Source organism: Kineosporia sp. NBRC 101677 (assembly GCF_030269265.1).
GTDB lineage: Bacteria > Actinomycetota > Actinomycetes > Actinomycetales > Kineosporiaceae > Kineosporia > Kineosporia rhizophila.
The window spans coordinates 1-56138 of sequence record NZ_BSTA01000019.1; the positions used below are offsets into that span (position 1 = coordinate 1).

Annotated in this window: 60 protein-coding genes, 1 tRNA gene and 1 rRNA gene (1 of these 62 running past the window's edge); 41 read left to right on the plus strand and 21 right to left on the minus strand. The window is 68.4% G+C overall.

The annotated features are described in order from the left end of the window. The first annotated feature begins 8 nt into the window (after positions 1-8). Positions 9-125: ribosomal RNA gene (gene rrf, locus QSK18_RS33770) — 5S ribosomal RNA — on the plus strand. Positions 126-843: 718 nt separating this feature from the next. On the opposite strand, the gene QSK18_RS33775 is transcribed toward rrf, so the two are convergent. Further along, on the minus strand, positions 844-3105 hold the full coding sequence (locus QSK18_RS33775; RefSeq protein WP_285627952.1) for a hypothetical protein: 2262 nt from the start codon (positions 3103-3105) through the stop codon (positions 844-846). On the opposite strand from QSK18_RS33775, the gene QSK18_RS33780 reads away from it, so the two are divergent. The 15 genes from QSK18_RS33780 to QSK18_RS33850 all read left to right on the plus strand — a co-directional run bounded on the left by QSK18_RS33780 (position 3082) and on the right by QSK18_RS33850 (position 19753). Next, positions 3082-4131 carry a tetratricopeptide repeat protein gene (locus QSK18_RS33780; RefSeq protein ID WP_285627955.1) on the plus strand — a complete coding sequence of 350 codons (1050 nt, stop codon included), beginning with the start codon at positions 3082-3084 and terminating at the stop codon, positions 4129-4131. The genes QSK18_RS33775 and QSK18_RS33780 overlap by 24 nt on opposite strands. 84 nt (positions 4132-4215) lie before the next feature. Further along, positions 4216-4668 (plus strand): hypothetical protein, encoded by a 453-nt coding sequence (locus tag QSK18_RS33785; protein WP_232813991.1) that lies wholly within the window; start codon positions 4216-4218, stop codon positions 4666-4668. Then, positions 4665-5714: an HAD-IIA family hydrolase gene (locus tag QSK18_RS33790; protein WP_285627958.1), complete on the plus strand. Its 1050-nt coding sequence runs from the start codon at positions 4665-4667 to the stop codon at positions 5712-5714. Before QSK18_RS33785 ends, QSK18_RS33790 begins: the two co-directional genes overlap by 4 nt. A gap of 54 nt (positions 5715-5768) precedes the next feature. Further along, entirely contained in the window at positions 5769-6038 is a 270-nt protein-coding gene (locus tag QSK18_RS33795) for a hypothetical protein (RefSeq protein WP_232813989.1), read from the plus strand. Between the two features lie 6 nt (positions 6039-6044). Next, positions 6045-6845: a TlyA family RNA methyltransferase gene (locus QSK18_RS33800; protein ID WP_285627961.1), complete on the plus strand. Its 801-nt coding sequence runs from the start codon at positions 6045-6047 to the stop codon at positions 6843-6845. A gap of 46 nt (positions 6846-6891) precedes the next feature. Continuing rightward, the gene (locus QSK18_RS33805; protein ID WP_232813987.1) at positions 6892-7968 is read left to right on the plus strand and encodes an NAD kinase; all 1077 of its coding nucleotides are present in this window, start codon (positions 6892-6894) and stop codon (positions 7966-7968) included. Positions 7969-7990: 22 nt separating this feature from the next. Then, positions 7991-9781 (plus strand): DNA repair protein RecN, encoded by a 1791-nt coding sequence (gene recN / locus QSK18_RS33810; protein WP_269810968.1) that lies wholly within the window; start codon positions 7991-7993, stop codon positions 9779-9781. A 116-nt stretch (positions 9782-9897) separates the two neighbouring features. After that, positions 9898-11133, plus strand: a complete 1236-nt coding sequence (steA, locus tag QSK18_RS33815) for a putative cytokinetic ring protein SteA (RefSeq protein ID WP_269810967.1) — start codon at positions 9898-9900, stop codon at positions 11131-11133. Then, a complete protein-coding gene (locus tag QSK18_RS33820; RefSeq protein ID WP_232813984.1) occupies positions 11130-12140 on the plus strand; it encodes a copper transporter in 1011 nt (336 codons plus the stop codon). The genes steA and QSK18_RS33820 overlap by 4 nt, the downstream gene beginning before the upstream one ends. Continuing rightward, entirely contained in the window at positions 12137-13006 is an 870-nt protein-coding gene (locus tag QSK18_RS33825) for a hypothetical protein (RefSeq protein ID WP_232813983.1), read from the plus strand. The genes QSK18_RS33820 and QSK18_RS33825 overlap by 4 nt, the downstream gene beginning before the upstream one ends. Then, positions 13003-14814, plus strand: a complete 1812-nt coding sequence (gene murJ, locus QSK18_RS33830; RefSeq protein ID WP_285627995.1) for a murein biosynthesis integral membrane protein MurJ — start codon at positions 13003-13005, stop codon at positions 14812-14814. The genes QSK18_RS33825 and murJ overlap by 4 nt, the downstream gene beginning before the upstream one ends. Before the next feature lie 2 nt (positions 14815-14816). Then, on the plus strand, positions 14817-15905 hold the full coding sequence (locus QSK18_RS33835; protein WP_285627998.1) for a glycosyltransferase family 4 protein: 1089 nt from the start codon (positions 14817-14819) through the stop codon (positions 15903-15905). A 103-nt stretch (positions 15906-16008) separates the two neighbouring features. Next, positions 16009-17793 carry a CTP synthase gene (gene pyrG, locus QSK18_RS33840; RefSeq protein ID WP_285628001.1) on the plus strand — a complete coding sequence of 595 codons (1785 nt, stop codon included), beginning with the start codon at positions 16009-16011 and terminating at the stop codon, positions 17791-17793. After that, complete coding sequence (locus QSK18_RS33845) at positions 17790-18422, plus strand: NUDIX domain-containing protein (protein WP_285628005.1); 633 nt, start codon at positions 17790-17792, stop codon at positions 18420-18422. Before pyrG ends, QSK18_RS33845 begins: the two co-directional genes overlap by 4 nt. A gap of 467 nt (positions 18423-18889) precedes the next feature. Continuing rightward, positions 18890-19753 carry an alpha/beta fold hydrolase gene (locus tag QSK18_RS33850; RefSeq protein ID WP_285628008.1) on the plus strand — a complete coding sequence of 288 codons (864 nt, stop codon included), beginning with the start codon at positions 18890-18892 and terminating at the stop codon, positions 19751-19753. 148 nt (positions 19754-19901) lie between these two features. On the opposite strand, the gene QSK18_RS33855 is transcribed toward QSK18_RS33850, so the two are convergent. After that, a complete protein-coding gene (locus QSK18_RS33855) occupies positions 19902-20510 on the minus strand; it encodes a hypothetical protein (RefSeq protein WP_232813978.1) in 609 nt (202 codons plus the stop codon). Between the two features lie 164 nt (positions 20511-20674). Here QSK18_RS33855 and ald point away from each other — a divergent pair, with 164 nt between their 5' ends. The 10 genes from ald to der all read left to right on the plus strand — a co-directional run bounded on the left by ald (position 20675) and on the right by der (position 30562). Beyond that, entirely contained in the window at positions 20675-21790 is a 1116-nt protein-coding gene (gene ald / locus QSK18_RS33860) for an alanine dehydrogenase (RefSeq protein WP_285628012.1), read from the plus strand. Between the two features lie 74 nt (positions 21791-21864). Then, positions 21865-22827, plus strand: a complete 963-nt coding sequence (xerD, locus tag QSK18_RS33865; RefSeq protein ID WP_269810964.1) for a site-specific tyrosine recombinase XerD — start codon at positions 21865-21867, stop codon at positions 22825-22827. 273 nt (positions 22828-23100) lie between these two features. Beyond that, positions 23101-23916: a ParA family protein gene (locus QSK18_RS33870; protein ID WP_232813994.1), complete on the plus strand. Its 816-nt coding sequence runs from the start codon at positions 23101-23103 to the stop codon at positions 23914-23916. Between the two features lie 203 nt (positions 23917-24119). Beyond that, positions 24120-24998, plus strand: a complete 879-nt coding sequence (locus QSK18_RS33875) for a segregation and condensation protein A (protein WP_352396716.1) — start codon at positions 24120-24122, stop codon at positions 24996-24998. Between the two features lie 37 nt (positions 24999-25035). Then, positions 25036-25638 carry an SMC-Scp complex subunit ScpB gene (gene scpB, locus QSK18_RS33880; RefSeq protein WP_232813974.1) on the plus strand — a complete coding sequence of 201 codons (603 nt, stop codon included), beginning with the start codon at positions 25036-25038 and terminating at the stop codon, positions 25636-25638. Beyond that, the gene (locus QSK18_RS33885; protein ID WP_232813973.1) at positions 25635-26534 is read left to right on the plus strand and encodes a pseudouridine synthase; all 900 of its coding nucleotides are present in this window, start codon (positions 25635-25637) and stop codon (positions 26532-26534) included. The genes scpB and QSK18_RS33885 overlap by 4 nt, the downstream gene beginning before the upstream one ends. 52 nt (positions 26535-26586) lie before the next feature. Continuing rightward, positions 26587-26961, plus strand: coding sequence for a chorismate mutase (aroH, locus tag QSK18_RS33890; RefSeq protein ID WP_232813972.1), 375 nt, complete (start codon positions 26587-26589; stop codon positions 26959-26961). Then, complete coding sequence (locus QSK18_RS33895; RefSeq protein ID WP_285628020.1) at positions 26961-28076, plus strand: prephenate dehydrogenase; 1116 nt, start codon at positions 26961-26963, stop codon at positions 28074-28076. Before aroH ends, QSK18_RS33895 begins: the two co-directional genes overlap by 1 nt. Positions 28077-28253: 177 nt before the next feature. Beyond that, positions 28254-29042, plus strand: a complete 789-nt coding sequence (cmk, locus tag QSK18_RS33900; RefSeq protein ID WP_232813970.1) for a (d)CMP kinase — start codon at positions 28254-28256, stop codon at positions 29040-29042. Further along, positions 29042-30562 carry a ribosome biogenesis GTPase Der gene (gene der, locus QSK18_RS33905; RefSeq protein ID WP_232813969.1) on the plus strand — a complete coding sequence of 507 codons (1521 nt, stop codon included), beginning with the start codon at positions 29042-29044 and terminating at the stop codon, positions 30560-30562. The genes cmk and der overlap by 1 nt, the downstream gene beginning before the upstream one ends. A gap of 74 nt (positions 30563-30636) precedes the next feature. Here the strand turns inward: der and QSK18_RS33910 are convergent, their stop codons facing one another. After that, a complete protein-coding gene (locus QSK18_RS33910) occupies positions 30637-31629 on the minus strand; it encodes an intradiol ring-cleavage dioxygenase (protein WP_232813968.1) in 993 nt (330 codons plus the stop codon). A gap of 202 nt (positions 31630-31831) precedes the next feature. Between QSK18_RS33910 and leuS the strand changes: the two genes are divergently transcribed. Both leuS and QSK18_RS33920 read left to right on the plus strand, forming a co-directional pair. Then, complete coding sequence (gene leuS, locus QSK18_RS33915; protein WP_285628027.1) at positions 31832-34330, plus strand: leucine--tRNA ligase; 2499 nt, start codon at positions 31832-31834, stop codon at positions 34328-34330. Positions 34331-34426: 96 nt separating this feature from the next. Then, positions 34427-34500 (plus strand) — tRNA-Pro (locus tag QSK18_RS33920). 83 nt (positions 34501-34583) lie between these two features. Here QSK18_RS33920 and QSK18_RS33925 read toward each other — a convergent pair. Next, complete coding sequence (locus tag QSK18_RS33925) at positions 34584-35126, minus strand: hypothetical protein (protein WP_285628030.1); 543 nt, start codon at positions 35124-35126, stop codon at positions 34584-34586. 207 nt (positions 35127-35333) lie between these two features. Between QSK18_RS33925 and QSK18_RS33930 the strand changes: the two genes are divergently transcribed. Beyond that, a complete protein-coding gene (locus QSK18_RS33930) occupies positions 35334-35588 on the plus strand; it encodes a hypothetical protein (protein WP_285628033.1) in 255 nt (84 codons plus the stop codon). Between the two features lie 64 nt (positions 35589-35652). Here QSK18_RS33930 and QSK18_RS33935 read toward each other — a convergent pair whose 3' ends face one another. Beyond that, the gene (locus tag QSK18_RS33935; RefSeq protein ID WP_502894320.1) at positions 35653-36114 is read right to left on the minus strand and encodes a GNAT family N-acetyltransferase; all 462 of its coding nucleotides are present in this window, start codon (positions 36112-36114) and stop codon (positions 35653-35655) included. 124 nt (positions 36115-36238) lie between these two features. Between QSK18_RS33935 and QSK18_RS33940 the strand changes: the two genes are divergently transcribed. After that, positions 36239-36811: a TetR/AcrR family transcriptional regulator gene (locus QSK18_RS33940; protein ID WP_232813963.1), complete on the plus strand. Its 573-nt coding sequence runs from the start codon at positions 36239-36241 to the stop codon at positions 36809-36811. 52 nt (positions 36812-36863) lie between these two features. On the opposite strand, the gene QSK18_RS33945 is transcribed toward QSK18_RS33940, so the two are convergent. From QSK18_RS33945 to QSK18_RS33955, 3 genes are read right to left on the minus strand one after another with little or no spacing between them, the layout of a single operon-like run. After that, positions 36864-37139, minus strand: a complete 276-nt coding sequence (locus QSK18_RS33945) for a histidine kinase (protein ID WP_232813962.1) — start codon at positions 37137-37139, stop codon at positions 36864-36866. A gap of 41 nt (positions 37140-37180) precedes the next feature. Further along, positions 37181-38236: a hypothetical protein gene (locus QSK18_RS33950; RefSeq protein WP_232813961.1), complete on the minus strand. Its 1056-nt coding sequence runs from the start codon at positions 38234-38236 to the stop codon at positions 37181-37183. Further along, positions 38236-38832, minus strand: a complete 597-nt coding sequence (locus tag QSK18_RS33955) for an RNA polymerase sigma factor (protein WP_232813960.1) — start codon at positions 38830-38832, stop codon at positions 38236-38238. The genes QSK18_RS33950 and QSK18_RS33955 overlap by 1 nt, the downstream gene beginning before the upstream one ends. Positions 38833-39073: 241 nt before the next feature. On the opposite strand from QSK18_RS33955, the gene QSK18_RS33960 reads away from it, so the two are divergent. Both QSK18_RS33960 and QSK18_RS33965 read left to right on the plus strand, forming a co-directional pair. Next, positions 39074-39925, plus strand: a complete 852-nt coding sequence (locus QSK18_RS33960) for an alpha/beta fold hydrolase (protein ID WP_285628041.1) — start codon at positions 39074-39076, stop codon at positions 39923-39925. Positions 39926-40017: 92 nt separating this feature from the next. After that, positions 40018-40800: an MBL fold metallo-hydrolase gene (locus QSK18_RS33965; protein WP_232813958.1), complete on the plus strand. Its 783-nt coding sequence runs from the start codon at positions 40018-40020 to the stop codon at positions 40798-40800. A 58-nt stretch (positions 40801-40858) separates the two neighbouring features. Here the strand turns inward: QSK18_RS33965 and QSK18_RS33970 are convergent, their stop codons facing one another. Next, positions 40859-41587 carry a hypothetical protein gene (locus QSK18_RS33970; protein ID WP_285628045.1) on the minus strand — a complete coding sequence of 243 codons (729 nt, stop codon included), beginning with the start codon at positions 41585-41587 and terminating at the stop codon, positions 40859-40861. Between the two features lie 143 nt (positions 41588-41730). On the opposite strand from QSK18_RS33970, the gene QSK18_RS33975 reads away from it, so the two are divergent. Both QSK18_RS33975 and QSK18_RS33980 read left to right on the plus strand, forming a co-directional pair. After that, positions 41731-41904, plus strand: coding sequence for a hypothetical protein (locus QSK18_RS33975; protein ID WP_285628050.1), 174 nt, complete (start codon positions 41731-41733; stop codon positions 41902-41904). Continuing rightward, entirely contained in the window at positions 41870-42325 is a 456-nt protein-coding gene (locus QSK18_RS33980) for a hypothetical protein (protein WP_285628052.1), read from the plus strand. The genes QSK18_RS33975 and QSK18_RS33980 overlap by 35 nt, the downstream gene beginning before the upstream one ends. Here QSK18_RS33980 and QSK18_RS33985 read toward each other — a convergent pair whose 3' ends face one another. Then, positions 42326-42715: a nuclear transport factor 2 family protein gene (locus tag QSK18_RS33985; RefSeq protein WP_285628055.1), complete on the minus strand. Its 390-nt coding sequence runs from the start codon at positions 42713-42715 to the stop codon at positions 42326-42328. It lies immediately after the preceding gene. After that, entirely contained in the window at positions 42712-43176 is a 465-nt protein-coding gene (locus QSK18_RS33990) for a nuclear transport factor 2 family protein (protein ID WP_232813954.1), read from the minus strand. The genes QSK18_RS33985 and QSK18_RS33990 overlap by 4 nt, the downstream gene beginning before the upstream one ends. Positions 43177-43323: 147 nt before the next feature. Here QSK18_RS33990 and QSK18_RS33995 point away from each other — a divergent pair, with 147 nt between their 5' ends. Then, positions 43324-43545 carry a type II toxin-antitoxin system Phd/YefM family antitoxin gene (locus QSK18_RS33995; RefSeq protein WP_285628059.1) on the plus strand — a complete coding sequence of 74 codons (222 nt, stop codon included), beginning with the start codon at positions 43324-43326 and terminating at the stop codon, positions 43543-43545. 4 nt (positions 43546-43549) lie between these two features. Further along, entirely contained in the window at positions 43550-43663 is a 114-nt protein-coding gene (locus QSK18_RS36145; RefSeq protein WP_352396717.1) for a type II toxin-antitoxin system YoeB family toxin, read from the plus strand. 77 nt (positions 43664-43740) lie between these two features. On the opposite strand, the gene QSK18_RS34000 is transcribed toward QSK18_RS36145, so the two are convergent. Then, positions 43741-44442, minus strand: a complete 702-nt coding sequence (locus QSK18_RS34000; RefSeq protein WP_285628062.1) for a hypothetical protein — start codon at positions 44440-44442, stop codon at positions 43741-43743. 296 nt (positions 44443-44738) lie between these two features. On the opposite strand from QSK18_RS34000, the gene QSK18_RS34005 reads away from it, so the two are divergent. The 4 genes from QSK18_RS34005 to QSK18_RS34020 all read left to right on the plus strand — a co-directional run bounded on the left by QSK18_RS34005 (position 44739) and on the right by QSK18_RS34020 (position 50064). After that, the gene (locus QSK18_RS34005) at positions 44739-45248 is read left to right on the plus strand and encodes a DUF4365 domain-containing protein (RefSeq protein WP_285628065.1); all 510 of its coding nucleotides are present in this window, start codon (positions 44739-44741) and stop codon (positions 45246-45248) included. A 24-nt stretch (positions 45249-45272) separates the two neighbouring features. Then, positions 45273-46337, plus strand: coding sequence for a hypothetical protein (locus tag QSK18_RS34010; RefSeq protein WP_285628068.1), 1065 nt, complete (start codon positions 45273-45275; stop codon positions 46335-46337). A gap of 125 nt (positions 46338-46462) precedes the next feature. Then, on the plus strand, positions 46463-46981 hold the full coding sequence (locus QSK18_RS34015) for a hypothetical protein (protein ID WP_285628071.1): 519 nt from the start codon (positions 46463-46465) through the stop codon (positions 46979-46981). Beyond that, complete coding sequence (locus QSK18_RS34020) at positions 46978-50064, plus strand: ATP-binding protein (RefSeq protein WP_285628074.1); 3087 nt, start codon at positions 46978-46980, stop codon at positions 50062-50064. The genes QSK18_RS34015 and QSK18_RS34020 overlap by 4 nt, the downstream gene beginning before the upstream one ends. 202 nt (positions 50065-50266) lie before the next feature. On the opposite strand, the gene QSK18_RS34025 is transcribed toward QSK18_RS34020, so the two are convergent. Genes QSK18_RS34025 through QSK18_RS34035 form a run of 3 tightly spaced genes read right to left on the minus strand, consistent with a single transcriptional unit; the run spans position 50267 to position 52054 of the window. Next, complete coding sequence (locus QSK18_RS34025; protein WP_285628077.1) at positions 50267-51145, minus strand: DUF4253 domain-containing protein; 879 nt, start codon at positions 51143-51145, stop codon at positions 50267-50269. 24 nt (positions 51146-51169) lie between these two features. Beyond that, entirely contained in the window at positions 51170-51571 is a 402-nt protein-coding gene (locus QSK18_RS34030) for a hypothetical protein (RefSeq protein WP_285628080.1), read from the minus strand. A 27-nt stretch (positions 51572-51598) separates the two neighbouring features. Further along, positions 51599-52054 carry a hypothetical protein gene (locus tag QSK18_RS34035; protein ID WP_285628083.1) on the minus strand — a complete coding sequence of 152 codons (456 nt, stop codon included), beginning with the start codon at positions 52052-52054 and terminating at the stop codon, positions 51599-51601. 204 nt (positions 52055-52258) lie between these two features. Between QSK18_RS34035 and QSK18_RS34040 the strand changes: the two genes are divergently transcribed. Continuing rightward, complete coding sequence (locus tag QSK18_RS34040; RefSeq protein WP_285628087.1) at positions 52259-53413, plus strand: serine hydrolase domain-containing protein; 1155 nt, start codon at positions 52259-52261, stop codon at positions 53411-53413. Between the two features lie 39 nt (positions 53414-53452). Here QSK18_RS34040 and QSK18_RS34045 read toward each other — a convergent pair whose 3' ends face one another. From QSK18_RS34045 to QSK18_RS34070, 6 genes are all read right to left on the minus strand, one after another. Then, entirely contained in the window at positions 53453-53866 is a 414-nt protein-coding gene (locus QSK18_RS34045) for a hypothetical protein (RefSeq protein ID WP_285628090.1), read from the minus strand. A 129-nt stretch (positions 53867-53995) separates the two neighbouring features. Next, complete coding sequence (locus QSK18_RS34050) at positions 53996-54577, minus strand: hypothetical protein (protein ID WP_232813938.1); 582 nt, start codon at positions 54575-54577, stop codon at positions 53996-53998. Positions 54578-54706: 129 nt separating this feature from the next. After that, a complete protein-coding gene (locus QSK18_RS34055) occupies positions 54707-54970 on the minus strand; it encodes a hypothetical protein (protein ID WP_285628094.1) in 264 nt (87 codons plus the stop codon). A 10-nt stretch (positions 54971-54980) separates the two neighbouring features. Continuing rightward, positions 54981-55601: a GNAT family N-acetyltransferase gene (locus QSK18_RS34060; RefSeq protein ID WP_285628097.1), complete on the minus strand. Its 621-nt coding sequence runs from the start codon at positions 55599-55601 to the stop codon at positions 54981-54983. 14 nt (positions 55602-55615) lie between these two features. Beyond that, positions 55616-55753 (minus strand): hypothetical protein, encoded by a 138-nt coding sequence (locus tag QSK18_RS34065; protein ID WP_285628100.1) that lies wholly within the window; start codon positions 55751-55753, stop codon positions 55616-55618. A gap of 44 nt (positions 55754-55797) precedes the next feature. Continuing rightward, positions 55798-56138, minus strand: the 3' portion of a protein-coding gene (locus QSK18_RS34070; RefSeq protein ID WP_285628103.1) for a LysE family translocator. It continues 289 nt past the right edge of the window; the window shows 341 of its 630 coding nt (coding positions 290-630); its start codon lies beyond the right edge, outside the window — the gene reads right to left on this strand; its stop codon occupies positions 55798-55800.

Consider the following 56138-nt stretch of genomic DNA (forward strand, 5'->3'; position numbering starts at 1 on the left):
GAGAGAGTTACGGCGATCATAGCGGCAGGGAAACGCCCGGTCCCATTCCGAACCCGGAAGCTAAGCCTGCCAGCGCCGATGGTACTGCACTGGTTACGGTGTGGGAGAGTAGGACATCGCCGGACAACTTCATAGATAGTGGTGGCGGCCGCTCCGGTTTCATGGCCGTGTTCACCCGTCGAATCCTCACCCGCGCTCCGCGCAGGGGCTAACGAGGGTTCCGGGGTAACGGACACGGCCCGAGGAGCAGGCCGCCACCACTGTTTTTTCATGCCGCCATTCGGGCCCTCCGGGGTGCGGGCGGCGAGAGCAGTGCCAGGCTCGTGTTGTACTGGTACGTCTTCTGAACAGTGGTGGCCGCCGGTACCCGGTGGAGCTGGGTGTCCTCGATGTGGCGCGCCCGCCTGGCCGAGCAGCTTCCGCGTGCGACGACGACGTATCGATCACGAGCACCACGAACGAAGCACCATCAGCAATCACGAAGGATTGGGAGTCATGGCCGGCGAGCCCGACAGGCAGCGTCCTCGAACGAACGACTACGCCAAGGGCGGTCCCAGCAGAGGATCGGCCGGCCCCCGTGGTGGTCGGGACGGGCAGTCGCGTGCGGGCGACCGTGACCGCGCCCCGTCCCGTGGTGGCAACAATGCCCGTTCCGGTGGCCGGGTCGCCGGCATGCGCAACTCCCGTTCTTCCGGTGAGACCCGCGAAGGTGGCTGGTCACGCGACGGTGAACGCTCCCGTCCGTCCGGCGACCGTGACTTCCGTTCCGGCCAGGGCCGCGACGGCGACCGTGGTGGTTCCGGCGGCTACCGCTCCGGCGGTCCCGGCGGCGACCGCGGTGGCTCACGTCCTGGTGGTTCCGGCGGTGGCTTCCGTTCTGGCGGTCCCGGCGGTGACCGTGGTGGTTCCGGCGGTGGCTTCCGCTCGGGTGGCCCCGGTGGTGACCGTGGCGGTTTCCGTTCCGGTGGCCCGGGCGGCGACCGTGGTGGTTCCGGCGGTGGCTACCGTTCCGGTGGCCCCGGTGGTGACCGTGGCGGTTTCCGCTCTGGCGGCTCGGGCAGTGATCGTGGTGGCTCCGGGGGCGGTTTCCGTTCTGGCGGTCCCGGTGGTGACCGTGGTGGGTTCCGTTCCGGTGGCCCGGGCGGTGACCGTGGTGGTTCCGGCGGTGGCTTCCGCTCTGGTGGTCCCGGTGGTGACCGTGGTGGGTTCCGTTCCGGTGGCCCGGGCGGTGACCGTGGTGGTTCCGGAGGCGGTTTCCGCTCCGGCGGTCCCAGCAGTGACCGTGAAGGGTTCCGTTCCGGAGGCGACCGCGGTGACCGCGGCGGTTCCGGCGGTGGCTACCGTTCCGGTGGTCCCGGTGGTCCCGGTGGTCCCGGTGGTGACCGTGGCGGTTTCCGCTCTGGTGGCCCGGGCGGTGACCGTGGGAATTCCGGCGGTGGTTTCCGTTCTGGCGGTCCCGGTGGTGACCGTGGCGGATTCCGCTCTGGTGGCGCGGGCGGCGATCGTGGCAATTCCGGCGGTGGCTACCGTTCCGGTGGCCCGGGCGGTGACCGTGAGAATTCCGGCGGTGGCTACCGTTCCGGTGGTCCCGGTGGTGACCGTGGCGGGTTCCGCTCCGGTGGCCCGAGCAGCGATCGTGGTGGCTCCGGGGGCGGTTTCCGCTCCGGCGGTCCCAGTAGTGACCGTGGCGGTTTCCGTTCTGGTGGCCCCGGTGGTGGCCGTGGTGGTTTCCGTTCCGGTGGCCCGGGCGGTGACCGTGGTGGTTCCGGCGGTGGCTTCCGCTCTGGTGGTCAGGGTGGTGACCGGGACGGGTTCCGTTCCAGTGACCGCGGCGGCGACCGCGGCGGCGACCGGGGTGGATTCCGTTCCGGCGGTCCCAGCAGCGAGCGTGGCGGATTCCGCTCGGGCGGTCCTGGCGGCGACCGTGGTGGCTCTGGTGGCGACCGTGGCGGGTTCCGTTCCGGCGGTCCCAGCAGCGAGCGTGGCGGATTCCGCTCGGGCGGTCCTGGCGGCGACCGTGGTGGCTCTGGTGGCGACCGTGGCGGGTTCCGTTCCGGTGGTCCCGGTGCTGATCGTGGTGGCGACCGTGGTGGTTTCCGTTCTGGTGGCCCGGGCGGCGACCGCGGGGGTTCCGGCGGCGGTTTCCGTTCCGGCGGTCCCAGCAGCGAGCGTGGCGGTTTCCGTTCCGGCGGTCCCGGTGGTGACCGTGGCGGTTCCAACGGTGGCGACCGTGGTGGCTTCCGCTCGGGTGGCCAGGGCGGTGACCGTGGTGGTTCCGGTGGCGGTTTCCGTTCCGGCGGTGCGGGTGGCGACCGGGGCGGATTCCGTTCGGGTGGCCCCGGCGGTGACCGTGGTGGTTCTGGTGGCGACCGGGGTGGTTTCCGTTCCGGTGGTCAGGGTGGTGACCGCGGCGGTTTCCGTTCCAGCGGTCCCGGTGGTGACCGTGGTGGTTCCGGAGGCGGCTTCCGCTCCGGCGGTCAGGGTGGTGACCGTGGCGGTTTCCGTTCCGGTGGCGACCGTGACGGCCGTTCCGGTGGGTTCGGCGGCGACCGCAACGACCGCAATGACCGGGGTGGCTTCCGCGGAGAGCGTGATGGCCGCAGCAGCAGCAACTTCCGGTCCGGTGGGCCGGGTGGTGACCGTGGTGGATTCCGCGGCGACCGCAACGACGACCGTGGTGGCTCTCGCTCCGGCGGTGACCGGGGTGGTCGTTCCGGGGGCTTCGCCAACCGCGAAGGCTTCCGCGGCGACCGCAACGACCGCGGCAGCTTTGCCGGCCAGAAGCGTGGTTGGGGCGAGGACAAGCCTCAGGAGGCGCGGTCCGGCGACAGCAGCACGCCTCGCGACGACGCGGCGCCCGAGCGCAGCGAGCGTAATGACCGTCCCGAGCGCAGCGACCGCGGTCCGCGCCGGGAGCAGTCTCAGGGCTGGGGCGGCCGGGAGCAGCGGGACCGCTCCGAGCGTCGTCCCGCCGCGACCACGCGTACCCAGCGCTCCGACGACGGCCGCGCGCTGCGTCCGATGCAGGTGCGCAAGGCTGCCGGCCGCGACCCGGAGATCCCCGAGGGGATCAACGCGGGGATGCTCGACAAGGCTGTCCGCCATGAACTGTCCGGCCTGACCCGCGAGGTCGCCGTGCAGACAGGGGCGCACCTGGCCGCCGTCAACTACTTCATCGAGTCCGACCCCGAGCGGGCCTGGCAGCACGCCGAGGCCGCCCGTAAGCGCGGGGGACGCCTGGGTGTGGTGCGTGAGACCGCCGGCCTGGCTGCCTACCGCACCGGCCGCTACGCCGATGCCCTCGCCGAGCTGCGCACCGCGCGCCGGATCACCGGGTCGAACGAGCACCTGGCGATCATGGCCGACTGTGAGCGCGGTCTGGGCCGGCCGGAGCGCGCGCTGGAGCTGGCGCGCAGCGAAGAGGCCAAGACCCTCGACGCCGACAACCGGATCGAGCTGAAGATCGTGGAGTCCGGGGCGCGGGCCGACCTCGGTGAGTTCGACGCGGCCGTGGTCGTGCTGCAGATCCCTGAGCTGGAGAGCAACCGTCGCTCGCCCAGCCTGGCCCGGCTGCGCTTCGCGTACTCCGAGGCGCTCAAGGCGGCCAAGCGGCAGCAGGAGGCCGAGTCCTGGCGCAGCCGGGCGATCGCCGAGGACCCGGACGGCTCCGCCGGCGTGAACGACCTGGACGACGACGAGCTCGAGGTCTACGACCTGGAGTGGGACGACGACGAGGACGGCGAGCAGGACGACCAGGACGGCCAGGGCGGGGACGACGCCCCCCGGTCCGCCGACCGGCAGAAGCCGGCCCAGGACGCCCACGCCCAGGACGGCGAGATCGACGAGGACGACGACCTCGAGGACAGCACCGACGACCTCGACGACCAGGCCGACGACCTCGACGACGACGATGACGAGGACGACGACCTCGACGACGAGGATGACGAGGACGATGAGGACCTCGAGGACACCGAAGAGGCCGACTCGGACACGGTGAGTGCTGGGAGCACCGCTCCGAGCCAGGGTTCCGGTGACGCCAAGGCAGAAAATGCCACAGGAACACCTTTCGAAGTGCGCTTCGAACACGGTGGGCGCGAGGATGCCGACAGGAGCGCCGACCGGCAGGACTGATCCGTTCCGTCCCTGCCGGGGCCGGGTGGCACTTCGCCACCCGGCCGCACGGATGCCGGCGCCGGCCAGGGATGGAGAACGGCCATGGTCAGCTCCACGGACGCAGGGCACGACGGATCCGCAGGCAACGAGTACGACGGCACCACCTACGAGGGCGGTGGTGAACCGGCCGACAGCCTGGAGCTGGTCACGACCGCCGCGCCGGAGGCCGAGCCCGAGCCTCTGGCGCAGTCAGCACCTGAGCAGCGCACTCTGGTCCTCGACGAACCCGGCCCCGTCGGGAACGAGACCTCACCGATCGACGACCCCACCACGTCCCCAGTTCCTCATGACGACGTCTACGTGGGTGACGGCGACGAGATCGACCTGATCGACGGGGTGGACCCCGAGCCGGTCTACGAGCCTGCCCTGATCGACCTGGACGACGAGTCGTTCGTGGTCGAGGCGCCCGAGACCGACGCCGGCACCGACGTCGTCGATTCCGTCGAGGTGCCGGACACCCTGATGCCGGTGGACGACTACGGTGACGTCCTGTGAGTTCTTCCTCCACGCTGATCGGGCTGGACCGCGCGCCGTCCGCCGAGTTCGACACCGTCCTGCTCGACCTCGACGGGGTCGTCTACATCGGGCCCGAGGCGGTGCCCGGTGCTCCCGAGGCGCTCGACCGGGTGCGGGCGGCCGGGGCCCGCACCGCCTTCGTCACCAACAACGCCTCCCGCCCGCCGCGGGTGGTCGCCGCTCACCTGCGGGAACTCGGCGTGCACGCCGAGGACGACGACGTGGTGAACTCGGCTCAGGCTGCTTCCGCGCTGTTCGCCAAGCGCCTGCCCGCGGGGTCGCCCGTGCTCGTCGTCGGCGGCGCCGGCCTGTATGAGGCGCTGGACGAGGCCGGGCTGAAGCCGGTCGGGTCGATGGACGAGTCCCCGGTGGCCGTGGTCCAGGGCTTCACCCCCGACATCGACTGGAAGCTGCTGGTCGAGGGCACCCGCGCGGTGCGGGCGGGTCTGCCCTGGATCGCCACCAACATGGACGCCACCGTGCCCACGCCCTACGGGCCGGCCCCCGGCAACGGCACCATGGTCCAGGCCGTCATCACCGCCACCCAGGTCCAGCCCGAGGTGGCCGGCAAGCCCCAGCCCACGCTCTTCCTCGAGGCAGCGGCCCGTTACGGCAGCCAGAGGACGATTGTGGTGGGCGATCGTCTCGACACCGACCTGGAGGGGGCACGGGCGGCCGACATGGTCGGTCTTGTCGTTCTCACCGGTGTCCACCGCGTGAGTGATCTGATCGCCGCTGGTGCCCACACTCGTCCTCACTTGATCGCCCGTGACCTGAACGGGTTGATGGACGCGCACAATGGGCCGCAGATCGACGGTGCCGTGGTCACGGTCGGTACTTCGCGGGCCCGGGTGGAAGACGGGGCGGTCACCGTGCTCGAAGCAGGTGAAGACGCCCTCGACCTGGTGCGCGCCGGAGTGGTTGCGGCGTGGGAGCACGCGGATGCCTCAGGGGAGACCCCGGACGGCCAGGAGCTGTTGAAGGCGCTGTACGCCAAGGAGGGCGACGGTCCCTGGGGCCGGTAGCGTGACGCCCAGCATGACTATTCATCGCACCGCCAACTTGCCGGAGGGCACACCGTGACGAGCGCGTACCCGCCCGTCGACGCTGGTCTGCCCGAAACGGTCACCCCTGAGGGGCCGGAGAGCAGCATCACGCCGGAAGAGCCCGCGGCCGTACCCGAGCCGCCCGCCGCCGCGCCGAAGCCGCCCGTCACCGGCGACCAGGCCGTCGACGAAGCGATGGAGCTGGTCTCGGACGCTTCCGGTGCCGATCTGGACTTCCAGCTCGAGGCCTACGAGTCCGCGCACCAGACGTTGCAGGACCGCCTCGCGGACGTGGAGAGCTAGTCGGCGATGGCACGTCTACGAAGGCTCGACGCCGAACTGGTGCGCCGGCAGTTGGCCCGTTCCCGTGATGCAGCGCAGAAACTCGTGCTGGAGCGCCGGGTGCTGGTCTCCGGCACGATCGCCACCAAGCCCGCCACGCAGGTCGATCCGGCGGTGGCGATCGTCGTCAAACAAGACGACTCCGACCCGGGCTACGCCAGCCGTGGCGGCCACAAGCTGGCCGGCGCGCTGGACCATTTCGCCGAACTGAGCGTCGAGAACCGGCGCTGTCTGGACGCCGGGGCCAGCACCGGCGGTTTCACCGACGTGCTGTTGCGTCGGGGGGCCGAACACGTGGTCGCCGTGGACGTCGGCTACGGCCAGCTGGTCTGGGCTCTGCAGCAGGATCCGAGGGTCACGGTGCTCGACCGCACCAACATCCGCGAGCTGACCCCCGAGCAGGTCGCACCGGCGCCGTCGCTGGTGGTGGGAGACCTGTCCTTCATCTCCCTGCGGCTGGTCCTGCCCGCCCTGATCGCCTGCACCGCCCCCGACGCCGATCTGCTGCTCATGGTGAAGCCGCAGTTCGAGGTGGGGCGTGAACGGCTGGGGTCGGGCGGGGTCGTGCGTGATCCCGAGATCCGGGCCGACGCCGTGCGAACGGTCGCCCAGACCGCTCTGGAGCTGGGGCGGGGCGTCCAGGGTGTGGTGGCCAGCCCGCTGCCCGGGCCCAGCGGGAATGTCGAGTACTTCCTGTGGTTGCACGCGGAGGCGCCGCCGCTGGACCCGGCCGCTCTGGACACCGCCATCGCGCAGGGACCGAGCTGAACCACGTACCTGCCGAGGTTCGGCACAGACTGACTGAGGGAGCTTCATGAGCACACCCGATCGCCGGGTGCTCGTCCTGGCCCACACCGGCCGGGAAGCCGCTGTGGCCGCGGCTGAGGAACTCGTCCACCTGCTGGTCGCGGCGGGGATCAAGCCGATCGTCATGCCCAGCGACTCCGAGGGCCTGACCGACAAGACGATGGAGCTGCTGCACCCGGCCGGCTCGGCCGACCCGCTGGAGGCGATCGAGCTGGTGATCGTGCTCGGCGGCGACGGCACCATCCTGCGCAGCGCCGAGCTGGTGCGCGGGCACACCGCGCCGCTGCTCGGGGTGAACCTGGGGCACGTCGGGTTCCTGGCCGAGTCCGAGCGCGACGACCTGGCCTACACGGTGCAGCGGGTGGCGGCCCGGGACTACGAGGTCGAGGAACGGATGACGCTGGACGTCGCCGTCGACCTGGACGGTGTGCGGATCGCCGATATGTGGGCGCTGAACGAGGCGTCGGTGGAGAAGGCCAACCGGGAGCGGATGATCGAGGTGGTGATCGAGGTCGACGGCCGCCCGGTCACCGAGTTCGGCTGTGACGGGGTGGTGATGGCCACCCCGACCGGCTCCACCGCCTACGCGTTCTCGGCCGGGGGACCGATCGTCTGGCCTGAGGTGGAGGCGCTGTTGCTCGCCCCGCTGAGCGCCCACGCGTTGTTCGCCCGGCCGATGGTGGTGGCGCCGACCTCGGTGCCTGCCGTCGAGCTGGTTCAGGACACGCCCGGCCGGGCGATGCTCTGGTGTGACGGCCGCCGCAGCATGGAACTGCCGCCGGGAGCCCGGGTCGAGGTCCGCCGCTCGGCGGTCCCGGTGCGGCTGGCCCGGCTCGCGCGCCCGCCCTTCACCGACCGGCTGGTGGCCAAGTTCGGGCTGCCGGTACACGGCTGGCGGGGCCGGGCGACGCGCGGTTCGCACGGGCCGGTGGGCGGCTGGGGTGCCGTGGCCCACTCCGATTCGTCGGGGGCTCAGGCAAAAGGTCCGGAATATCCTTCGAACACCGTTTCGAACGGCGGATCCGGGAAGAACCCGGGCACATCCGGGCCACCGACCTCGCCGACCGTCGAAGAACTGCCCTAGAGTCGTCGACGTGCTTCAGGAGATGCACCTGCGCGGTCTCGGTGTGATCGACGACGCGGTGCTGGAATTCGGACCCGGCCTGACCGTCGTCACGGGTGAGACGGGCGCCGGTAAGACCATGGTCGTGACCGGACTGGGCCTGCTCATGGGCGGGCGGGCCGACCCCGGATCGGTGCGTGAGGGCTACCAGAGCGCACTGGTCGAGGGGCGGCTCACGCTCGACCCCAAGGGCCCGGCGGCCACCCGCGCGGTGGAGGCCGGGGCGGAGCTGGACGACGGCGACACGCTGGTCGTCTCGCGCACCGTCGCGGCCGAGGGCGGGCGCTCGAAGGCCCACCTGGGCGGTCGCGGGGTGCCCGTCGGGGTGCTCGGTGAGCTGGCCGGTGACCTGGTCGCGGTGCACGGGCAGAGCGACCAGATCCGGCTGCAGTCCACGGCCAAGCAGCGTGAGTCGCTCGACCGGTTCGGCGGCACCACGGTGGCCAAGGCCCTGGCGGCCTACCGCAAGACCTACGGCGAGCTGCGCAGGACCGAGAAGAAGCACCAGGAGATCACCCAGCAGTTCGCCGAGCGGGCCGCCGAGGCCGAGCGCCTGCGGGCCGGGCTGGAGGAGATCGAGAAGGTCGCCCCCCAGCCGGGGGAGGACCACGAGCTCAAGGCCGAGTCCCAGCGGCTGTCGCACGCCGAGGGCCTGCAGCAGGCCGCGGCCACGGCCAACCAGGCGATGTCCGGCGGCGCCGAGGCCGGTGGCTACGACGTGGCCGGGCTGATCAACACCGTGCGCCGGGCCCTCGAGGGTGGCGCCGCGCACGACCCGGCGCTGGGCGAGCTGGCCCGCCGGGCCACCGAGATCGGCTACCTGGTCGACGACCTGTCCACCGAGTGCGCGTCCTACGCCGCCGGTGTCGAGGCCGACCCGGTGCGGCTGGCCGCGGTGGAGGACCGCCGGGCCACGCTGAGCCATCTGGTGCGCGGCTACGGCGAGGACGTGGACGCCACGCTGGCCTGGGCGCAGCAGGCGTCGGTCCGGCTGCTGGAGCTGGACAACGACGAGCAGGCGGTGGACGAGCTCGCGGCCCAGGTCGCCCAGCTGCGGCAGAAGCTGGCGCAGCAGGCGGTCACGCTGACCAAGGCCCGGCGGGCCGCGGCGGCCCGCCTGGGCAAGGCGGTCACCGCCGAGCTGCAGGAGCTGTCGATGGCCGGTTCACGGCTGTTCGTCGAGGTCTCGCACCGGCCCGACGAGGACGGTCTGGTGCTGGCGGCCGACAGCACGATCGACCTGACCGACCCGGCCGGGGACACGGCGACGATGCTCGGCGAGGGGCCGCCGGTTGCGTTCGGCCCGGACGGCGCCGACGAGATCGAGATGCTCCTGGCACCGCACCCGGGCGCCTCCCCGCGGCCCCTGGGCAAGGGCGCCTCCGGCGGTGAGCTGTCGCGCGTCATGCTCGGCCTCGAGGTCGTGCTCGGCGCGGTCGACCCGGTGCCCACGTTCGTCTTCGACGAGGTCGACTCCGGCGTCGGGGGCAAGGCCGCGCTCGGCATCGGCCGCCGGCTGGCCCGGCTGGCCCGCAACAGCCAGGTGCTCGTGGTCACCCACCTGCCGCAGGTCGCCGCGTTCGCCGATCAGCACCTGCTGGTGCGCAAGGCGCACTCCGGCGAGGTCACCAGCAGCGGGGTGCACACCCTCGACACCGACGGCCGGATCCGTGAGCTTGCTCGCATGCTGGGCGGCCTGGAGGACTCGGGGTCGGCCCAGGCGCACGCCGAGGAACTGCTGGAGATGGCCGAGGCCGATCGCCTGCTGGTGTAGGACCGGACGGCGCTGAATCGGGTTCGGGAACGGGTGATCGGTTCCGAATCGTTGTCATCCGGAACCTTCCCCGGCCGAGGCACCGTTCCGGACATGGCACGATCGTTCCCGTGAAGCTGCCGTCCCTGCCCCGAGGCCGCCGTCCGGAACCGGCGGAGGGTCCAGGGGTGCACGGGGTCGCGAAGGTCGACAAGCGCACGAAGGACCTCACCAAGCGGCTCCGGCCCGGTGACATCGCGGTGATCAACCACACCGACATCGACCGGGTCGCCGCCGACGCGCTGGTCGCGGCCAAGCCCGGCGCGGTGGTGAACGCGGCCGCCAGCATCTCCGGCCGTTACCCCAACCTGGGCCCGCAGATCCTGCTCGCGGCCGGGGTCCCGCTGATCGACGGGGTGGGCGAGTCGGTGCTCACCACGATCACCGAGGGCACCCGGGTCCGGATCGACGGCAACGAGATCTGGGCCGGCGACAAGGTGGTGGCCCGGGGTACGAAGCAGGACGCGGCCACGGTGTCGGCGGCGATGGACGACGCCCGGGCCGGGCTGAACGTCCAGCTGGAGTCGTTCGCGGCCAACACCATGGAGTACCTGAAGAAGGAGCGCGACCTGCTCCTGGACGGGGTCGGCGTCCCGGACGTGAAGACCTCGTTCGAGAACCGTCAGGCGCTGATCGTGGTGCGGGGCTACCACTACAAGGAAGACCTGGCCACGCTGCGCCCGTACATCCGCGAGTACCGTCCGGTGCTGGTCGGGGTGGACGGCGGGGCCGACGCCGTCCTGGAGGCCGGCTACACCCCCGACATGATCGTCGGGGACATGGACTCGGTCTCCGACAAGTCGCTCACCTGCGGCGCCGAGATCGTGGTGCACGCCTACCGGGACGGCAACGCGCCCGGTCTGCAGCGGGTGCGCGACCTCGGGGTCGACCCGGTGGTGTTCCCGGCCACCGGCACCAGCGAGGACGTGGCCATGCTGCTGGCCGACGACAAGGGCGCGTCCCTGATCGTCGCCGTGGGCACCCACGTCACCCTGGTCGAGTTCCTCGACAAGGGCCGGGCCGGCATGGCCAGCACGTTCCTGACCCGGCTGCGGGTGGGCAGCAAGCTGGTCGACGCCAAGGGCGTCTCCCGGCTGTACCGCCAGCGCATCAGCAACTGGCAGCTGGCCGTCCTGGCGATCGCCGGGCTGGTCGCGCTGGGCGTGGCCCTGGCCTCCACCGAGGGCGGGCAGACCTTCTACTCCCTGATCGGGGCGCGGTGGGACGACCTCACCGCCTGGGTGCGCGGCTGGTTCACCGACCCGATCCCCGAGGCACTGACGCAGAACTGGCGGGGAACTCTCAGCACATGATCGACTTCCGGTACCACCTCGTATCGCTCATCTCGGTGTTCCTGGCCCTGGCCGTGGGCATCGTGCTGGGCGCCGGCCCGCTGCAGGACTCGATCGGCTCCACCCTGACCGAGCAGGTCAGCGTGCTCCGGGCCGACCGCGACGAGCTGCGCGAGCAGGTCGACACGGCCTCGGCCGCGGTCACCCACCGCGACGAGTTCGCCGAGGCCACCACGCCCGCCCTGGTGGGTGGGGCGCTCACCGGCCGCGCGGTCGCCGTGATCGCGCTGCCCGGGGTCGAGGACGACGTGGTCGAGCCGCTCACCGAGGCGATCGGCACGGCCGGGGGCAGTGTCACCGGCCGGATCCGGCTGACCGAGAACTGGACGGCCGCCGACAAGGAGGCCGACCGCACTGCGGCCCTGTCCACGCTGGCCGGCGAGCTGCCCAGCGGCTACGTGCCGACCGAGGGCACCACCGCCGAGCGGCTGGCCCAGGTGCTGGCCACCTCCACGGTCTCCGCGGCCGGCAGCACGCTCTCCGGCACTGGCTCGGCCGATGCCGCCACGGCACTGAACGGCCTGTCCACGGCCGAGCTGATCGAGGTGGAGGGCGACCTCGACGGCCTGGCCTCGGGCGCGGTGCTGGTGGTCCCGGCCAACCCGGAGGCCACCGGCCAGCCGGCCGCGACGGCGGCGGACACCGACGAGGTGGCCCCGGCCTACGTGGCGCTGGCCGGACGGCTCGACGCCACCGGCGGCGGCGCGGTGGCCACCGGACCCGCCTCGGCCGCCACCGGCGGTGTGATCACCGCGATCCGCGACGACGAGGCAGTGAGCGCCGACGTCTCCACGGTCGACACCGGTACCACCGCGATGGGTGTGGTCACCGCCGTGCTGGCCCTGGAGGAACAGCTCTCCGGGGCGACCGGCGCCTACGGTTTCGGCGAGGGCGTGGACGGGATCCTGCCACCGCTCGCCACCCGCACCGAGGCCACCGACGCCGCAGGCAAGGGAGACAACCCGTGATCCGTCGTCTGATCGGTACCGCCTCGCTGGCCGCCTGCGCCGCCTTCGCGGCCCGCGACGCCTGGAAGCTGCTCAGGAAGTTCCCGCCCGGCGGCGCCGAGCTGTGGGAACGGCAGAACCACCGGGGCGAGACCCTGACCCTGCTCGAGGGCCCGGCCTACACGGTCGGCACCGCTGCGGCCGTGCTGATCGCGCCGGGCGTGCCGGCCCGCACCAAGGCCGCGGCAGTCGTGGCCACGCTGGGCGGCGGAGTGTTCGGCGCCATCGACGACCTGCGCGAGACCGGCAAGAGCAAGGGCCTGCGTGGTCACCTGGGCGAACTGGCGCGGGGCAACGTCACCACCGGCGGCCTGAAGGTGCTCGGCATCGGCGCCACCGGCCTGGCCGCAGCCCTGCTGGTGCCCGCCCGTCGCGACCTGGCCGACGCCGGGGCCTTCACCCGTGGCCTCAGCCGCACCACCGACACGCTGATCTCGGGCGCCGTGGTGGCCGGCTCGGCCAACCTGATGAACCTGTTCGACCTGCGGCCCGGCCGCGCGATCAAGGTCATGCTGCTCTTCGCCCCCGCGGCTTTGGCCCCGGAGAAGGCAGGCAACCTGGTGGCCGTGGTCTGCGGCGCCGGCGCCGGCCTGCTGCCGTTCGACCTGGCCGAGAAGGCGATGCTCGGAGACACCGGTGCCAACGCGGCCGGCGCCCTGCTGGGCACCGCCGCGGTCAGCGGACTCGACCGCAAGGGCCAGCTCGCCGTGCTGGCGGTCGTCGGCGGGCTCACCCTGGCCAGCGAGAAGGTCAGCTTCACCAAGGTCATCGCCAACACGCCGGTACTGCGCGAGCTGGACCAGCTGGGCCGACGTCCCGCCCAGTGAGCACCTCGGAATCCTCTGAGCCGGACGAAGAGCGGCGGGCGGATCGCCACGACCTCGTCGACCGTGCCCAGCACACCGGTCAGGGTCTGGAGGGCGGCCACGGCGGGCCCGCTGAGGCCGGTGGGTCGCCCGACCATGTCCAGGCTGCTGCGCTCACGGGCCAGGCTGAGCCCGCCACTGCGGCCGCTCCGGTCGTCCGGGGGCTACTCGCCTCGGCTGCTCTGATCGCGGCGGTCACGGCAGTGGCACGGGTGGTGGGGTTCGGCCGCTGGCTGGTCTTCTCCACCCAGGTCGGCGCCGGCGGAGTGGGCGCGGCCTACTCGGCTGCCAATCTGCTTCCCAACCTGCTGTTCGAGGTGGTCGCCGGTGGGGCTCTGGCCAGCGCGGTGGTCCCACTCCTGGCCGGGCCGCTGGCCCGTGGCCGTCGTGAAGAGATCAACAAGATCGTCTCTGCGCTGATCGGCTGGGTGCTGATCGTGCTGGTGCCGGTCTCGATCCTGCTCGCCGTGCTTGCCGTTCCGTTGTCCAGGCTCCTGATCGACGGCGACGCCCAGGCCGGTCCGGCCCGGCAACTGGAGCTGGCGGCACAGCAGGATCTGGTGGCTCGCATGATCACCGTGTTCGCGCCGCAGATCGCGCTCTACGGCATCGGGGTCATCCTGACCGGCGCACTGAACGCCCACCGCCGCTTCTTCTGGCCGGCCGCGGCGCCCCTGCTCTCCAGTCTCGTGGTGGTCGGCGCCTATCTGATCTACGGCTCCACCAACGAAGGCGTCGACGCTGCCCGAGGGCTGCCCCGGGCGGCGGAAGCATGGCTGGTCTGGGGAACCACGGCGGGCGTCGCGGTGATGACGCTGCCCCTGCTGTGGCCCACCTACCGGGCGGGAATTCGTATCCGCCCCACGCTCACCTTCCCCCCGGGGATCGCCCGGCGGGGCCTAGCTCTTGCTTCGGCGGGCATCGCAGCCCTCCTGGCGCAACAGGCCGCGTTGCTAACTGCCTTGCTTCTGGCCAGTCGTAGCGGCACCAATGCTTTCCCGGTGTTCCAGTACACCCAGGCCGTCTACTTCCTGCCCTACGCGGTGCTTGCTGTTCCCCTGGCTACGAGTGCCTTCCCCCGGCTGGCCGAAAAAGCCTCACAGGGGGACGAGGCTGGGTTCGCAGCGACTGCAGCCTCCAGTACGCGTGTGGTCGTGCTGGTTTCGCTCTTCGGTACCGCCGTGCTCGCAGGTGCCGCAGTGGCGGTGGGCGAGTTCTTCACCGTTATCGACACCACCTCCGGATCGAAGGCGATGTTGGGGGAGATGGGCAACGCCCTCACCGTCATGGCCCCCGGCCTGGTCGGCTTCGCGCTGATCGCCCACATCGGCCGCGCCCTCTACGCCCGCGAACGGGGTAGAGCGGCCGCGGTGGCCACCTCCCTCGGCTGGGGCACGGTCATCATCGGCTCTGTTGTAGGGGCACAGTTGGCGCCTGTAGTCACAGGATTGGCCTGGGGTAACACCGTCGGCATGGCCGTCGCGGCGTTCTTGCTGGTGCTCGCCCTGCGTCGGGTGGCGGGGGCCGAGTCCGTGGCTGGGCTGGGCCGCCTCCTGGTGCTTTCCGGCATCGCCGCACTGGTCGCTGCGCTGGCCGGTCGGGAAACGTCCTACCTGGTACTGGACGGGCGGGAAGCGTCCGTGATCTTGTCGCTGTTCGCCGGCGTGGTCGCTGCGACTGTGTCGGCGCTGGTCTTCACCGCGCTGCTCGCGGTGCTGGACCGCCGGAACCTGGGCATGCTGATCGGACGGATCACCCGGAAGGCTTAGGTATGAGTGCGGATCGTGTGCTGTTGGTGGCCGGGCCGGCCACCGGGGGAGTGGCCGGGCACGTGGCCGGGCTCGCTGCTGGGCTGGACCAGCTCGGCTGGGACGTAGGCGTTTTCACCAGTCCCATCACCGCCACCCGGTTCTCCGGGACGAAGCTGGACGTGGTCCCGGAATGGCCGGTGGGCCGGCACAACCTGAGCGCATCGCTGAAGACGCTGCGCCGGCTGATCGGTGAGGCCAGCGTCGTGCACGCCCACGGGCACCAGGCCGGTCTGCTCACGGTGCTCGCGGCGGCGTCGGTGAAGCAGCGCCCGCCGGTGATCGTGACCTGGCACAACGCCGTGCTCGGAGGGGGGCCGAAACGTCGGGTCCTCGCCGCGGCGGAGAAGATCCAGGCCACTCGCGCCGACCTGCTCACCGGCGCCTCGTCCGACCTGGTCGCCCGGGCCGCGCAGCTCGGCGCGAAGCGGCCGGAGCTCACGATCGTCTCGGCCGAGCCGCTGGAGGCGAGCGTCCAATCGTCCATTGTTGGTTCTGATCTGCCGCCCCGCCGTGGCCCCCTGGTGCTGACCGTCTCGCGTATTGCCCCCCAGAAGCGTCTGGACGTGTTGGTAGACGCTGCCGCCCTCCTGTCCGCAGACGTCCTCGGGGTGCAGTGGGTTGTCGCCGGAGACGGCGATCTGGAGCTGCTTGACCAGCTCGAGCTACGGCGCAACCGGGTCAACGCCCCAGTGACCTTCCTGGGCCGCCGGGAAGACATACCTGCCCTGCTGGCCGAGGCCGACGTCTTTGCGCTCACCAGCGACTGGGAGGCCCGCCCGCTGGCGGTACAGGAAGCGATGGCCGCCGGGGTTCCGGTGGTCGCCACCGCGGTGGGTGGGGTTCCCGACCTGCTTGAGGACGCGGGTGCGCTCGTCGATCCCGGATCGGCACCAGCGCTTGCTTCCGCCGTCCGCGATCTGCTCACCGACCCCACCCAGGCGGCCGAGCTCGCCGAACGGGCCCGCGCCCGGGTCGCGGCGCTGCCGACCGAGGACGAGGTCACCCAGCGTTGGCACAACCGTTACCAGCAGTTGCTCGGGCGGCCGTAGTGATGAAGATCCCCTCGCCGATAAAGGGACTTCGGTAGCCCATCCGGGCGAACGAGGCGGCTGAGGTCACGACGGCCCGCAGACCCTGATAACGTGAAAGCCCGTGGCTCAGCGGATACCGGAACTCACCAAGCAGATCTTCGTCACGGGTGGCGTCGCCTCCTCCCTCGGTAAGGGACTTTCGGCGTCCAGCCTCGGTCACCTTCTCCGGGCTCGTGGACTGCGCGTCGCGATGCAGAAGCTCGACCCCTATCTCAACGTCGACCCTGGCACGATGAACCCGTTCCAGCACGGCGAGGTCTTCGTGACCGACGACGGCGCCGAGACGGACCTGGACATCGGTCACTACGAACGTTTCCTCGACGTGGAGTTCGGCCAGTCGGCCAACGTCACCACCGGCCAGGTCTACTCCTCGGTCATCGCCAAGGAGCGCCGCGGCGAGTACCTCGGTGACACCGTGCAGGTCATCCCGCACATCACCGACGAGATCAAGTCGCGCATGCGGGCCCAGGCCAGCGTGGCCGACGTGATCATCACCGAGATCGGCGGCACCGTCGGCGACATCGAGTCGCTGCCCTTCCTCGAGGCGGCCCGCCAGGTCCGCCGCGACGTCGGCCGCGAGAACGTGCTCTTCATCCACGTCTCGCTGGTGCCCTACCTGGCTCCCAGCGGCGAGCTGAAGACCAAGCCGACCCAGCACTCGGTGGCCGCCCTGCGCAACATCGGCATCCAGCCGGACGCGCTGATCTGCCGCTCGGACCGGGTGATCCCGGACAGCATGAAGCGCAAGATCGCGCTGACCTGCGACGTGGACGTCGAGGCGGTGGTGAACGCGGTCGACGCCCCGTCGATCTACGACATCCCGAAGGTGCTGCACTCCGAGGGCCTGGACGCCTACGTGGTGCGCCGCCTGGGCCTGTCGTTCCGCGACGTGGAGTGGGACAGCTGGAACGACCTGCTGCGCCGGGTGCACGAGCCGGCCCACCAGGTCGAGCTGGCCCTGGTCGGCAAGTACATCGACCTGCCGGACGCCTACCTCTCGGTCACCGAGGCGCTGCGGGCCGGCGGGTTCGACCAGGACGCCAAGGTCAACATCCGCTGGGTCGCGTCGGACACCTGCCAGACGCCCGAGGGTGCTGCGAAGGCGCTGCGCGGTGTGGACGCGATCTGCGTGCCCGGCGGGTTCGGCGTGCGTGGCATCGAGGGCAAGCTCGGCGCTCTGCGCTACGCCCGCGAGAACCAGATCCCGACCCTGGGGCTGTGTCTCGGCCTGCAGTGCATGGTGATCGAGTACGCGCGCAACGTGGCCGGCCTGGGCGACGCCAGCAGCACCGAGTTCGAGCCGGAGACCCACTTCCCGGTCATCGCCACGATGGACGAGCAGAAGGACATCGTCTCGGGCGAGGGCGACATGGGCGGCACCATGCGGCTGGGCGCCTACCCGGCCGTGCTCGCCGAGGGCAGCATCGTGCGGGAGGTGTACGGCAGCGCCAAGGTCTCCGAGCGTCACCGGCACCGCTACGAGGTCAACAACAACTACCTCAAGCAGCTTGAGGACGCCGGTATCTCCTTCTCGGGGATGTCTCCCGACCGGTCGCTGGTCGAGTTCGTGGAGCTGCCGCGCGAGGTGCACCCCTACTACGTGGGCACCCAGGCGCATCCGGAGTTCAAGTCCCGCCCCGACCGTGCGCACCCGCTGTTCGCCGGCCTGATCGGTGCGGCCGTCGACCGGCAGCGCGCCGAGCGCCTGGTCGAGGTCGAGACCCCGCGTCAGGCTTCCGAGCACGCCGCTCCTGCGGAGAACGCGGCCCCGTCGGGCAAGGGCGCCTCGAAGAAGGCGGCTGCGGGCAGTAAGGCTTCGGACAACGCCGCCTCGGTGACCGCGTGAGCGAGGAGCTGGAAGACTTCCTGGCTCCCCGGCCGGTGATCGCCCACGACCTGATCCACCAGGGCAAGGTCTGGAACATCGTCTCGGAGAAGGTCGACCTCGGTGAGGGCGGCCAGGTCACCCGGGAACTGATGGACCACCCGGGAGCGGTGACGGTGCTGGCCCTGGACGAGTTCGACCGCGTCCTGATGATCCGGCAGTATCGGCACCCGGTGCAGATGGAACTCTGGGAGCTGCCCGCCGGCCTGCTCGACGTGCCGGGCGAGGACCCGGTCGAGGCGGCCAAGCGGGAGCTGCTGGAGGAGGCCGACATCCGGGCCGGGCAGTGGGACCTGCTGGCCGAGTGGTTCAACTCGCCCGGCGGCAGCAACGAGGCCCTGCGCTGCTACCTGGCCCGCGGCATCTCCGAGGTGCCCGAGGCCGAGCGGTACCAGCGCGGCGAGGAGGAGCTGAACATGCCCACCCGCTGGGTCCCCCTCGAAGAGGCCCGTGACGCCGTGCTCGCCGGAAAGATCCACAACCCCGGCGCAGCGATCGGCATCCTGGCCGCAGTGGCCGCCAAGGCAGCGGACTGGTCCACCCTCCGCCCCGCCAACGCCCCCTGGCCCGCCCACCGCCACTACCGCTAGTGAAACCCCCTCGGGCTCCGGCGTGCATCTCGCCGCCGGGCCCGAGTCGGGGTCTATGAGGGGCTCTGAGCCGAGTCGGGGTCTATGAGCGGGCCGAGCCGAGTCGGGATCTATGAGCGGGCCGAGCCGAGCCGGGGCCTATGAGCAGGCCGAGCCGAGCCGGGGCCTCTGGGCGGGCCCTTGCCCACCAAGTGGCATTCGAACAGGGTCGGTCTCCGCGCCGAGCCAATCGCTCTCGGTCCGTGATGACGCATAGCCAAGCGTGACCTCAGCCGGGACAGGGAGTTTCTCGAGACTGTGCTTGGACGTCCAAGTATTCTCTCGGCAAACTCCCCTTCCTCCCCTGCGGGCGCTCAGAGTGATGTTGGCGTGCGCATTGTGAAGACCTGAAGGGGTGCCAGAAGGGCGCGGGACTCGTGTGCCTTCTTCAGATGCGCAGGGTGGGAGCGCATCTACGCTTTGTGGCCATGCAGAGATTTACCCGGGACGGCCTGACCTTCGACGTGCGCGACAGCGGGCCGGACAATGGAACGCCGGTGATCCTGCTGCACGGTTTCCCGCAGACCTCCACGTGCTGGCTGAAGCTGGAGCCGTTGCTCCATTCGGCGGGTATGCGCACGATCGCGCCGGACCAGCGCGGCTATTCGCCTGGCGCACAGCCGGATTCACGACGCAGGTACGCCATGGGGGAGCTCATGGACGACGTCTTGGCGCTGATGGACGCGGTGGGGCACAAGACAGCGCATGTGGTGGGACACGACTGGGGCGGGGCAGTGGCCTGGGCATTGGCCGGTCGGCACGCCGACCGATTTCGCTCGGTGACCGTGCTCTCGACGCCGCATCCGGCAGCACTGGCGAAGGCCGCCCGGAGCAGTGCGCAAGGCCTGAGGTCCTGGTACGTGGGCGCTTTCCAGCTGCCAGGGGTGCCGGAGCTCGCCCTGCGCGGTGATCGGGCGCAGCAGATGCTGCTGCGGACAGGGCTGCCCAAGCCATTGGCCCAGAGGGACGCCAAGCGGCTGCAACAGGGAAACACCCTCACCGGCGCGCTCAACTGGTATCGCGGAGTGGCGTACTCACGATCGACCCCGGCAGGCCGGGCCAAGCTGCCGCTGACCTACGTCTGGGGCTCGCAAGACCCCTTCCTGGGCCGCGCGGCCGCCGAGGCATCTGCCGAATACGTGGTGGAGAGCCACCGGTCCAGCTACCGATTCGTCGAACTGGACGCCGGCCACTGGCTGCCGGAGACGAACGCGGACCAGGTGGCCCAGGCGATCATCGGCCGGGTCGGCGCCGGCAGCACTCCCAAGCGCCCGCGCCCCCACTCGGCCTAAGTTCGCGCAGTGGGCAGATCCGGCCGTGATCGAGGGGTGTGGCCGGGCTGGCCGTTATCGAGGGGGCTGAGCCGGCCGTGATCAAGGGGTGGGGCCGGGCTGGCCGTGATCGAGGGGTGGGCCTGGTCGCGCGGTGTGCTGGGCGGACCTATTTGAGGCCGGCCGATCTCAGTTCCAGGGCGGCGAGGCGGCGGACTACCTCTGGGTCTCCGGTGCGCCAGCCCTCCAGGGGGTCGGCGGTGATCTTCAGGAGCTTGGGCATGGGGCGGTTGGCGAGGGCGCGCAGGGCGAGCAGGTCGGCGCCGCCTTCGGTGTTGGCCAGGGCGGCGGTGGCGCCGGCCCGGCGGGCGAACCGCAGGCGCAGCAGCAGCCAGGGCACCACGAGCGCCAGGATCGGCGGTACCGAGACCGCCAGCGCCAGCAGGATGGCCAGCGCGGTGGCCTTCTCGTCCAGGCCCTGGCCGGCATCGGCGATCTGCTGCGCGGCCCCGGCCGCCGCGTTCAGCGGTTTCGCCAGTGCGTCACCGGCCAGCGGGATGTCGCCCGCGCTGTCTCCGGCGCCGTTCAGGTTGCTGCGGATGCCGTTGGCGCCGCCCTGCACGTCGGCCCCGACCTCGGCGATGGCGGACAGGGCCGAGTGCACGGCCTTGGCCACGTAGTACCAGGCCACCACCCACAGCAGCACGCTGATGTCGGCGACGACCTGCACGATGGCGCGGCCGGGTGTGGCCGCATACGGAACGAACCGACCGCTCATGAGAAAGATCGAATCACACGCCACCGACAGTTTCCGTTCCAGACGCGATCCGCAGCGAATGATCTGCCGACGGCGTCGCGTCACACGGTGCCGGTCCGACGTCCGTCCTAGAGTGGCCCTCGAAGCGATCATCTGGGGTCTGCTGACGAGAGGCGGCTGATCGAGTGAGGGTCGGCGTTCCGCGCGAGATCAAGAACCACGAGTACCGGGTCGCGATCACCCCTGCCGGGGTGCACGAGCTGGTCCGGGCCGGGCACGAGGTCATCATCGAGAGGGCCGCGGGGGAGGGGTCGTCGATCTCGGACGACGCCTACGTCGCGGCCGGGGCTCGGATCCTTCCCACCGCCGACGAGGTGTGGGCCGGGGCCGAGCTGGTGCTGAAGGTGAAGGAGCCGATCCCGGCGGAGTACGAGCGGATGCGCCCGGGGCAGGTGCTGTTCACCTACCTGCACCTGGCCGCCGATCGCCCGCTCACCGAAGAACTGCTGAAGCGCCAGGTCACCGGCATCGCCTACGAGACGGTGCAGCTGGCCGACCGGTCGCTGCCGTTGCTGGCGCCGATGAGCGAGGTCGCCGGCCGGCTCGCCCCGCAGGTCGGGGCGCACACGCTGATGCGGGCCGAGGGCGGGCGGGGCATCCTGCTCGGCGGTGCGCCCGGTGTGTACGCGGCCAAGGTGGTCATCATCGGGGCCGGGGTGGCCGGGGCCAACGCGGCCGCGATCGCGCTGGGCATGCAGGCCGAGGTGGTGCTGCTGGACCGCAACATCGAGCGGCTGCGCGAGATGGACCGGATCTACCAGGGCCACCTGCAGACCGTGGCCTCGAACTCGCTGGAGATCGAGACCGCGATCCGCGACGCCGACCTGGTCGTCGGCGCCGTGCTGGTGGCCGGGGCCAAGGCGCCCAAGCTGGTCACCAACGAGCAGGTGGCCACCATGCGGCCGGGCAGCGTGCTGGTCGACATCTCGATCGACCAGGGCGGCTGCTTCGAGGACTCACGGCCCACCACCCACGCCGACCCGACCTACAAGGTGCACGACTCGGTCTTCTACTGCGTGGCCAACATGCCGGGCGCGGTGCCGCACACCAGCACCTACGCGCTGACCAACGTGACCCTGCCGTACGTGCTCGAGCTGGCCGGGCGAGGCTGGCGCGAGGCCCTGCGTGCAGATCCGGCGCTGGGCCTGGGGCTGAACACCTACGACGGGGCGGTGGTCAACGCTCCCGTGGCCGAGGCCCACGAGATGCCGTTCGTCGCCCTGACCGAGGTGCTGGCCTGACTGCGCCCCCGACGTCCGCCCCGGGGGCGCGGGCGTCGAAACCTCGCACGAAGTCGCCTTCTCCGGTGCCGGGCCTGCCGGGCCAGGCACCGGGGAAGGCGCCGCGCCCACCCACCCCGCTCGACGAAGCGCTGAGCGGTTACCTGGACCATCTCGCGGTGGAACGGGGGCTGGCCACCAACACCCTCGGTGCCTATCGCCGCGACCTGCGCCGGTACGTCGACTTCCTGCTGCACCACCACCTCGACGATCCGGCGCAGGTCTCCGAGCGCGACGTCACCAACTTCCTCGCCGCCATCCGCACCGGCGAAGACGGCGCCGCCGCGCTCTCGGCCAGTTCGGCGGCCCGGCACGTGGTGGCGGTGCGCGGGTTCCACCGGTTCCTGCTGCTCGAGGGGCGCACCCAGATCGATCCGGCGGGCCAGGTGCAGCCCCCGTCTCCGCCCAAGCGGCTGCCCAAGGCGATCAGCCTCGCGGCGGTAGAGAGCGTCCTGGCCGCCGCCGGGCCGCCCGAGACCCCGACCGGACTGCGCGATCGGGCACTCCTGGAGCTGCTCTACGGCTGCGGCGCCCGGATCAGCGAGGCGGTCGGCTGCGCGATCGACGACCTCGACCTGCAGGCTGGCCTGGTCCGGCTGAGGGGCAAGGGCGACAAGGAGCGCATCGTCCCGATCGGCAGCTACGCCGTCGCCGCGGTCGATGCCTACCTGGTGCGGGGGAGGGCCGCGCTCGCCGTAAGGGGGCGGGGCTCGCCCGCCGTCTTCCTCAACGCCCGAGGTGGGCCCCTGTCCCGGCAGAGTGCCTGGGCCGTGCTGGCCGGTGCTGCCGACCGCGCCGGCCTGGCCGGGAGGGTCTCTCCGCACACCCTGCGGCACTCCTTCGCAACGCACCTTCTGGAGGGCGGCGCCGACGTCCGGGTGGTGCAGGAACTACTCGGACATGCCTCCGTAACCACCACACAGCTGTACACGCGTGTCACTGCGGATACGCTGCGTGAGGTCTATGTGGCGGCGCATCCGAGGGCGCTACAGGCCTAGAGCGCCGCTCATAGCGCGGAACTCGGCTTGAGTACCAGGCGACGCGCCGACTAGCCTCGCCTGGTCCCGACCGGCGACGCGCGAGGATGGACATCGACGAAACGCCCGGTGTCATGTCCGGATGTCGGCGTAGGAGTCGACGAGCGCTACCGAGGAGACGACGTGACGAACAACACGACTGCTGCGGCATTGTCCGACATAGCCGTGGAGCGGGGAGGCGGCGACGGCCTGCTGCTGGTGAGCTCCGGCGGTGACGGGCCGACCGGCCGCCCCATGCCGTCGTTCCCCGAACCGGTGCCGCTCAGCGCGCACGGCCCGGCGCGGATCATCGCCATGTGCAACCAGAAGGGCGGCGTCGGCAAGACCACCTCGACGATCAACCTGGGCGCGGCGCTGGCGGAGTACGGTCGCAAGGTCCTGCTGGTCGACTTCGACCCGCAGGGTGCGCTGTCGGTGGGGCTCGGCATCAACCCGCACGAGCTGGACAGCACCGTCTACAACGTGCTGATGGACCGCGCCACCCCGATCGAGGAGGTGGTCCGGCCCACCGCGATCGAGAACCTCGACCTGCTGCCCGCCAACATCGACCTGTCCGCGGCCGAGGTGCAGCTGGTCAGCGAGGTGGCCCGGGAGACGGTGCTGAGCCGGGCCCTGCGCCCGGTGCTCGACGACTACGACGTGGTCCTGATCGACTGTCAGCCCTCGCTGGGTCTGCTCACGATCAACGCGCTCACCGCCGCGCACGGCGTGGTGATCCCGCTGGAGTGCGAGTTCTTCGCGCTGCGCGGTGTGGCGCTGCTGGTCGAGACGATCGAGAAGGTGAAGGACCGGCTGAACCCCGGCCTGGAGGTCGACGGCATCCTGGCCACCATGTACGACCCGCGCACCCTGCACAGCCGCGAGGTGGTGGCCCGGGTGGTCGAGGCGTTCGGCGAGCGGGTCTTCCACACCGTCATCGGCCGCACCGTGAAGTTCCCGGACGCCTCGGTGGCCGCCGAGCCGATCACCACCTACGCGTCCTCGCACGCCGGCGCCTACGCCTACCGCCTCCTCGCGCGTGAGCTGATCGCGCGCGGCGACGCCGCCTGAGTCCGACAGCTGCATCCACGTTGACCGATCAGGAGAGTTCCACCGCGCAGGAAGCGCCCGTCGGAGCCACGATCGATCTGACCGCGGCCGACGGCAGCGTGGCGATCGACCTGCGCGAACGCCCGGAGAACCGGGAGAACGAGAACGGCCAGAACGAGAACGGCCAGAACAGAACTGAAGACGTCGGTGAGCACGCCGATGTCGTGCCGGGTGGGGTGCTGCCCGGCCGTTCCACCGGCTTCGAGGTGCACCTCGACAACTTCGACGGCCCGTTCGACCTGCTCCTGGGCCTGATCTCGAAGCACAAGCTGGACGTCACCGAGATCGCCATCGCCCAGGTCACAGACGACTTCCTGGCCTACGTCAAGGCCCTGGGCCCGGCCTGGGACCTCGGCGAGGTCAGCGAGTTCCTGCTGGTCGCGGCCACCCTGCTGGACCTGAAGGCGGCCCGGCTGCTGCCCGCCGCCGAGGTCGAGGACGACGAGGACCTGGCCCTGCTGGAGGCCCGCGACCTGCTGTTCGCCCGGCTGCTGCAGTACCGCGCGTTCAAGGACGTGGCCAAGACCCTCTCCACCAAGATCGAGGCCGAGACCCGGCGCAGTCCTCGGGACGTGCCGATCGAGGAGCACCTGACCAAGCTCCTGCCCGAACTGGTGCTCGGCCTGACCCCGCTGCAGTTCGCCGAGATCGCGGCCAAGGCGCTCACCCCCAAGGAACCGCCTAAAGTCAGGCTCGACCACCTGCACAACCCCGCGGTCAGCGTGCGCGAGCAGGCCGCCCTGATCGTGGAGCGTCTGCGCCGGGCCCAGACCGCTAGCTTCCGCCAGCTGGTCAGCGACGCGGAGGGCAAGCTCGTGGTGATCGCCCGCTTCCTGGCCCTGCTCGAACTGTTCCGCGAGGCCGCCGTGGCCTTCGACCAGGTCTCGCCCCTGGGCGAGCTCACCGTGCGCTGGACCGGCGCCGACCTGGACACGATCGAGGTGGACGAGTTCGAGGGCGTCGAGGCCCCGCCGGAAGAACCCACCGAGGGGCCCGACCCGAGCAACTTCGTCACCGAGGAGGACCTGCGCGCCCTGCGGTGATGTCAGGCCCGGGCGCTGGACAGGGCATGATGGAGCGGTGAACGACGAGGAACAGCCGGGGGAGAGCGAGGTCCCCGATCTGGAGGACCTGCCCGGCGGGGCCCGGGCTGCGCTCGAGGCCGTCCTCATGGTGGTCGAGAACCCGGTGGAAGAGGTTCAGCTGGCCGCCGCCCTGGACCTCACCGTCGAGCACGTCACCGAACTCCTGGCGGGGCTGGTGGCCGAGTACGACAACGATGCCCGCGGCTTCGAGCTGCGGCGGGTGGCCGGGGGCTGGCGCATCTACAGCCGTCCGGAATTCTCACCGGTCCTGGAGCGCTTCGTCCTCGACGGGCAGACCTCCAAGCTCAGCCAGGCCGCCCTGGAGACCCTCGCGATCGTGGCCTACCGCCAGCCGGTGAGCCGGGCGCGGGTCTCCGCCGTCCGTGGGGTGAACGTGGACGCGGTGATGCGCACCCTGGTCACCCGCGGGCTCGTGGAGGACGCCGGCAACGACCCGGAGACCGGCGCCACCCTGTACGTGACCACCCGGACCTTCTTGCAGAAACTGGGCCTGACCTCGCTGGACGAGCTGCCTTCCCTGGCGCCGTTCCTCCCCGAGATCGACGCCCTCGACGACTTCCCGGCAGGTGTTTCATGACTCCCCCCAAGCCCCGTAAATCCGCCCATCGCGGCCAGCAGCCCAAGGTCCCCGGCGCCCGCACCACCGCGCGCGGCGGCCGCGACCGCAGCGGCGCCCCGATGGGCTCCAAGCCGATGTCCCGCGCTCCCCAGGAGCCGGCGGTCGACGTGCACGACCCCGACGGCGTGCGCCTGCAGAAGGTCCTGGCCCAGGCCGGGGTCGCCTCCCGCCGGGCCAGCGAGGACCTGATCGCGGCCGGCCGCGTCCAGGTCGACGGCGCCACCGTGCGCGAGCTCGGCGTGCGGATCGACCCGAAGAAGTCGGTCGTCCACGTCGACGGCGTGCGCCTGCAGCTCGACCAGTCGCTGATCTACCTGGCGCTGAACAAGCCGCCGGGTGTGGTCACCACGATGAGCGACCCGGAGGGCCGGCCCTGCGTCGGCGACATCCTCTCCCAGCGGCCCAACGCCCACGACGAGCGGCTCTTCCACGTCGGCCGGCTCGACACGGCCACCGAGGGCCTGCTCATCCTCACCAACGACGGTGACCTGGCCCACCGGCTCACCCACCCCAGCCACGAGGTCCCCAAGACCTACCTGGCCGAGGTGGCCGGGCCGGTCGCCAAGGACATCGGCAAGAAGCTCCGGAGCGGGATCGAGCTGGAGGACGGGCCGGTCAAGGCCGACTCCTTCCGCATGGTCGACTCCCGTCCCGGTAAGGCACTCCTCGAGATCACCCTTCACGAGGGGCGTAACCACATCGTGCGACGCATGCTCGCCGAGGTGGGCTACCCGGTCCTCCAGCTCTGCCGGACCCAGATCGGTCCGGTCCAGATGGGGGGCCTGCGCTCCGGCCGCACCCGGGCCATCCACGGCGAGGAGCTCAGTCAGCTGTTCGAGGCTGTCGATCTCTAGCAGACCGCCGGGGGCGCAACGCTTCTCGTGAAACAGATCTCAAGGAGGAAATGTGGCTGTCCGGGCTGTCCGGGGGGCGACGCAGATCGACACCGACGAGCGGGACCATGTGCTGGAGCGCACCCGTGAGATGGTGTCCGAGGTGATGGTCGGCAACCAGCTCGACCAGGACTCGATCATCAGCATCGTCTTCACCGCCACCCAGGACGTGAAGAGCGTGGCCCCCGCGCTCGCGGCACGTCAGCTGGGCCTGAACGACCCGGCGCTGATCTGTGTGCAGGAGATGCACGTGGAAGGGGCCATGCCGATGCTGGTCCGGCTGGTCGCGCACGTCGAGACCGATCTCGCCGCCGACCAGATCCGCAACGTCTACCTGCACGGCACCGAGCGGCTGCGGACCGGCGTCCCGCCGATCCCGCTGGGCTGATGAGCCTGGATCCGGCGGCCGCGGCCGAGCTGGGCACCGTCCGCGTGGTCGGCACCGGCCTGCTCGGCACGAGTATCGGGCTGGGCCTGCGCAGCATGGGGGTGCGGGTGCTGCTGCACGATCCGTCCCCCACCGCGCTCGCCCTGGCCCGCGACGTGGGGGCCGGCCGGCCGGATCCGGGCGACGAACCGGTGCAGCTGGTGGTCGTCGGGGCGCCGCCGGACGTGACCGCCGAGGTGGTCGCGGCCGAACTGGCGGCGCACCCGGAGGCGGTCGTCACCGATGTGGCGAGCGTGAAGGGCGGCATCGCGGCGTCGATGGAAGACGTCGGTGGCGCCGATCGCTACATCGGTGGGCACCCGATGGCGGGCCGGGAACGTTCCGGGCCCACCGCAGCGCGGGCCGACCTGTTCCTCGGCCGCCCGTGGGTGGTCTGCCCGCCCACCGGGGTCGAGGACCGCGCGCAGCACCCCGGCACCGAACTGGTGCGCATGCTGGCCATCGCCCTGGGAGCGACCCCGGTGTTCATGCCCGCGGCCGAGCACGACGAGGCCGTCGCCCTGATCTCGCACGTGCCCCAGCTGGCGGCCAGCCTGGTCGCCGCCCGCCTGGTCAAGGCGGGCGACCCGGCAGTGGGGCTGGCCGGTCAGGGGTTGCGCGACGTCACGCGGATCGCCGACAGCGACCCGGTGCTGTGGGCGCAGATCCTGTCGGCCAACGCACCGCAGGTGGCCGACGTCCTCAAAGATCTGCAGAAAGACCTCGACGGCCTGATCACCGCCCTCGACGCCCTCAGCGAGGGCGAGGCGGTCGGCGCGCGGGCCGCGGTCGCCCAGATCATCCACAACGGCCGGGAGGGCCGCGAGCGGATCCCCGGCAAGCACGGGCAGCCGCAGACCCGCTACGCCGTGGTCACCGCCCTGGTCCCGGACCAGCCGGGGCAGCTGGCCCGGCTCTTCGACGACATCGGCGAGGCCGGGATCAACGTCGAGGAGTTCAACCTGGAGCACGCTCCGGGGGCGCGGGTCGGCCTGGGCAGCGTGGCGGTCCTGCCCACCGTGCGCACGGAACTGGAGAAGGCCCTCACCGCCCGGGGCTGGCACGTCGTCGCCTGAGGCGCCCACACCCGTCCTTACCTGGAGTAGCCGGACAGTCCGTAAGGGTGGCCGCGCTTGCTGGATGTCGGATGTGGCCCGTGACTCGACTAACCTAGGAAGGTCACGTACCTGTAGGGCGTTGTTCACGACCGGCGCCCACAGCCGACAAGCCACCCAACCCCCGGAGGTATCACCGTGTCCGCGCAGTCCGACCGGAACGAAGGCCTGACCGAAGCGCGCCCGCTGGTGATCGCCGTCGACGGCCCCTCCGGGTCCGGCAAGTCCAGCGTCTCCCGCGAGGTCGCCCGCCGGCTGGGTCTGGAGTACCTGGACACCGGTGCGATGTACCGGGCCGCCACCTGGTCGGTGCTGGAGGCCGGTATCGACCTGGCCGACGCCCCGGCGGTCGCGCAGCACGTGCGCGACCTCGACCTGACCATGGTGACCGACCCGTCCGCCCCCGGGGCGTGGGTCGGCGGGACCGACGTGAACGCGGCCATCCGCGAGACCCGGATCTCCACCGTGGTCTCCAAGGTGGCCACCAACCTCGATGTGCGCGCGGAGATGCTGCGGCGTCAGCGCGAGCTCATCACCTCCGCCGCCAAGGGCGTGCACGAGGGGGTCGTGGCCGAGGGCCGCGACATCACCACCGTCGTCGCCCCCGACGCCGACGTGCGGATCCTGCTCACCGCCAGCGAGGCCGCGCGCCTGGCCCGGCGGGCCAAGGAGCTGCACGGCTCGGCCGACGCCGCGTCCGTCGAGGCCACCCGCGACCAGATCGTGCGGCGCGACTCCGACGACTCCACCGTTTCCAACTTCGAGGTCGCCGCGGACGGCGTGCTGCACCTGGACTCCTCGGCGCTCGACTTCGAGCAGACCGTCGACGCCGTGCTGGCCGCGATCACCCGCACCGTCACCGGCTCCGGCTCGGTGGCCGACCTCGACGACAGCGACCGAACTGCCAGGGCTGGTGCCGTTTCCTGATGTCCAAGCAAGGCGAGCAAGACCGTTCCGAAGACACCGTCGTCCACGACGTGGCGGCGGGCTACGGAGCTGAGGAACCCGAGACCCCGGGCCTGGACCACGCGCTGCGCGCCGGTCTGGCCGACTACGACCTGTCCGAGTCCGACCTGCGGCTGCTCGACGCCGAGGGCCAGGACTTCGACGAGCAGTCCGGCTCCGGCCCGCTGCCCGTGCTGGCCATCGTCGGGCGCCCCAACGTGGGTAAGTCCACCCTGGTCAACCGTGTGCTCGGCCGTCGTGAGGCGGTCGTCGAGGACGTCCCCGGCGTCACCCGCGACCGGGTGCGTTACGAGACCGAGTGGGCCGGGCGGCGTTTCGTCGTGGTCGACACCGGTGGCTGGGAGCGCGACGCCCGGGGTCTGGCCGCCCGCGTCGCCGAGCAGGCCGAGGTCGCGATCGAGCTGGCCGACGCCGTGCTGTTCGTGGTCGACGGTCAGGTCGGGGCCACCGCCACCGACGAGGCCGTGGTGAAGCTGCTGCGCCGCACCAAGAAGCCGGTGATCCTGGCGGCCAACAAGGTCGACGACACCCGCGGCGAGCTCGAGGCCGCAGCGCTGTGGTCGCTCGGCCTGGGCCAGCCCTACCCGGTCTCCGCACTGCACGGCCGGGGCAGCGGTGACCTGCTTGACGCCGTGCTGGCTGCGCTGCCCGAGGTCTCCGCGATCGGCGAGGAGCGCGCCTCCGGGCTGCGCCGGGTCGCCCTGCTGGGCCGGCCCAACGTCGGAAAGTCCAGTCTGCTCAACGCTCTCGCCGGAGAAGACCGGGTGGTCGTCGACTCCACCGCGGGCACCACCCGCGACCCGGTCGACGAGGTCATCGACATCAACGGCCGCAAGTGGCAGTTCGTCGACACCGCGGGCATCCGCCGCCGCGTGCACCTCACCCGCGGCGCCGACTTCTACGCCTCGTTGCGCACCCACGCCGCCCTGGAGAAGGCCGAGGTCGCGGTCGTCCTGCTGGACTCCAGCGAGCCGCTGTCGGAGCAGGACCAGCGGATCATCTCGATGGTCCAGGAGTCCGGCCGCGCGATGGTGATCGCGTACAACAAGTGGGACCTGATGGACGAGGAGCGCCGCAAGTTCCTCGAGCGCGAGTTCGAGACCGACCTCGTGCAGGTGCAGTGGGCGCCCCGGATCAACGTCTCGGCCTCGACCAAGTGGCACGTCAACCGGCTCACCCCGGCGCTCGACACGGCGCTGGAGTCGTGGGACACCCGGGTGCCCACCGGCAAGCTGAACTCGCTGCTGGCTCAGATCATGCAGAGCCACCCGCACCCGGTGCGCGGGGGTAAGCAGCCGCGCATCCTCTACGGCTCGCAGGTCTCCACCAAGCCGCCCCGCTTCGTGCTGTTCACCAGCGGCTACTTCGAGGCCGGCTACCGCCGGTTCATCGAGCGCCGCCTACGTGAGGAGTTCGGCTTCGAGGGCACACCGATCGAGGTCTCGGTGCGTCCCCGCGAGAAGCGTTCCCGCAAGCAGTAGAACCAGATCAACCAACTAAGGACGTTTGTGAGCCTCGAGGCCCACAAACGTCCTTAGTTGTTGGGGTGGGGTTTTCAGCTACTGGCACTCGCCGTCGGCTGCGGCGCACCGCTGGGCGGTGTGCCCATCCCGCCGGAAGGCGCCCCGCTCGGCGGCGTGCCTCCTTCGCCCGGCCCACCGCTGGGCGGGGTTCCACCACCCTGACCGCCTCCGGACGCCTGAGCGTCGGTGCCCTCGGGATCGATTGCGGCGGTCAGCTTGGCCACGTACCCCTTGGAAACGCTTCCGGTGACGGTGCCCAGCTCCGTCGCCGCGTCGTCGTCCCCGAAGACGTTGTCGTCCTCCAGGGTCACCTGGCTCATGTTGGACACACTCGCGCTGTACCCGTCGGTGGCGTAGACCACCGCGTTGACTTCTTCCGGCAAAGCCATCTGCGACGTCTTACGGATGGTGCCCTCGCCACTGGTCGCGTCTTCCAGCGACGAGTAGACCTCGAAGTGGATGTGCGGCCAGCGACCGGTGTAGCAGGCCGGGAAGATGCTGGTGAAGCTCACGACGCCGTTGGCGTCGGTCTCCTGGATGCCGCGGAGGTAGTTCTCCTCGGTGATGCCCTCGGAGTACAGCGAGTACAGCCCCGCGCGGTCGCAGTGCCATACGTACACCGCGGCCCCCGACAGGGGAGCGCCGGTGAGGTCCGTGACGGTGAACTCGATGGTCAGCGGCACGCCCTCAGCAGTGGTCGTGGAATCTCCGAACGAAGAGGTGATGTCGCTACGGACGATGCCCGACTCCGTGCGTACATCGATGCCGTTCGTGCCGTCGGCGGGGTAGGGGCCGTTGGTCTCGGACTCGATCTCGGTGACGCCGGTGCTGGTGGTGCTGCCGGCGGTCGAGGTCTCGTCGGAGTTGCTGCCGCAGGCGCCGAGCAGGAACACCGCCCCCAGCCCGCCGAGCATCTTGCGGCGCGACATGGTGCGCAGGTCGAATCCCAGGCCTTTGTCATGGACGGCCCGTACATAGGCGGCGTTGTCCGTGACCGGATCGGGGATCTGCTGGTCGCTGCTCACATCGGCTCCAAGGATGGCTGGTTGCTGAACTGTCCTCACCTCATCAACGGCAGCTATGCGCCGGCTGTGGAGGGTCTGTGGCCGGTCCGGAAGTTCTCTGGACGTTTCCTGGGAGCGGATATCCACAGGCGAACGGGCTGCTGCGGCTGGTCCACTAGTCTTGGAAGGTCAACCTCCCGGTTTCGCGTAGATGTTGGACATGATGAGCGAGCATGACGAGCGGCGGGACACCGTCGACCAGATCGACCTGGACCAGTGGGTCAAGGTGTGGGACGAGCAGCGCACCTTCCAGGCCGACGGCCTTACCGACCAGGACGCCACGGCCGGTGACGACCGCAAGCGCTCGTACATCGTCAGCATGTACCCCTACCCCTCCGGCGACCTCCACATGGGCCACGCCGAGGTGTACTCGATCAGCGACGTCATCGCCCGGTTCGACCGGCTGCGCGGGCTCAACACGCTGAACCCGATCGGCTGGGACAGTTTCGGCCTGCCCGCCGAGAACGCGGCGATCAAGCGTGACCTGCACCCGCGGACCTGGACGTACGACAACATCGCGGTGCAGGCGGCGTCGTTCAAGCGGCTGGGCGTCTCGTTCGACTGGCGCACCCGGCTGCACACGTCCGACCCGGAGTACTATCGCTGGAACCAGTGGATCTTCCTGAAGCTGTTCGACCAGGGGCTGGCCTACCGCAAGGCCTCCCCGGTCAACTGGTGCCCGAAAGACCACACGGTGCTGGCCAACGAGCAGGTCATCCAGGGCAAGTGCGAGCGTTGCGGCAGCGTGGTCGAGCGCCGCAACCTGACCCAGTGGTTCTTCCGGATCACCGACTACGCGCAGCGCCTGCTCGACGACATGGACCAGCTGCAGGGCCAGTGGCCCGAAGACATCCTGGCCATGCAGCGCAACTGGATCGGCCGTTCCTCGGGTGCGCACGTCGACTTCAGGATCGTCGGCCGGGAAGAGCCGGTGCGGGTGTTCACCACCCGCCCCGACACCCTCTACGGCGCAACGTTCTTCGTGGTCGCCGCCGATGCGCCGCTGGCCCTGGAACTGGTCACCGACGAGCACCGCGCGGCGCTTCAGGAGTACATCGCCCAGCTGGGCGGCACCTCCGAGGTCGAGCGGCTGGCCTCCGACCGCGCCAAGACCGGTGTGTTCCTGGGCAGCTACGCGATCAACCCGGTCAACGGCGAGCAGATCCCGATCTACGCGTCCGACTACGTGCTGGCCGACTACGGCACCGGCGCGCTGATGGCCGTGCCCGCGCACGACCAGCGCGACCTGGACTTCGCCAAGGCGATGAACCTGCCGGTCAAGACGGTCGTCGACACCGGTGAGGCCGACCCGGCCGAGACCGGCGTGGCCACCGCCGCGCGCGGCACCATGGTCAACTCGGGCGAGTTCGACGGCCTGAACTCCGGCGAGGCGCTGCCCGCGATCATCGCCCAGCTGGAGAAGCAGGGCGTCGGCCAGGGCGCGATCACCTACCGCCTGCGCGACTGGCTGCTGTCGCGTCAGCGCTACTGGGGCACGCCGATCCCGATCATCCACTGCGAAGACTGCGGCGAGGTCGGCGTTCCCGTCGACCAACTGCCGGTCCGCCTGCCGGAAAGCGGCTTCTCGCTGAAGCCCGACGACAACCAGTCGCCGCTGGGCACCGCCACCGAGTGGGTCAACGTCGAGTGCCCGAAGTGCGGCAAGCCCGCCCGGCGCGACACCGACACGATGGACACGTTCGTCGACTCGTCCTGGTACTTCCTGCGTTTCCCCAACCCGGACTACACCGAGGGGCCGTTCGACCCCGAGGGCGTCAAGCGCTGGCTGCCGGTCGACCACTACATCGGCGGCAAGGAGCACGCGAACCTGCACCTGCTGTACGCGCGCTTCATGACCAAGGCCCTGCACGACGCCGGCCTGCTGCACTTCGTCGAGCCCTTCCGGCGCCTGACCAACCAGGGTCAGGTGATCATGGAGGGCAAGGCGATGAGCAAGAGCCTGGGCAACATCGTCAACCTCCAGGAGCAGATCGCCCAGTACGGCCCGGACGCCGTCCGGGTCACGATGATCTTCGCCGGCCCCCCGGAGGACGACATCGACTGGGCCGCGGTCTCCCCGGCCGGCTCGGTGAAGTGGCTCAACCGGGTGCGCCGCCTGGCCTCCCTGGTCCCCGCCGAGAGCCTGGGCGCCGACCCGGCCACCGGCGACCAGGCCCTGCGCCGCCGCGTGCACGTCCTGCTCGACGAGATCACGCAGAAGATGGAGGGCGGACGGCAGAACGTCGTCATCGCCCGCCTGATGGAGCTGACGACGCTGCTGCAGCAGGCCGTTGACGGCGGCTTGGGGGCAGCCGACCCGGCCGTCCGCGAAGGTGTGGAAGGCCTGGTCATCGCGTTGTCCTGTTTCGCCCCGTTCACCGCCGACGACAGCTGGGTCAAGCTCGGCCACGAGCCCTCGGTGGCCACCACCAGCTGGCCGAAGGTCGACAAGTCGCTGACCGTGGCCGACCAGGTCACCTGCATCGTCCAGGTCAACGGCAAGGTCCGTGACCGCCTGCAGGTGCCCGCCGGCATCACCGAGGACGACCTGCGCACCCTGAGCCTGGAGTCCGACGCGGTGAAGAAGGCGGTCGGTGAGGCCACCATCGCCAAGGTCGTGGTGCGGGCCCCGAAGCTGGTCAACATCGCCCTCGCCCGCTGAGGCCCGGCGCACTCCGGGCCGTGCACGAGCACGGCCCGGAGTGCGCTAAGCTAGCGGAGCGTTCTTCGGCCCGGTAACGGGTCCTGGAGGGCGGTTCGGGCTGTAGCGCAGCTTGGTAGCGCACCTGACTGGGGGTCAGGGGGTCGCAGGTTCAAATCCTGTCAGCCCGACAGTGTTACAACAGGTCAGAGACTCGTAAGAGTCTCTGACCTGTTGTCGTTGGGGCACCAGGTGGCCAGGTTGTTGTCCGAGCTCACCTTCGCGGGGGCAGCTTCCAGCCCCACTGCCACGGCCACAGGAAGCGCCGGACCGTGTGCTCCGGCTCGTCGTAGGGCAGGGATGCCACCCGCTCGTAGGCGCCCTCCAGCGCAAGCTCGTACGCCACTCGCTCGAAGGTGAGCGCCGGCGGCACGACTTCGACGGGGTAGACCGAGTCCTGGCCCTCCCATCGCAGGTCTGACCGCACCACCGTCGTGGCTCGCATATTCAGCGCGGCCGACACGTCGATCTCCCCGCAGACCACGCAGAGCAAGATGCCCACCCGTCCAGGCTCGAGGTCAGCCTCGGGCGTGCGTCCCGTCAGAACGTCAACGGCCTTGGGGGCGCTCTCGAGCCAGGAACGGTTCAGCGGGGTGACCAGGTCGCGCGCGTTGTCAATACCCTCGCGCATCGGTACACCGGCGATGATCCAGTCGAGGAAGAACGACCGAGGACTGCGGGTGACGGTGCCGTCGTGAATCGCGTAATCCGCCGAGGCTTCCCTCAGTTCGAAGGACAACGGCTGCGTCTCGTCCACACGCACACTCTGGCCCGTGCCCTCATGAAATAGGTTTCTCCGAGCAAGAAATCGGGACGGTCGCCGGAACCGGTCCGCCGCGTCGTGCACCTTCCGCGCCACCCCATGAGTCGGGCTTGCGGCTCGCGCTCGGCACTTCGAAGTGCGAAAGGATGATCAAAGCCCCAAAGTGTCCGTAGCTACCCATTCACCACGTAGGAGGATGAAGTGACGCAGACGCAGACCCCTTTCGCCGGCACCACGACCACGAGCAAGCAGTCGAATGTGCTGTCGATCGTGTCGTTCGTGCTCAGCGCCCTGGCGGTCGTCATCCTGCCGATCGTCTTCGGGGTGGCAGCGATCATCTGTGGTGGGGTCGCGGTCTCCCGTAAGGAGCGGCTGGGTAAGCCCGCACTGGCGGTCTCCATCGTCGCTACGATTCTCGGTTTTGCCCTGGGCTACCTGGTCTTCGCGAACAGCTGATTTCCCTGACTGCCCGGCCCGACTGAAAGTCTTTCAGTTCGCCACGATTTCAATGGCCAGGAGCTCATCTGAGCTCCTGGCCATTGTCGTGGTCCCTCAGATCGAGAGTCCAGTCCTCGCTCACCAGGGCCTTCCCAAAGCTCGACCCGTCTTCCTGGCTACGCAGGCTGAATCCGGCCTTGGCGTAGATCTTCCGGGCGGAACTGAGGGCATCCACTGTCCACAACCGGATGGATCGGTACCCGATGGCGCGGGCGAAGCTCAGGTACTCGTGCACGAGTTGCGTTCCCACTCCGAGGCCGCGGGCGGTGGGGGAGACGTACAGCAGTCTCAGCTTCGCGGTGTCGGGGTTCTCGTCTGCCATCAGGAAGATGCAGCCCGCGCGCTGACCATCGACCTCAGCGATCCAGCCGGCCTGGCGGGATGCATCGGGCGTGTTCGCGAAGTCAGCCACGACCCGCGCGACGAGCGCCTCGAATCGTGTGTCCCAGTCGAACTGTTCGTGGTAGCCCTCGCCGTGCACCATGAGCACCCAGCCGAGGTCGCCGGGCCGGTCTGCCCGCCGAAGAGCGACGGATCGGGAATCTTGCGGGGTCATCGTCAACGCCTTCCACTGACACGACTGTTTCAGTGCGGTGTAGGTTAGCCACGTGAGTGACGCAAAACCAAGCCCGTCGGCGCGCAAGGTCGAGCTGTTGGAGGCCGCGTACCAGTACGTGCTCGGTCATGGCCTGGCGGACATGTCGCTGCGCCCCCTGGCCGAGGCCCTGGGCTCGAGCCCTCGCGTGCTGTTGTTCCTCTTCGAGAGCAAGGAAGGGTTGATCCGGGCTCTGCTCGAGCGCGCTCAGCAAGACGAGGTGTCGTTGCTACAGGACTTCGGGGTCGAAGCAGCTCGGCCGCCGGGGTTGGCTGCCGCGGTGGGGCAGCTGTGGCAGTGGCTTTCGGACCCGCAGCACGAGCCCCTACTTCGCCTCTGGGCGGAGAGCTACGTGCGCTCCCTCGTCGAACCCGATGGTCCTTGGGCAGGATTCGCGCAGCAGACGGTGGCGCAGTGGCTGGCCTTTCTTGAGCGGTGCCAGGACGAGCCTGCGGGGGCCAACAGCCTGGCCAGCCGCTCGCTGGCCCTGGCGGCGCTGAGAGGTTCCGTGCTGGATCTCCTAGCCACCGGCGATCGTGAGCGGACCAGCGCGGCGATAGATCTGCTGGTCAAGAACCTGCGGTGAAGCTGCCGGGCCGGAAAACCTCACCAGGGGGAGACGCTGTCAGTGCAGTAGGTCAGGCTGCGGAGGGGTGGACAGCCCGCAGGCCCCGAACGATCGCGCGCATCGACTTGAGCGTCTGCTGTCCGTCGAGGGCTATGTCGCGAAGGGTCTGACGCAGTTCGTCGGGTGAACCCTCGTCGGTCTGGTCCACCCGCTGGGCCTGCAGAATCATCCCGCTCATGGTGCTGGCGATGAGGTCCTGCAGTTCGTCGGCGATGCGCAGTCGCTCAGCGGCGATGGTCTCGTCGATCGACGGACGGGTCGAGAGGTCCGGTTCGCCTACGGGCATCAGCGTTCTCGCATGTGAGGTGAAGACGGGGAGCATGGTGACTAGGCCCCCTGGCTGAGGAGGTCGGAGATTTTCACGCGGGTCACGGCGAAGGTGCTCCGTGACGACTCGGCATCCTGACCAGTGGTTTTCGTGGTTGAGGCAACCGGCATGCCGGTGCGGGCGTCGATCACCAGTTGCTGCACGGTGGTGGTGCCGGAGGCGCTCTTCCCCTCCGTGAAGGTCAGCGTGAGTGTGCCAGCGGTGGTCGACTCCTTGAAGCTCACGCCGTCGATGGTGGACATCAGCCGAAGGACGCCGGCCCGCACCTCGGTATCTCCGGCACCGGCGGACAGCGCGTCGATGCTGTTGATCCAGACCATGTTGTCCACGAGCAGATCGAGTTCCTTTCCGCTGGGCGGATTCTCTGGCCACTCGAAGCCCTCCGGCCGGTACTGGCCCGGGGCCCAAGTGGTGGCGTCGTCCCAGATCTCCTGGCGCTTGCTCTCGCTCAGGCCCAGCCCCAGGTCGTTAGGGGTGGCGTTGGCCATCTTCAGGCGGGCGGCTTCGGGGTCGGCGTCGGCGGCGAAACGGGCGGCGGCGACGGTGCGGGCGAAAAGGCCGTCGGAAAGGTCCTCGTCGCGCTCGATCGCCTCGCTCAGTGACGCCTTGTCCTCCCGGGCGTAGTAGGCGCCCGCATCGGTGAACAGGTCGTAGCTGACCGTTGTGGCTCGTCCACCGATCTTCTGGGTCCGCTTGATCAGGGACGCGTCACCGGGAGGCCGTTCGTTGCTGCCCTGGATCTTGAAGGCCAGGGAGACCAACTGGGAGTCGATGACGGTGGCCTGTGTGGTCGGGGCGGCCAGCGATCCCGGAGACGGGGCGCGATCCGGGGTCGATGGCGAGGTCACGGTAAGGGCCACGGCAACTCCGGCAGCCAGTGCGCCGGCCCCCGCACCGAAGGCAATCAGGCGTACTGGGCGCCTTTTGACCGGCGTCAGGACGCGAGGCGCGCTGTCCATATGGGCCACCAGGCGCGCCCGAGCTTCTTCGTTGGTCTCCGCGCTGGGAAACGGAGCGTCCAGGGCCTGCTTGACCAGGTCCATCTCGTCGACCATCACTTGTGCTCCTGTGTGTTGTTCAGTTCGGCCAGCAGGGCTGCGACCTGGGGATCGCCGCGCAGCGCCTTGCGGGCCCGGTACAGCCGGCGGCGGGCCGAACTGGACGGGATGCCCAGCACCCGTGCGGCCTCGACCACGCTCAGATCCTCGGCGGCGACCAGGATCAGCACGTCGCGCTCGTGCGGCTTCAGGCCGGCCAGGGCACTGCGCAAGGCCGCGCGCGCATCCACCCGGGTCTCCACCTCGGCCCAGGGATTCACTCCCTGGGGCCTGGGCATTGCCGACACGTCGGCGACGAGGTCCTCAGGCGGCTGCGTGCGCCACTGTCGTCTGACCTCGTTCACCGCTATGCGGTAGAGCCAGGGCCGGGCGTCGGGAAAGGCGGGGTCGTAACCGGCGCGGGCACCGTAGGCGGCCACCCACACGTCCCCTTGTAGATCTTTGGCATTCTGAGGCCCGACCTGACGCGCCAGGTAGCGGCCGATCACGGCCTCGTGGCGGGTGATCATCTCCACGAAGGCATCGTTGTCGCCGGTCAGTGACCGGGCGATCAGTTCGGCGTCCGAGGCCACGGCCCTCCTCGGCGCAGTCACGATCTTCACTGTGTGTACTAGTCAGCGGGCAGGCAAAGCGCTCGCGGTAGTTGACGTGATCCACATCACACGATGCTCAGGGGCGAGGCCTCACGTGGGAAGCGGAGTCCGGCTGAGCTAGCGACTACGCACTCCACGGGATACGGCGCGGCCGTCGAGCGGATCACGATCAACCTACGCAAAGCGGCGGCTTCGGCCGTCTCCTGCTGAGCGTCGATCCAATTCCCCTTGGAGCTCTCACATGTCCTTCCCGCTTCAGTTCCGCAGAACCACGCCCGGCGTTCTACTGGCCGCGTTCCTGCTCGTCCTGGCCACCGTGCTCGTAGGCTCGGGCCAGTCGTCCCAGGCGGCCGCGCTCGAGGCCGCCGCACCGGCCAAGGCCGCCAAGAAGCCCACGGTCGTGCTGGTGCACGGCGCGTTCGCAGACGCTTCGGGCTGGAACGACGTCACCAGCCGCCTGCAGAAGCAGGGCTACCCGGTCTACGCCTGGTCCAACCCGCTGCGCGGCCTCAGCACCGATGCGGCCTACCTGCGTGACTTCCTCTCGACCATCAAGGGCAAGGTCATCCTGGTCGGCCACTCCTACGGTGGTGCGGTGATCACCGAGGCCTCCACCGGCAACAAGTCCGTCGAGTCGCTGGTCTACGTGGCTGCCTACGCCCTGGCCAAGGGCGAGAACGTGGCGGCGGCGAACGAGCTCGGCGGTGGGCACAGCTCCGTGGTCGAGAACATCGTCGTGCGCCCGTACCCCGGCGCACCGAAGGGTGACGGCGACGCCATGGTCAAGCCCTCCAAGTTCCACGACATCTTCGCCCAGGACCTGCCGCGCTCCCTCACCAAGGTCATGGGCGCGTCCCAGCGCCCGGCGGCCCTGAGCTCCCTGGTGATCCCGGCCGGCGAGCCCGGGTGGAAGACGATCCCCTCGTACTTCCTGGTGGCCAAGAACGACCACCTGATCCCGACCAAGGCGCAGGACGCCATGGCCAAGCGTGCGGGCGCCACGACCAAGCGGGTCGCCAGCTCGCACGTGCTCATGATGACCCACCCCAAGGTCACGGCGGACTTCATCGTCCGGGCGGACCGTCAGCGCTGAGGCCCTGATCCGAACCTGACCCGAAGTGGTCCCATCGTCCCGACCGACGGTGGGGCCATCGTCCATTGTTCGCAGCTCTGAAAGGACCGAACGTGAACGTGACTCATGTGGGCGGGCCCACCGTCCTGCTCGAAATGGGCGGCTGGCGCATCCTTACCGACCCCACGTTCGATCCTCCCGGCCGCCGATACAACTTCGGCTGGGGCTCGTCGTCCCGCAAGACAGTGGGACCGGCCCTGGACGCCAAAGACATTGGGCCGATAGACCTCATCCTGCTCAGCCACGACCACCACGCCGACAACCTCGATGATTTAGGACGCTCGTTGCTTCCGTTGGCAGGGAAAGTGGTGACGACCGTGGCCGGCGCCGGGCGACTGGGGCTGCCGAATGTGGTGGGGATGCAGGCCTGGGAATCCCGCGTCTTTCGCGCCGAGGGCAAGAGTGACCTCAAGATGACCGCGACCCCCTGCCGACACGGCCCGCCGCTGAGCCGGCCCATTGTCGGCCAGGTAATCGGCTTCGTCCTGGAACCGGAAGACCAGCAGACCATTTGGATGACCGGCGACACGGTTCTCACCAAAGCCCTCGGGCAGGTGTCCGCGCAATTTGATGTGGACGTGGTTCTGCTGCACCTGGGCGGTGTTCGTTTCCCGATCACCGGCCCTCTGCGGTATTCGATGACCGGCCGCGACGCCCTTCGCCTGATCGAGCAGGTCCATCCGGGGCTGGTTCTGCCGGTCCACTACGAGGGTTGGGCGCATTTTGCCGAACAGCGAACCGCTTTGGACCGAGTATTCGAAACAGCTCCGGCTTCTGTGCGGGAACGGGTCAAGTGGCTGCCCTTGGGGGAGGCGGTCAGCCTGCCCCGCTCCTGATGCTCGAAGAGGGACCCGGCCGGGCTACGCAAGAATGGGGGACGTCTTGCGGGGCACCTCAACGGACCCAGACGCGCAGGTCACCGACCGCTTCGAAGCCACCGGCAAGGGCCGCTCGGAGCGGCGCCCCGCGCTCGTAGCCCACCATGGGACGGTCGGGAAACAGCGCCGCGACGGCATCGGCGAGCTCAGCCCAATCCAGCACGTGGCCTTCGACGGCGTAGGTGTTGGAGACGTCGACCGCGCCGCTACCCAGGCGGGCCACGGCTCCGGCGACGATGCGCCCGTCCACTCGTCGGGCCAGGACAGCAAAGGCCCCGCGCTGCAGCAGCCCGGGAAGCAGGACCTCGGTGGTGTCGTGCAACGCCGTCCACTCCGCCAACTGCTCGTCGGTCCGCACTCGCGTCCACGGGCTGGGGCCCGGATCCGTAGAGCGGACCGGCGCCGGCCGGCGGTAGATCCAGGTGGCGGAGAACAGGATCCGCATGCCCGCACTGGACAGGTCCAGGGCGGCGAAGCTGTCTTTGACGCCGGCGTTCATGCGGCCCTTAAGACGCTCTTCGATGAGCTCGGCCGTCACCTCCGGCTCCAGCGCGACTGCGTCGGAGTGCAACGGCGGCGGGGCGCTCAGCGAACTCCACACCCCCTGCGAAATCACCGATCCCACGCCGTGCAGCGCGCACAGGTCCTCGTACCAGCTGATGCTGGCGTCGATCGCGGTACGCAGACGGGGATCGAGCGCTGCGGATTCGTCGGGGGCCACCGGGTTGTTGTGTATGCCGCTCATCAGTGTTCATTCTGCGGCACCGACTTCTGGATGCGCTCGTGATTTTTCGCCGTATGCCTGGTTCCGTATGTTCAGGGGCCGGGCCGGTCCCGGTCGTTCAATTGGACATACCCTGTGTGCTCAGACGGCAGGAAGGATCTCGGGTGGACGAGCTGGACGGTGCAGGCCGCTGGTACGAAGTTTTCGCAGACTTCGCCCGGCGGTACGGCGTCGACAAGACCATGGAGCTGATGGCGCCGGAAATTCCCGCCCAGCGCGCTGGAGACGCTGAAGCAGCGGTGGGTGGCCGGGGGAGAAGACCCGGAACTCAGGCTTGAAGACGTTCTCGCTGCCCGACTGCGCATCTCGCGCGATCTGTTTCTGGACGTCTTCGGCGCGGGTTGGGCGAAGCAGGAGCAACAGAATCGCGATTGGCCGTTCCAGCCAGACCGGCAACCTTGGTATGTCGCCGGGACACCCGCCCAGCTCATGCTCCAGATCGACGACGGCATCGCAACGGTCGCCCGGCCGGTGGGACGCTGGCAGGGCGTCGCTGAACTCGTCTATGAACCGACCGGCAGTGTCGTACTCGCAGGTGATCCGGAAGCGGACAGGAAGGTGATCGCGGGCTTACTGGCGGCCCGTCGATCGTCCTTCCGGTACTGCCCTCTGTGCCGGGAGCAGACCCCACCCGAACTACGGGACGGTGGGCTCGAATGCATGAGCTGCGGAGAGAGGTGGCGCGGAATCCTGCACTGATCACGCCGGGGGACGGGTGAATTCGTTGTGCAGATCGGCGATCCGCCCCTGCGAGTCGAGCTGTGCGTGCTCAATCCCGGCGATCGTGATCAGCGAGCCGTCCGTCTTACGCGCTGCACAGACCCATTCCGTGCGCTGGCGCCCGTCGGGCAGGACGGTCGTGGTCCAGAAGTGCTTGGACTCCGCATGGTCCGCCACGAACTGGGCGTAGAACTCTCTGATGGCCTCCGTGCCACGGAACGGCACATCGGCGATCTGAACGACGGCCTCCGGGGCGAAGACCGCGAGCAGCTCTTCGAGAAGCGACTTGTCGGCGATGGCGCGGTCAGTTGCGGCGATGTAGCGGTCCATCGTCAGAGTCATGTTCGCGTGCTCCTTCTCGGGTTTCACGACTGCCTGAGCCAGGGGTAGCGCTCGGTGTCCTTGCCCGCGTAGTCGGGATCGAGGTAGATGAAGCACCGCTGGATCAGGAAGTCACGCACCTCGAACACATCCGTCCACCGGCCGGCCGCCCAGTCGGGAACGCCGGCCCGCCACGGCCCGTCCCGATGCTCCCCGTGGCTCGTCCCCTCCACCGCGAACACGTCGGTGCCGGACATGATCCAGGTGAATTCCGCGTAGTGATGCAGGATCTGCTTCAGCGTGCCGCCGATGTCGCCGAACATCCGGCCGATCTCGTCGCGCCCGGTGGCGATCCCCCACTTCGGGAACATGACCTGAGCGTCCTCTGCGAACAGGTCGACGATCGAACCCCCGGTGGAGGTGACGCCCCCGCGGTCGAACGCCTTGAGGTATTCCAGCGCAACGCTCTTGCGTTGCTCGTCGGTCATGGTCTGGGTGGCGACGGCCATCGTCGAATCCTCACTGGGCGGGGCACCAAGAACATTCAGTGTCCAGGGACCCGGCCGCTGCCGGATCGGTCGGCGTATGGGTCGGGCCCGCAGTGCCTAGTTTCGGATAAATCGACCTGCGATCGGAAAAACCGTACCTTGATAGGTATGCAGCGCATCGGGGTTCGCGAGCTGAATCAGAACACCAGTCAGATACTGGCGCGGGTCAGCGGCGGTGAGTCGCTGGAGATCACTGATCGAGGACGCCCCATCGCCCGGCTCGTGCCGGTCACGGAAGACCAGTCCACCCTGGCTCGTCTGGTTGCTTCCGGGAAAGCTCATCACGGACATCCAGTGAGATCCGGAGAATTCTGGTCTGGGCAAGCCTGAGTGCCTGAAAGCACCTCTAGCAGGGTGGGTATCGCGCCACGCAACGCAGGAGGACCGGTTGATCTATCGGATCGAGGACGACACCTTGCTCATTATCAGTGCACGACGCCAGTACTGACGGCAGGTGGTCCGGGACTGCGGGTCGGGACGGAGTGAGAACCAGCAGTTCATGGGTGAGTCTGCTCGCTGTGACGTTCAGAAGTTGTAGGCCCACGCGACCTTGTTCTTCACGAGAAGCACATTGATCCGCTTCGATTGATAATCGTCGTTCACGGCAGCACCGCAGTCGTCGTCCTTGCCGAGGATCCGGAATCGCCGAAACACTGGCCCCGGCCCCTTGGCCAGCTCACGTACGTCGGCAAGGTTGAGACCAACAAGATCCGGCCGGGCTATCGCTAGGCGGCTTTGCTTCATCACCGCGTCCCAATCCGCGGCACAAGGGCTGGGTACAGCCGGCCGCATCCCAATCGCCGCATTCCTGGCCCGCGCTTCGACAGTGTGTCTGTCTTCGCACACGGCGAAGTCGATCACCGTGACGACCTCTCGGGGGCCGATGCAGATCTCACTGACGACGCCCTCTGAGCCGAACGAGTCCTGGGTGTTGTCGGTCGTCACCTCTACCCGCCCGGAAGTCAATGAGCGGTAGGTCCGGGTGATCGGATCACCTTCGACGGTGAGAAAAGTGTGCTGCAGTCGCGCTGCCTTGTCCGCTGCCAGAGCGCCCAGGAGGCAGTCGGCGGCCTTCTCGCTCAGCCGTTCTCCCTGACTCTGCGTCTGGGTTCCGCAGTCGAGGACAGGTGGCGATGACGCACCCGGTGTGGTGCTCGTAGAGGCTGTAGGCAACGTTCTGCTGCTGCTCTCCGGATCGCTGCAGCCGCCCAGCAATGTCGCGGTCACCGCAGCCAGGGTCAAGCCGAACCCAATGCGCATCCACGCCGATCGGTCGTCGAGCGTCGAACTTGATGCAGTTGCGCTAGGACGATCGCGGCACGCTCAGCAGATCTCCTCCCTTGGACCAAGTGGTCGTGCGCGCATAGGCGGGGTGCCGAACTGGCAGAACTGCGGCAGCCAGGACCAGGTCGGTGAAGTGCGAGCGGTCGGGGTGCGAGCTACGTCCCGATCGACCCTTACATGTTTTAAGTCCTTATCGTAGGGTTGCGATCGCAGAGAGCGACGTTCGGGGGAGGTCATGCATGCTCGATGCCAAACAGCATCAGGGCAAGTTCGGCGAGGACTACGTTCGAGTGCTGGCCTCTGCGGCAGGCTTGCTGGTGTTCGAGGACGATCTTGACGTCGATGGTGTCGACCTGGGCTTTCGCGCGACAGGCATGTACGGGCGAACTTTCTCGCCGATGATCGAGGCGCAGATAAAGACCTGGTCGACGTCCGTGCCTGCGAACTCTGCAGGGCATCTCACGTATCGCGGACTGAACGAATGGCAGTTCAATCGCCTGGCTGGCAACGATTTCACAGTTCCCCGATTTCTCTTCCTGATCTGCGTTCCCGCTGACCACCAGCGGTACACGAGCATCGGGACCGACGGAGTTATGCTTCGGCATCTTGGCTATTTCGTCTCCCTGCAGGCTGAACCTCGCATTGTTGATCCGGACAAGAAGCGAAAGCGCACGGTCAAGGTTCCGATCGCGAACGTGCTGACGGTCTCGGCGCTGCGGAGACTGACGGAAACCCAGTCGGCCTGGTAGGCGACTGTGGCGAGTGCTGTAACGGTGGAAGACATTGTCAGCTACCTCTCGGCCACGGGGTGGACGCAGGACGGCGACTGGCGAGGCGCTAGCGTCTGGCGTCACTCCGGCGACTACCAGGTTCTGGTGCCCGCCCGAGATGGCATGGGAGACGGCGATCGAAGAGTCCGGGAAATACTGCGCTGCTTGTCATCGCTGGAGCAGCGGGCCGAGACCGAGATTGCGCAAGAAATCGCCAGCCCACTCCTGGACAGGCAGTTCTTCCGAACTTTTCCCGTCGCTCACGAGTCCGGCTACACATCCCTTTCATCCGGAGTGCAGACAATCCTGGGGGTTCAGAAGATCCTGGGGTTGGCGGCCCGAACCGTTGCTCAAGGCCCGCACTTCGCCTTCGCTGGCCGCAGGCCGCGAGCTGTGGGGGACATCCTGCAGGCGGTAGAACTCGGACCGTCCCGCGCGGGCAGTTACGTGGTGGAGGTCCGGTTGGCCACAGAGCTGACCGTGCGCACCTCCAGCGGAGTGGAGGTGTCCGGACGCGCTGTCTTGGTGCAGGCGTTGGAAGCCGCGACCATGGCACGAACTGCGGCCCTGGACGACGATCCGGTGACCCTCGAGCAGGCAGTACTCGCTGGCGTGTCGGCTGAGCTGTGTCTTGCGTTAAGTGACCTCTCGGGTGTCGGACGTAAAGAGCCGTTCGAGATCACATTTCAATGGGCGCGAGCTCGGCCTGCCGACCACCCGGCGGACGTGGTCAGCTTTCCCCAGGAGTCGGGCCGTCTGTTGCAAGCTGCCGCGACCAGATTGAAGGGCTTGAACGCATTCGGTCCCGCTTCGGTTTCCGGGTTGATCGAAGGGCTTCACGACGATGCGAACGGCGACGATCGCTGGCGTATCAAAGTGCGCGGCGAGTTGCGCACGGACAGATCCGAAGGACCGCGAAGGGCGGTTTGGGTGCGGCTGGCTGGTCAGGCCGAGTATGACCGGGCCATGTCTGCTCACCGGGATCGCCGCACCATTCATGTGTCTGGCGACCTTTCCAGTGCTACAGGGCGGGTGGAACTCATCCCCGGCCCCGACATCACGCTATGAACCACCTACCAAGCCTGCTTTCGGAGGATCTTGTGGCACGAGAATTCACTGTTCGAGACCGTGCAACGCTGTACGCGCTGGCTGTAGTCGCTCGACCAGCGACCAATCGTGAGCTTAAGGACCTGGTGGGTCTGGAAGTGACGGCCGAGGTTCGGCGCCGCGTCAACGTGGGTGACCCGCTGATTGAAAGCAAGAAGCGAGGAAGTATTCATCGCCATCGACTCACGCCGACCGGACAGCGTTGGTGCGCAGCCAACCTGACTGCCGGCCGGCCCGACGGTGCCAAGTTCCCTGCCGGTGTGCTATTTGCTGTGCTCGAGAGCATCGCGCAGGACCTGGATCACGGCGCACGCAGCTTCGACGATTTCTTCAAGCCGGATATCGAGTTGTGGATCCGCTCTGCGTACGCCGAGTTGACGATTCGTCGCCCCGCAGGAAGCTGGGTGAAGCTTTCTGACCTGCGGTCCTGGCTGGACGGCGTCAAGGCAGAGACTCTTGATTTCGAACTTGACCAGATGATTGAGCAGCCCGATGTGGAGCTGATCGCGGAGCCCGGGCAAAGTGTGCTTACTGAGGAGGACCGCGCAGCAGCCGTGACCATCGGTGGCGAAGCACGGAACCTTTTGAGGATTGGCACGAAGTGAACGCCCTGGACGCCCTGGACGAGGTCGACCTCGGCGTCGCTCCCCGAGCGGACGATGTTTGGGACTCGGTCTCGAAGAGTCACGTGGATGGGCTTCACGCAGAAGTCTCCCGGCGTTTGAAGAAGTCCATCAGAGCCGTTGTTCGTTCGGAGTCCCCGATCGCCATTGTGGTGCAGGGGGAGCGGGGTTCTGGAAAGACGCATCTACTCAGTTGGGCGAGGCAAGAGATCTTCCGCCAGGGCGGGTTCTTCTTCCATATGAAACTCGTCGCGGGGCGGAACTTCTGGGAAAGCGCCGTGCATAGCATGATTGACGGTGTCTACCGACGGGATGACGCGCACATCAGTCAATTGCAGCATCTACTGCGAGGGTTGTGCGCCGTGGCGGATGTCGACGAGGCAGTCGCTGCTGCCATCCTCGGTGGCAGCCAGCTGACACCCGACCATCTCGATCTGCTCGTGACCGGGATCCGGCGGAAAGACCGGCAAGTTGGAAACGAGGCCGCGCAGACGGTACGCGCTCTCACGTTGATCGCCGGTTCCGGTGACATCGCTGAGATCGGAACCGGCTATTTTGCCCTGAACAACGGGGAAGCGGAACGTCGGGCTGCCTGGGGCTTGTCCGCGCAGGCCCGGCCGGCCCAACTTGTGCTGCGCGACCTTTCACGCCTCCTGGCAATGGTGGGGCCAGTGGTCTTTGCTTTCGACCAGCTGGACAACCTCAGAGCAGCCTCTACATCGTCCATAGGTACAGCTTCGACAGCTGACAACCGGACGGCGGTAAAGATGAACAACGACATCACCGCGGGACTGATGGAACTGCGTGAAGAGGCGCGTCGAACGCTCATTATCGTGGCCTGCCAGCCAGGCACCTGGGAGAGTATTTCCCGCTCAGCACTCAAGTCGGCGCTGGACCGCTTTGAGATGCTGCCGCCTCTGACCAACATCCCCGATCAAGACACGGCCGCCGCGATCATCAGTCAGCGGCTACTTCCCGCCTACGAGGCAGTCGGATTCGAGCCGCCTTATCCGACCTGGCCGATTGCCGCGTCAGCGATTGCTGAGGCGCCGCAGCGCCTTACCGCCCGCAGGCTGCTGTTGGCGGTCAAGGGCCATATCGAGGCTTGCCTGAGCGCACGGACGGTCAGCGAGCTCAGGGCGCTGGACGGTTCGGTGCAGCCGCCTCAAGAGCATCCGCCGATTGACGTGCACCCACTGAATGAGTTGTTCGAAAAGCTTCGCGATGAGGCGGACGACAGTGCACCGCTGGACCGAAACAAGGAAGACCGTCTGATCCCCGGACTTCTGGCCGCCGGGCTACAAGCTCTGACGATTGAACTGGGCATTGACAGTTCGAGGGTAGCTGTAGAAACCGGGTTCGGTGGTAAGAAGGCTCTCCACGCCCGGCTTCGGTTCGTCATCGACGAGTCCCGTGAGTCCGAAATTCACTGGTCGTTTCGTTCCAACGCTTTCCGGCGTGGAGACGCAATCCAGACTCGTCTGGTGAATGCGATGGCGGAAGCGGAACTTGCGGAAGGACTGAGTAGTCGCCGCCTGACCATCCTTCGTAACCTGCCATATCCCACGAACACAGAGCTCGTCCAAACGCTGCTGGAGTTTGACCGCAAGGGTGGGCACCGTGTGCCGATCAATGCAGCGGATCTTCGTACTCTGGCGGCACTGCAAATCGTGCTGCAGCAGCGCCCGCCCAGCCTTCACGAGTGGCTAAGAAGTGAGCGGCCAGCAGGCCAGACCGACGTGTTCGCTCCCGTGGCGAAAGATCTGGAAGAGTACGCAACGGCGACGAGGCCATCCTTGCAAACAAGTTCGGCCGTGGCCGATGGTGAGCGCGAGCGGCCGCTCGCGGGGACCGAGATATTGATTGGCCGGACTGTTCGCGGCGACCGTGAATTCACAGTTGCTACGGGGCAATTGAGAAAACATGCGGTCGTGGTCGGAGCGGTAGGTTCGGGCAAGACCGTCCTGATCAGACGTCTGATCGAACAGTGCGCGCTTCACGGTGTCTCAGCCATCGTCCTCGATCCCAATGGAGACCTGGGACGCCTTGGAGATCGATGGCCTATCACCCCCAAAGGTTGGACTGATGAGCACGAGCGGGACGCTCAGCGCTATTTCGCCGAGACTGAGGTGAAGGTCTGGACGCCAGGAATCAATCGTGGACGCCCTCTTGCGTTTCACTCGATCCCTGACTTTTCTTCCGTGGTGAGCGACCGGGACGACTTCTCCCGCCTGCTCGCTTCTACCGTCGCTGCCCTTGCCCCTGACGCGGGGATCCGTGGCACGACGGCTCGTTCGACGCAGCAGCGAGGTGTTCTGCAGCGAGCTCTGGAACTCTATGTTCGCGAGGGTGGGCAACGACTGTCCGGCCTGATCGATATTCTCTCGGAACCTCCTGGGGAAATTGTCAACAGCAGGACCAAGAATTTGGCGACTCAGATGGCAGACACACTGCATGGCATCATGACCACAGACCCGCTGCTGGATGAAGACGTCGAACCAGTGGATGTGGCAGCGCTCTTACGTCCCGGCGCGGGCAGGAAGTCCCGCGTATCGGTGATCAGCTTCCTAGGCTTGCCCGGTGACAGCGGCCCCCGTTTTGTCTCTCAGTTGCAGGGCGCTTTGTTCTCTTGGTTCAAGGCGCATCCCACCAAGGATCCTGCTCTCGGAGGGCTGCTGGTTATGGACGAGGCGCAGAACTTCGTTCCCTCCGGCCGAGCGAATCAGAGTACGGACAGCACCGTGGGGCTCATCCGGCAGATCCGGAAGTACGGTCTGGGCGTTGTTCTCGGAACGCAGGCGCCCAAGGGCATTCACAATGAGGCGCTCGGCAATACCGCAAACCAGTTCATTGGGCGGTTGACGTCGCCTGTGCAGATCGGTGCCGCAGAAGACATGGCACGGGCGCGGAACGCCGTACTCGACAATGTCGGCGGCCTGTCTCGTGGAACCTTCTACGCCACCGGAGAAGGAGCCACCTTCAGTAAAACGCAAGTCCCAATCTGCCTTAGTCATCACGCCGAACCGCTGCAGGAGCACGAAGTGGTTGAGCGAGCTCGTCGCTGAATGAATGATCTCGAACGTCACGAGACCTGGTCAACGGACTCCGCCTCCTGCAAGGTCTGTCGCTCCGATGTGCCTACATACGAGGCCGGAGGTTCCGCGGCATTCATCCAGGCCATGGCCTCAGTGGTGATATTGAGAAGATCAGCAGCTGACGCGGAAGCTTGCGGTGTTCCTGGTGCGACCGCGGCGGCGGAGGGGCTACTCAGGGCCGTTCGTGCAGGAACCAAGCGTTGGTGTGGGCCAGTTCCCAGGCCAGCTGTAGCGGGGGCACGTGCAGGTTGCCGGCCATGGCCAGGTGCTGACGAGCGAGTTCGAAGGCCTCGGGGCCGAACGCGGGTCGACGGGTGGTGACGAACTGGAGCATGGTTCCCCACGAGGCGACTATCTCGGCTCCCCAGGCTTCGTTCCATTGACGCATGCAGGCGGCCAGGTTGGCGGTGTCGTCCTCACCGAAGTAGTAGAGCCAGGCGGCTGACAGCCAGGGGCTGGTCGTCGGCAGAAGTGCCAGGTGCACCTCGGTGGCCTTGTACCAGTCCAGCGCACCAGAGGACGTCTCGCTCTCATCAACGGGACCCAACTGCGCGAGCCGTTCAGGGGCGTCACAAATGTGTTTGAGAAGGTGCTCGTTCAACGTGTAGTCGGTGGTCGGCGCAGGGATGCCGGGTAGCAGTTCTCTCGCCACCGCATCGGAATCCCAGGCCGGACCGGAGCCCCGAAAGTTCAGGAGTTGAGAGACCGTCTCGAGATCGACCTCGTCCATCGACCAGTATTTTCGGTCCAGTTCGGCTTCCAGCGCGTACTTCTCGGGCCAAGGATCGAGAGAATGGACTGCTGTCTCGAGCTCCTGCAGCTCAGCCGCTTCAACTTCGTAGAACTCGTCCCGGAACTCCTCGCCGGCAGCGACGGGGCGACGTCCGGTGACCGCCATGAGATCCCGGGCAGCCTGCCAGCCGGCGAGAAGATTCTTGGGATCCAGCCACGTCACTAACAGTACGTCGCTTTCGGGGACTATCTCGACGTTCAGGCCTTCCAGTGCTGTGCCACGGAAGGCGTCCATGAGTTCGCGAGGTTCATTCAGCACGTGGGCGAGTATGGCAGCCCCGAATCAGGCGCAGTCGTCGCAGATCCCGGTCTTCGGAAGGGCCATTCCGTGGATCGGGCAGACCTTCTCTTCCGCCTCGATGTTCTTGACCCCGCCACCGTAGTAGCGGAACGTCGACAGTTCGTGCCACTCGTGGGTCTCGTTCGCGTACATGTTCGGGAACAGCTCAGATGGAAGCTCTTTCGTGTACGGCCCGAGGCGCCAGGCGACATAGCCCGGGTTGATGGTGAAGACCATCTGGTTGTTCACCCACACGCCGAGGTAGCCGCCGCTCGGTGGGGCCAGGTACGCGCCGCCCTCGATGGCGTCGAGGGCGGCGGCGATACGATCGCGGTCGGCCTGCGACCACGACTCCCGCCAGCTCAGCACCTGGTCCCGGGTCAGCTGCCTGCCTTCCATGGCCATGTCGTTCACCCTTCTGTCTAAGAACTTTCAGGACGATCGGGCTTGCTTCCAGAGGTCGGCCTGCTCCTCGGTGAGCCGGTAGTGCGCTTCGGCCGGGTGCCCGGCTCCGAGTTCGGTGCCCCAGCGGAACTCGAGCATCCAGTCGCGCCCGTCGTAGTGCTTGTTGATGTGCCGGGTGAGGGCGGAGAACGCGCCCTTGAGGTTGGGGCGGGGCACGCCGGTCAGCTCTTCGAGCTGGGTGGTGGAGAAGTAGTCGCCGGGCTTGCCGGCGAGCACGTCGAGCACCTTGCCGATGGTGAGGCTGGTGGCGGTGGGGGTCTCGGCGAAGCGGCTCAGGTCTGCGACAGACCAGGTGGTGGCTGGTTCGGGCAGGGCTTCAGCATGGCCGGCGGCCTCGAGGCTGGCGATGAACCCGTAGACGGCGGTGAGGTGGCGCCGGGGGACGTGGACGGGGACGAGGGTGTCGTCGGGATCGGTCGGCATGGGTTCTCCTCGGGTCGAAGCGCTCGTCTGCTGCTGAGCATCAGTCTGAGCTCTTCGTGCGCTCTGGTCAAGTACATGGTCTGTTTTGGAGTACTTGGAGTATGGACAACAGCGCTACGCGCTGCTACCGATGGGTCACTCACTAAGCTCCGTGGGTGTGCCGAGGATCTGGTCGATCATGGTGACTTCCGTGCTTCTGGTCGCGTGCAGCAGCTCGTCCGAAAGGCCGCCGAGCCGGCGCCGGACGGCGCAGTCATGGATGAGGTGGCGCAGCAGGTGGTGGGTGCCGCGGTTCCCGGCTTCATAGCGCGGATCGATGATGGTCGAGGGGCCGAGCGCACGGCGCTGGGGGTGGCGGACCGGGAGGCCGACCGCGCGATCCAGGCCACCGACCAGTTCCAGATCGGAAGTATCACCAAGGCTTTCATGGCGACGCTGTGTCTTCAGCTGGTGGACGAGGGCAAGGTCGATCTGGATGCGCCGGTCGCGGAGTACCTGCCCGGCGTGGCGCCCAATGGGAAGAAGATCACCGTTCGCATGCTGCTCAACCACACCAGCGGCCTGTTCGACTACATCGACGACGACAAGTTCTGGGCGTCCTGGGAAACGAATCCGGAGCGGCTCTGGACCGAGGACCAGCTGCTCGCGATGGCGTTCCCGCATGGGCCCAATTTCGAGCCCGGGGAGAGCTGGGGCTACTCGAACACCGGCTACATCGTGATCGGAAAGCTGCTGCAGAAGGTGGCCGGGCAGAACCTGCCCGAGCTGGTGGATGAGCGCATCACGGCCCCGCTGGGCCTGAAGAAGACCTATCTGCCCGAGACTGTGGCCACGAACATCGACCAGGGATACGCGCGCGGATACTCGGTGAAGTTCGATGGTGCCTCGCTCGAATACACCGACACCGCAGCTTGGCCCATCGACGGCAGGGCGGGTGCGGCCGGCGCCATGATTTCCGACCAGGACGATCTGGCCGTCTTCGTCTCGGCTCTGTTCGCCGGCAAGCTGTTCTCCGACGAACAGCTCACGCAGCTGAAGACCGTGGTGGACCTGCCTGCGGCCTACCGGTCCGAGAATGCCTACGGCCTGGGTGTTCACAGGGTCGTGACCCCGTGCGGAACGGTCTGGGGCCTTCGAGGTCAGACCGACGGGCACCAGAGTTTCGCCATGGCCACGGAAGACGGGAAGCGTACTGCCGTCAGTGATGTCACCGCAGTGCCGTACGGCGACGAGTGGAACGACGGGATGCGGCGTTGGAGCGAGGTGACCGAGGCTGCGGAGGTCGTGACCTTGTGTCAGATGCTCGGTAAGCCTGCCCCGGCCTCGGTCGGCGCGCGCCTGCGCGGTACACCGGGCTGAACCTGGCCCTTGTGCAAGGAATGCAGGGTTGGAGGGCGTTCAGGGGCGGCTTCGTCGAGTCAGTGCGCGCCAGCGGGGCTGCTCGGTGATCACCACGACGACGCAGAGGGTCGTCACCGCCACCGCGATCCAGGTGGGCCAGAGCGCCCAGGCCGCTGCCGTGGCCGCGACCAGATGAGACAGCAGCATGAGGATGGTGACCGCGCCGGGGACGGCGATGGGGGTGTCGCCGCCGGGCCGGTCGCCGGGAGTGCTGAAGATGGCGGGAGGAACGATCAGCAGTAGGACGACGCCGATGGCCAGAAGGATGGAGTGTGGCCAGAGCGCCCAGGGGGCGGCGATCCAGGCGATCAGTTCGGTCAGGAAGCGCAGACCGCCCGAGAACAGGTCGTGGCCAGGGGGCTTGGAGCCGGAGGTCGGGGTGCGGTCTTGTTCCCTGGGGGTGCTGTCCATGGCGTTCGTCCTTGTCCGGCAGTCACAAGCTTTCTTGATTAGCCTCAAGCTAACTGCATTAGCCAAGGAACGTCAAGAAGCGGGCGGGCACCCCACTGCTTGAGGTGCCCGCCCGCTGTCGGACAAGAATCAGGGGATGTACTGCTCGGCCAGCGACGTCACGGTGCCCTTGTCGCCGTTGGTGTGACGCAGCCACACGGCGACGCGGCGGTTGTCCTTGTCGGCCTGCTTCAGCCGGGTGATCAACTGCTGGCGGGTGATCTTGTGGCGGTTGGTCTGCTGGTCGAACGAGACCAGGTCCAGCTCGCCGGTCAGGCCGGCCTTCTTGGCCACGGTGAACGTGTACTTCTTGGAGCTCTTGTCCACGACCTCGTATCCGCTGACCGACTCTCCGCCGGCGATCTCGTTGGCGGTGCGGCCGGTGTAGAACTCGGCGCGGTCGAAGCGGATCTTCACCACGCCGTTCTTCACCGTGACCTTGTCGATGTAGCCGAAGTCCAGGCCCTTCTTGGCCTTTCCGGCCTTGGTCATGCGGTTGGCCGGGATCAGCGAGTAGTCCGGCTTGGCGGCTGCGCTCGCCACCGCGACGGTGCCGGCATCTTCGGAAACTGCGGCCTGGGCCGGGGTACCGACTGCGAGCAGGACACCGGCGCCGGTCACCGAGGCGGCGAAGGCGGCGGCGAGACGAATGCGCTTGCTGGACACGAACACGGGGGACTCCCTGCTGAGCGGCTGCCGGGCCGGTGGGCCACTGGCCGTTTTTCTTGGACGCAGACTTCGATGCAGCACCCAGCCAAAAAGTTCAGAGTCTGGCCAGAAAGTTTCTGGCCGTGGGACAGGTCACTGCAGCAGCACCCAGCCGTGCTTCACAAGCTCCCTCAGCTCAGCCTGGTAGTCACCCCGGTCGAGCCGGCGAAGGTCGACCACCCGGGGAGGGCTTTCGACCGGGTAGGTGAAGAGCACGGCAGCCAGGCTGAACGCTTTTGGCGTGAGGTCGGCTTCCAGGAGTTCCGGAGGGAGGCCCAGAGCGCCCTCGACGCCAGACTGCGAGCGCAACTGCTGGGCATGCGGCGTCAGAAGGATCAGGTTGTTGTCGTCGATCACCGACAAACCTCTATCCAACGATCATGGCCGTGCCGAGCCGCTCGAAGCCCAGGCGTTGATAGACCCGGGCCACGTTCTGGTCCGCGGCCGAGAGGAAGATCGTCCGGATGCCCCGGGCTCGGGCGTCGGCGATCAGTGCGGCAGTGACGGCGGCGCCCAGACCGCGACGCCGGGCGGTGGGCAGGGTGGCAACGCCGACGATCTCGGTGACATCGCCGACGGGGTTGTGCTGGCCGGCGCTCAGCGGGTTGCCGTCCGGGTCCAGGGCGGCGCAGAAATACGTTGCAGAAGAGCGAAGCTGGGCCTGCGCGCGCTCGATCGTGCCGTCAGCCGTAGCGGCCGCGACCTCGTCAGCCAGATCTGTGTCCTTCCCCGAGAAAGACAACCGCTGCACGGCAATCGCAGCGCCCAAGGCGGGGCTGTCCGCCGTCAGAAACTGCACCGGCGCGGTAGGCGGAGACACCTCGGCGTCGGGAGGCAGGACCAGCAGGGGACATGAAGCGACCTCAAGGCCTGCCTCCCGCGCAGCCTCCGTCAGCCCGGGCGAGATCTCGTGCACCCATTCGAAGGTCTCGGGTATGCCGAGTTCACGCTGGCGCGCTCGTACGGCCTCGATGTTCTGCGCGGCCACCGCTTCCTGGGCGCTCAGGTGGGACGGGCGTAGAAGGGGTGACCGCCGTTGTCGCGGACGAACAGCGTCAGGGGGCCGAAGTCCTCGGCCCGTGCGCTGAGCCGGGGGACGGTGTCGTAATAGCGTTCAAGTTCTTGCAGCGTGGCTTCCATCGGGCCAGTGTCCCGAAACTCATGATCACGGCGCAGCTGGATTATCAGTGCGCGCTCGTCGCCACCCGTAGCCCCAGGCCGATCAGGACGACGCCGGTGACGCGCTCGATGTTCACGCGTACCCGCGGCCGGGACAACACCGCGCCGAGAACACCGACGGCCAGGGAGAACAGGCGCCACCAGGCCACCGCGACGAGCAGGAAGACGGCGGCCAGGGTGGCGGTGGTGGGCAGGGCGGGTTCGCCGGGGGAGACGAACTGGGGGATGAGGGTGAGGAAGATCAGGGCGATCTTGGGGTTGAGCAGGTTGCTGAGCAGGCCCTGCCGGAAGGCGGTGGCGGGGTCGGGGGCGGCGGTCCCAGTCTCCGTAGAAGCCGTCACCGGGG

Bases quoted from the DNA above. Each gene is read 5' to 3' on its own strand.
- QSK18_RS33780 (WP_285627955.1), top strand. From the start codon at position 3,082: ATGCTCGACAAGGCTGTCCGCCATGAACTGTCCGGCCTGACCCGCGAG.
- QSK18_RS33775 (WP_285627952.1), bottom strand. From the start codon at position 3,105: ATGGCGGACAGCCTTGTCGAGCATCCCCGCGTTGATCCCCTCGGGGAT.
- QSK18_RS33785 (WP_232813991.1), top strand. From the start codon at position 4,216: ATGGTCAGCTCCACGGACGCAGGGCACGACGGATCCGCAGGCAACGAG.
- QSK18_RS33800 (WP_285627961.1), top strand. From the start codon at position 6,045: ATGGCACGTCTACGAAGGCTCGACGCCGAACTGGTGCGCCGGCAGTTG.
- QSK18_RS33805 (WP_232813987.1), top strand. From the start codon at position 6,892: ATGAGCACACCCGATCGCCGGGTGCTCGTCCTGGCCCACACCGGCCGG.
- recN (WP_269810968.1), top strand. From the start codon at position 7,991: ATGCACCTGCGCGGTCTCGGTGTGATCGACGACGCGGTGCTGGAATTC.
- QSK18_RS33820 (WP_232813984.1), top strand. From the start codon at position 11,130: ATGATCGACTTCCGGTACCACCTCGTATCGCTCATCTCGGTGTTCCTG.
- QSK18_RS33835 (WP_285627998.1), top strand. From the start codon at position 14,817: ATGAGTGCGGATCGTGTGCTGTTGGTGGCCGGGCCGGCCACCGGGGGA.
- QSK18_RS33850 (WP_285628008.1), top strand. From the start codon at position 18,890: ATGCAGAGATTTACCCGGGACGGCCTGACCTTCGACGTGCGCGACAGC.
- QSK18_RS33855 (WP_232813978.1), bottom strand. From the start codon at position 20,510: ATGAGCGGTCGGTTCGTTCCGTATGCGGCCACACCCGGCCGCGCCATC.
- QSK18_RS33870 (WP_232813994.1), top strand. From the start codon at position 23,101: ATGCCGTCGTTCCCCGAACCGGTGCCGCTCAGCGCGCACGGCCCGGCG.
- QSK18_RS33885 (WP_232813973.1), top strand. From the start codon at position 25,635: ATGACTCCCCCCAAGCCCCGTAAATCCGCCCATCGCGGCCAGCAGCCC.
- QSK18_RS33895 (WP_285628020.1), top strand. From the start codon at position 26,961: ATGAGCCTGGATCCGGCGGCCGCGGCCGAGCTGGGCACCGTCCGCGTG.
- der (WP_232813969.1), top strand. From the start codon at position 29,042: ATGTCCAAGCAAGGCGAGCAAGACCGTTCCGAAGACACCGTCGTCCAC.
- leuS (WP_285628027.1), top strand. From the start codon at position 31,832: ATGAGCGAGCATGACGAGCGGCGGGACACCGTCGACCAGATCGACCTG.
- QSK18_RS33935 (WP_502894320.1), bottom strand. From the start codon at position 36,114: ATGGTGCACGGCGAGGGCTACCACGAACAGTTCGACTGGGACACACGA.
- QSK18_RS33945 (WP_232813962.1), bottom strand. From the start codon at position 37,139: ATGCCCGTAGGCGAACCGGACCTCTCGACCCGTCCGTCGATCGACGAG.
- QSK18_RS33950 (WP_232813961.1), bottom strand. From the start codon at position 38,236: ATGGTCGACGAGATGGACCTGGTCAAGCAGGCCCTGGACGCTCCGTTT.
- QSK18_RS33960 (WP_285628041.1), top strand. From the start codon at position 39,074: ATGTCCTTCCCGCTTCAGTTCCGCAGAACCACGCCCGGCGTTCTACTG.
- QSK18_RS33970 (WP_285628045.1), bottom strand. From the start codon at position 41,587: ATGAGCGGCATACACAACAACCCGGTGGCCCCCGACGAATCCGCAGCG.
- QSK18_RS33990 (WP_232813954.1), bottom strand. From the start codon at position 43,176: ATGGCCGTCGCCACCCAGACCATGACCGACGAGCAACGCAAGAGCGTT.
- QSK18_RS33995 (WP_285628059.1), top strand. From the start codon at position 43,324: ATGCAGCGCATCGGGGTTCGCGAGCTGAATCAGAACACCAGTCAGATA.
- QSK18_RS34005 (WP_285628065.1), top strand. From the start codon at position 44,739: ATGCTCGATGCCAAACAGCATCAGGGCAAGTTCGGCGAGGACTACGTT.
- QSK18_RS34030 (WP_285628080.1), bottom strand. From the start codon at position 51,571: ATGGCCATGGAAGGCAGGCAGCTGACCCGGGACCAGGTGCTGAGCTGG.
- QSK18_RS34035 (WP_285628083.1), bottom strand. From the start codon at position 52,054: ATGCCGACCGATCCCGACGACACCCTCGTCCCCGTCCACGTCCCCCGG.
- QSK18_RS34045 (WP_285628090.1), bottom strand. From the start codon at position 53,866: ATGGACAGCACCCCCAGGGAACAAGACCGCACCCCGACCTCCGGCTCC.
- QSK18_RS34065 (WP_285628100.1), bottom strand. From the start codon at position 55,753: ATGGAAGCCACGCTGCAAGAACTTGAACGCTATTACGACACCGTCCCC.